This is a genomic window from Epilithonimonas arachidiradicis, from assembly GCF_003610695.1.
Lineage (GTDB): Bacteria > Bacteroidota > Bacteroidia > Flavobacteriales > Weeksellaceae > Epilithonimonas > Epilithonimonas arachidiradicis.
Map to the genome: position 1 here is coordinate 346029 of NZ_RAQH01000003.1, position 48376 is coordinate 394404.

At 34.2% G+C, this 48376-nt stretch carries 44 protein-coding genes (1 of these 44 running past the window's edge); 24 read left to right on the forward strand and 20 right to left on the reverse strand.

Translation table 11 applies throughout. From position 1 onward, the window contains the following. From BXY58_RS07420 to BXY58_RS07445, 6 genes are all read right to left on the reverse strand, one after another. On the reverse strand, positions 1–391 hold the 5' portion of the coding sequence (locus BXY58_RS07420; RefSeq protein WP_120213213.1) for a MepB family protein. 107 nt of this gene lie to the left of the window's left edge; the window shows 391 of its 498 coding nt (coding positions 1–391); it begins with the start codon at positions 389–391; its stop codon lies beyond the left edge, outside the window. An 8-nt stretch (positions 392–399) separates the two neighbouring features. After that, the gene (locus tag BXY58_RS07425) at positions 400–1470 is read right to left on the reverse strand and encodes a GNAT family N-acetyltransferase (RefSeq protein ID WP_120213214.1); all 1071 of its coding nucleotides are present in this window, start codon (positions 1468–1470) and stop codon (positions 400–402) included. Between the two features lie 51 nt (positions 1471–1521). After that, a complete protein-coding gene (locus BXY58_RS07430; RefSeq protein ID WP_120213215.1) occupies positions 1522–2529 on the reverse strand; it encodes a polysaccharide deacetylase family protein in 1008 nt (335 codons plus the stop codon). Positions 2530–2593: 64 nt separating this feature from the next. After that, entirely contained in the window at positions 2594–4729 is a 2136-nt protein-coding gene (locus BXY58_RS07435) for a S46 family peptidase (RefSeq protein WP_120213216.1), read from the reverse strand. 48 nt (positions 4730–4777) lie between these two features. Beyond that, the gene (locus BXY58_RS07440; protein ID WP_120213217.1) at positions 4778–7228 is read right to left on the reverse strand and encodes a T9SS type B sorting domain-containing protein; all 2451 of its coding nucleotides are present in this window, start codon (positions 7226–7228) and stop codon (positions 4778–4780) included. A gap of 70 nt (positions 7229–7298) precedes the next feature. Beyond that, complete coding sequence (locus BXY58_RS07445) at positions 7299–7703, reverse strand: acyl-CoA thioesterase (protein ID WP_120213218.1); 405 nt, start codon at positions 7701–7703, stop codon at positions 7299–7301. A gap of 173 nt (positions 7704–7876) precedes the next feature. Between BXY58_RS07445 and BXY58_RS07450 the strand changes: the two genes are divergently transcribed. The 7 genes from BXY58_RS07450 to BXY58_RS07480 all read left to right on the forward strand — a co-directional run bounded on the left by BXY58_RS07450 (position 7877) and on the right by BXY58_RS07480 (position 16730). Further along, positions 7877–8752 carry a carbon-nitrogen hydrolase gene (locus tag BXY58_RS07450; RefSeq protein WP_120213219.1) on the forward strand — a complete coding sequence of 292 codons (876 nt, stop codon included), beginning with the start codon at positions 7877–7879 and terminating at the stop codon, positions 8750–8752. Further along, a complete protein-coding gene (locus BXY58_RS07455; RefSeq protein WP_120213220.1) occupies positions 8742–9476 on the forward strand; it encodes an STM3941 family protein in 735 nt (244 codons plus the stop codon). Before BXY58_RS07450 ends, BXY58_RS07455 begins: the two co-directional genes overlap by 11 nt. Further along, positions 9466–10524: an agmatine deiminase family protein gene (locus BXY58_RS07460; RefSeq protein WP_120213271.1), complete on the forward strand. Its 1059-nt coding sequence runs from the start codon at positions 9466–9468 to the stop codon at positions 10522–10524. Before BXY58_RS07455 ends, BXY58_RS07460 begins: the two co-directional genes overlap by 11 nt. A 39-nt stretch (positions 10525–10563) precedes the next feature. Then, positions 10564–11961 carry an MFS transporter gene (locus BXY58_RS07465; protein WP_120213221.1) on the forward strand — a complete coding sequence of 466 codons (1398 nt, stop codon included), beginning with the start codon at positions 10564–10566 and terminating at the stop codon, positions 11959–11961. 10 nt (positions 11962–11971) lie between these two features. Continuing rightward, positions 11972–13144, forward strand: a complete 1173-nt coding sequence (locus BXY58_RS07470; RefSeq protein ID WP_120213222.1) for a class I SAM-dependent methyltransferase — start codon at positions 11972–11974, stop codon at positions 13142–13144. Between the two features lie 125 nt (positions 13145–13269). After that, positions 13270–15078 carry a translational GTPase TypA gene (gene typA / locus BXY58_RS07475; RefSeq protein ID WP_120213272.1) on the forward strand — a complete coding sequence of 603 codons (1809 nt, stop codon included), beginning with the start codon at positions 13270–13272 and terminating at the stop codon, positions 15076–15078. An 83-nt stretch (positions 15079–15161) separates the two neighbouring features. Beyond that, the gene (locus BXY58_RS07480) at positions 15162–16730 is read left to right on the forward strand and encodes a glycoside hydrolase family 10-like protein (RefSeq protein WP_120213223.1); all 1569 of its coding nucleotides are present in this window, start codon (positions 15162–15164) and stop codon (positions 16728–16730) included. A 35-nt stretch (positions 16731–16765) separates the two neighbouring features. Here the strand turns inward: BXY58_RS07480 and BXY58_RS07485 are convergent, their stop codons facing one another. From BXY58_RS07485 to BXY58_RS07495, 3 genes are all read right to left on the reverse strand, one after another. Continuing rightward, entirely contained in the window at positions 16766–17473 is a 708-nt protein-coding gene (locus BXY58_RS07485; RefSeq protein ID WP_120213224.1) for a LytR/AlgR family response regulator transcription factor, read from the reverse strand. A 151-nt stretch (positions 17474–17624) separates the two neighbouring features. After that, positions 17625–18809, reverse strand: coding sequence for a sensor histidine kinase (locus BXY58_RS07490; protein ID WP_229728383.1), 1185 nt, complete (start codon positions 18807–18809; stop codon positions 17625–17627). Between the two features lie 32 nt (positions 18810–18841). Next, positions 18842–19573: a CPBP family glutamic-type intramembrane protease gene (locus BXY58_RS07495; protein WP_120213225.1), complete on the reverse strand. Its 732-nt coding sequence runs from the start codon at positions 19571–19573 to the stop codon at positions 18842–18844. 160 nt (positions 19574–19733) lie between these two features. On the opposite strand from BXY58_RS07495, the gene BXY58_RS07500 reads away from it, so the two are divergent. After that, positions 19734–20837 (forward strand): pyridoxal phosphate-dependent aminotransferase, encoded by a 1104-nt coding sequence (locus BXY58_RS07500; RefSeq protein ID WP_120213226.1) that lies wholly within the window; start codon positions 19734–19736, stop codon positions 20835–20837. A gap of 87 nt (positions 20838–20924) precedes the next feature. On the opposite strand, the gene BXY58_RS07505 is transcribed toward BXY58_RS07500, so the two are convergent. After that, on the reverse strand, positions 20925–21797 hold the full coding sequence (locus BXY58_RS07505; RefSeq protein WP_120213227.1) for an AraC family transcriptional regulator: 873 nt from the start codon (positions 21795–21797) through the stop codon (positions 20925–20927). Positions 21798–22008: 211 nt separating this feature from the next. Here BXY58_RS07505 and BXY58_RS07510 point away from each other — a divergent pair, with 211 nt between their 5' ends. Beyond that, positions 22009–22605: a DUF3244 domain-containing protein gene (locus BXY58_RS07510; RefSeq protein ID WP_120213228.1), complete on the forward strand. Its 597-nt coding sequence runs from the start codon at positions 22009–22011 to the stop codon at positions 22603–22605. 69 nt (positions 22606–22674) lie between these two features. Here the strand turns inward: BXY58_RS07510 and BXY58_RS07515 are convergent, their stop codons facing one another. Genes BXY58_RS07515 through BXY58_RS07520 form a run of 3 tightly spaced genes read right to left on the reverse strand, consistent with a single transcriptional unit; the run spans position 22675 to position 25230 of the window. Further along, positions 22675–23673 (reverse strand): glycosyltransferase family 2 protein, encoded by a 999-nt coding sequence (locus tag BXY58_RS07515; protein ID WP_120213229.1) that lies wholly within the window; start codon positions 23671–23673, stop codon positions 22675–22677. A gap of 43 nt (positions 23674–23716) precedes the next feature. Further along, positions 23717–24073: a hypothetical protein gene (locus BXY58_RS16850; protein WP_147366822.1), complete on the reverse strand. Its 357-nt coding sequence runs from the start codon at positions 24071–24073 to the stop codon at positions 23717–23719. After that, entirely contained in the window at positions 24070–25230 is a 1161-nt protein-coding gene (locus BXY58_RS07520; RefSeq protein ID WP_120213230.1) for a THUMP domain-containing class I SAM-dependent RNA methyltransferase, read from the reverse strand. Before BXY58_RS07520 ends, BXY58_RS16850 begins: the two co-directional genes overlap by 4 nt. A gap of 108 nt (positions 25231–25338) precedes the next feature. On the opposite strand from BXY58_RS07520, the gene BXY58_RS07525 reads away from it, so the two are divergent. From BXY58_RS07525 to BXY58_RS07550, 6 genes are all read left to right on the forward strand, one after another. Beyond that, complete coding sequence (locus BXY58_RS07525; RefSeq protein ID WP_120213231.1) at positions 25339–26064, forward strand: SAM-dependent methyltransferase; 726 nt, start codon at positions 25339–25341, stop codon at positions 26062–26064. 67 nt (positions 26065–26131) lie between these two features. Further along, complete coding sequence (locus BXY58_RS07530) at positions 26132–26827, forward strand: ZIP family metal transporter (RefSeq protein WP_120213232.1); 696 nt, start codon at positions 26132–26134, stop codon at positions 26825–26827. Positions 26828–26992: 165 nt separating this feature from the next. Then, a complete protein-coding gene (ytxJ, locus tag BXY58_RS07535) occupies positions 26993–27367 on the forward strand; it encodes a bacillithiol system redox-active protein YtxJ (protein ID WP_120213233.1) in 375 nt (124 codons plus the stop codon). Positions 27368–27401: 34 nt separating this feature from the next. Continuing rightward, on the forward strand, positions 27402–27995 hold the full coding sequence (locus BXY58_RS07540) for a Crp/Fnr family transcriptional regulator (protein ID WP_120213234.1): 594 nt from the start codon (positions 27402–27404) through the stop codon (positions 27993–27995). Position 27996: 1 nt separating this feature from the next. Continuing rightward, positions 27997–28497 carry a thermonuclease family protein gene (locus tag BXY58_RS07545; protein WP_229728382.1) on the forward strand — a complete coding sequence of 167 codons (501 nt, stop codon included), beginning with the start codon at positions 27997–27999 and terminating at the stop codon, positions 28495–28497. Next, positions 28494–28940 carry a GNAT family N-acetyltransferase gene (locus tag BXY58_RS07550; RefSeq protein WP_120213236.1) on the forward strand — a complete coding sequence of 149 codons (447 nt, stop codon included), beginning with the start codon at positions 28494–28496 and terminating at the stop codon, positions 28938–28940. The genes BXY58_RS07545 and BXY58_RS07550 overlap by 4 nt, the downstream gene beginning before the upstream one ends. A 45-nt stretch (positions 28941–28985) precedes the next feature. On the opposite strand, the gene BXY58_RS07555 is transcribed toward BXY58_RS07550, so the two are convergent. The 3 genes from BXY58_RS07555 to BXY58_RS07565 form a co-directional block, all read right to left on the reverse strand. Continuing rightward, a complete protein-coding gene (locus tag BXY58_RS07555; RefSeq protein WP_120213237.1) occupies positions 28986–29234 on the reverse strand; it encodes a DUF6952 family protein in 249 nt (82 codons plus the stop codon). Positions 29235–29286: 52 nt separating this feature from the next. Continuing rightward, positions 29287–29598 (reverse strand): thioredoxin family protein, encoded by a 312-nt coding sequence (locus BXY58_RS07560; RefSeq protein ID WP_120213238.1) that lies wholly within the window; start codon positions 29596–29598, stop codon positions 29287–29289. Between the two features lie 102 nt (positions 29599–29700). Beyond that, a complete protein-coding gene (locus BXY58_RS07565; protein WP_120213239.1) occupies positions 29701–30333 on the reverse strand; it encodes a peroxiredoxin in 633 nt (210 codons plus the stop codon). 586 nt (positions 30334–30919) lie between these two features. Between BXY58_RS07565 and BXY58_RS07570 the strand changes: the two genes are divergently transcribed. Together BXY58_RS07570 and BXY58_RS07575 are read left to right on the forward strand one after the other, a co-directional pair. Then, positions 30920–31909: a hypothetical protein gene (locus tag BXY58_RS07570; RefSeq protein WP_120213240.1), complete on the forward strand. Its 990-nt coding sequence runs from the start codon at positions 30920–30922 to the stop codon at positions 31907–31909. A 17-nt stretch (positions 31910–31926) separates the two neighbouring features. Further along, complete coding sequence (locus tag BXY58_RS07575; RefSeq protein ID WP_120213241.1) at positions 31927–32376, forward strand: T9SS type A sorting domain-containing protein; 450 nt, start codon at positions 31927–31929, stop codon at positions 32374–32376. A gap of 63 nt (positions 32377–32439) precedes the next feature. On the opposite strand, the gene BXY58_RS07580 is transcribed toward BXY58_RS07575, so the two are convergent. Continuing rightward, complete coding sequence (locus tag BXY58_RS07580) at positions 32440–33630, reverse strand: pyridoxal phosphate-dependent aminotransferase (RefSeq protein ID WP_120213242.1); 1191 nt, start codon at positions 33628–33630, stop codon at positions 32440–32442. A gap of 284 nt (positions 33631–33914) precedes the next feature. Between BXY58_RS07580 and BXY58_RS07585 the strand changes: the two genes are divergently transcribed. The 5 genes from BXY58_RS07585 to BXY58_RS07605 all read left to right on the forward strand — a co-directional run bounded on the left by BXY58_RS07585 (position 33915) and on the right by BXY58_RS07605 (position 43456). Next, positions 33915–35159, forward strand: a complete 1245-nt coding sequence (locus BXY58_RS07585; RefSeq protein ID WP_120213243.1) for a LuxR C-terminal-related transcriptional regulator — start codon at positions 33915–33917, stop codon at positions 35157–35159. A 326-nt stretch (positions 35160–35485) separates the two neighbouring features. Next, on the forward strand, positions 35486–39319 hold the full coding sequence (locus tag BXY58_RS07590; RefSeq protein WP_120213244.1) for an Ig-like domain-containing protein: 3834 nt from the start codon (positions 35486–35488) through the stop codon (positions 39317–39319). Between the two features lie 84 nt (positions 39320–39403). Next, the gene (gene rsmG / locus BXY58_RS07595; protein ID WP_120213245.1) at positions 39404–40039 is read left to right on the forward strand and encodes a 16S rRNA (guanine(527)-N(7))-methyltransferase RsmG; all 636 of its coding nucleotides are present in this window, start codon (positions 39404–39406) and stop codon (positions 40037–40039) included. A gap of 14 nt (positions 40040–40053) precedes the next feature. Then, positions 40054–40473 (forward strand): hypothetical protein, encoded by a 420-nt coding sequence (locus tag BXY58_RS07600; RefSeq protein WP_147366823.1) that lies wholly within the window; start codon positions 40054–40056, stop codon positions 40471–40473. A gap of 289 nt (positions 40474–40762) precedes the next feature. Next, entirely contained in the window at positions 40763–43456 is a 2694-nt protein-coding gene (locus BXY58_RS07605; protein WP_120213247.1) for a PD-(D/E)XK nuclease family protein, read from the forward strand. 91 nt (positions 43457–43547) lie between these two features. Here the strand turns inward: BXY58_RS07605 and BXY58_RS07610 are convergent, their stop codons facing one another. The 3 genes from BXY58_RS07610 to BXY58_RS07620 all read right to left on the reverse strand — a co-directional run bounded on the left by BXY58_RS07610 (position 43548) and on the right by BXY58_RS07620 (position 46225). Further along, positions 43548–44198: a peptidoglycan recognition protein family protein gene (locus BXY58_RS07610; RefSeq protein ID WP_120213248.1), complete on the reverse strand. Its 651-nt coding sequence runs from the start codon at positions 44196–44198 to the stop codon at positions 43548–43550. 145 nt (positions 44199–44343) lie between these two features. Beyond that, entirely contained in the window at positions 44344–44916 is a 573-nt protein-coding gene (locus BXY58_RS07615) for a DUF1287 domain-containing protein (protein WP_120213274.1), read from the reverse strand. 127 nt (positions 44917–45043) lie between these two features. After that, positions 45044–46225, reverse strand: coding sequence for an acyl-CoA dehydrogenase family protein (locus BXY58_RS07620; protein WP_120213275.1), 1182 nt, complete (start codon positions 46223–46225; stop codon positions 45044–45046). Positions 46226–46757: 532 nt separating this feature from the next. Between BXY58_RS07620 and BXY58_RS07625 the strand changes: the two genes are divergently transcribed. Together BXY58_RS07625 and BXY58_RS17205 are read left to right on the forward strand one after the other, a co-directional pair. Next, complete coding sequence (locus tag BXY58_RS07625; RefSeq protein ID WP_120213249.1) at positions 46758–48095, forward strand: hypothetical protein; 1338 nt, start codon at positions 46758–46760, stop codon at positions 48093–48095. Positions 48096–48200: 105 nt separating this feature from the next. Continuing rightward, the coding region (locus BXY58_RS17205; protein WP_147366825.1) for a helix-turn-helix domain-containing protein at positions 48201–48376 on the forward strand (176 nt) is incomplete at its 3' end.

The window sequence follows — 48376 nt, forward strand, 5'->3', positions numbered from 1 at the left end:
TGTTTGGAAAATGCCAATCCGCATAAACTCTGAAGCCTCTTTTACCTTCTTTTTGTTCGGTGGAGATTAGATTCTCTTTTTCTAAAACAGCTTTTGTAAAAATAAAGAAACCAGAATTCTTGTTTTCTTCAATTGAAATTATATAAAAATCAAAATCGTCATTGATATCAAATGGAATGGTTTTTCCATCCAAATCTCGTTTCCAAAAAGTCACGAATTGACCAATCTTCTTCGGTGTTAATTTTGACTTTCGGAATTTGAACTGGCTTTGATTAATTTTAAAATTAAAACCAAAATAATCTTCACATTCCAAATCTTGAGTGATTTCTGAAAGTTGAAGACTTAATCTTTTTGAAATTAAATCATTTAATTGTTGTAGTTCAATGTTCATTGATCTATTTAGGTAAAAGAAAAATCGCCGTCACCATCGGTAAAGTTGAATTTGAAATCTTTGCCCAATTTCTCTTTGAATTCTTTATGAATCAGATAACCACGCACTAATGGACGTTTGTAGATGGATTTTGGACTTTTACTTTTTTGGATAATTATATTAAGTTTTTCATCATAAATTGTCATCATTTTGACTTTATATCTTTTGATGATTTTTGGAAGAATTCCTGCTACAAATTCTACATTTCCAAAATAATAAAGAACCTTCAGATGTCCGTCCCTCACCGAACAAAACATTGCCGCAACAATCTCCTGGTTCTGATACACCGAGACCCAAAACATCTCATAATCTTTGGAATAGGAAGAAAAAAGATAGTTGGGTTGTTCTTTTTCCTGAGAAAGCCAAGGATAATCCAACATCCATTGGAAATCTTCTGCATTTCTCGCAATCGGATTTTTCTTTTGATTGATGAGAAATTGATTTAAGTTTTTATCAATCGTTTTTGTGATTTTATAAAGATTGTTTTTCCCAGCGCTGAGATAAGGAATGAAAATATTAATCAGGTTATCAAATCTTTTTAACCAGATCTTATTCTTATCAAAAAAGGATTTCTTCGAAGGTAAAAGTTCAGCCAGATTGGATTTATAATAATATCGGACTGCATTTTTAGAAGTCAAATCTTCAAACAATCTTATTTTACGGTAGAGCCTTTCAGCACTTGGCGTAAACTCGGTAATCATTAGATTTTTATGATAAGCTTCTTCAGCAGAATAAAGCAACTTCTGAGCAATCTGCTTGCCTCTGTGCTTTTCGCTGACGAATAATGTGGAAAGCCAACCAAAATGGATTTTTCCACCATTTTTATCATTAACATCATCAGGAAGAATGCCTAGATAACCTGCCAATTGATCATCATCATAAGCTAAAAACAGTAAGATGTCTATATCATTAGCGCGTGGATTGTGGATATGAGAAATTTCTCTAAGTTCGGAAATGGGAGCAAATTCAAAATTTTTGAATTGTGCAGTTTGAGTAAATCCTTTTAATTGAGCTTTATTTAATCCAACAATATTTATCACCGATCATTAATTTTAAACAAATATAGCAAACACTTTATTCAAAGCATAATTTCAGCTTCTTTTAATCGTGTTTTTGCCAAGCATTTTCAACACCTGATAATAGATAATTTCGTTTTTAAGAATTTCTTCGGCCGAATAATTTTTAGTTTCGATAGGAATTCTCTGTATATTTTTAGAATAAGAATCCAGTTTCAAACCTGCAGCCCCGAAAGTGAATTTTAAATCAGAATTTTGTTTAAAAATCAAATCAAAAAATTGCTCTGTCAACAAATGATCTGTAAAAGGAAAAGCAAAAGAATCATTCAGAAATTGATTATCCATCATATAATCTAAGGATTTCTGTGTATTATCGATTTGTTGTTCTAGAGAAAGTTGATTATAAAGCGGGTGATCCCAACCGTGAGAGGCAATTCCAAAACCATCTTTTTTTAGTTTGATTAATTGCTCAGTAGTTAGGTAAACTGGATTTGTTTTGAGATAATCATTGAAATCGATGTTAAGAAAATCTGCAATCTCATTCAATTGATTTCTATTCTCATAATTTATTTTTAAGATTGAAGAAATATTAGTTTCTAAATTATCTCCTAATCCTGAAAAATTACTAATCTTATTCTTATAATTATTATTCTCATTGATTTCTGAAACAAGCAAACTGGCTTTGTTCCGCCACATCAATTCTTTGTTATCAATGAATTTTGGATTAATGAAATTGATGGCAAAAATCCCTTTTCTGAGAAGAATGGGAGAGATAATGTTGTAAAACTCGCTGTAACCATCGTCAAAAGTCAATAGAAGTTTTGGCTTGGAAGTTTTCTTTTGATTGAGATAATCTTCCCAATTAACGAATTCAAAATGTTTTGACAGAAAGTCTAGATCTTTTTCAAACTGTCTGACAGAGCGGTAAGGAAAAAGATGTTTGACATGTTTTACATCTTCATCAGAAACCAAATGATAAACCAAAATCAAATTATCAAAAGGTAATGAACCAAAAAATTTTTCAAAGGAAAAATTCTTTGTAATTGGATTGGCGATTCGGAAAAATTTGGTTTTAAAGCTCATTAGAAAAAAACTTTGCCAAAGATAATCATCTTTGGCAAAGCTATATTTTAATTTAAAGATTTAATTATTTTACGATTTTCATTTCATTCAGCAACCATTTTGCATCCGCATATTTGTCAATCACGAAAAGAATATATTTGGTGTCCACCATAATGTTTCTGCACAATTTAGGATCATAATTGATGTCGCTCATTGTACCTTCCCATTGTCTGTCGAAGTTAAGACCAATTAGGTTTCCGTAAGCATCCAAAGCAGGACTTCCAGAGTTTCCACCAGTTGTATGATTGGTTGCAGTGAAGTTTACAGGAACGTCACCAGATTTATCTTTATAGATTCCGTAATCCTTGGTGTTGTAAAGATTGATCAGTTTTTTAGGCAAATCAAATTCATAATCTCCAGGGATATATTTTTCCATCACCCCAGAAAGATGCGTTTGATAACCATAAGTAACGGCATCTCTTGGGTTAGAGCCTTTCACTTTTCCGTAGGTCACACGAAGCGTAGAATTGGCATCTGGAAAGAATTTTCTGTCTTTATCCGTTTCCATTTGCTGAGCCATAAACTGCTTTTGCAACACATCGATTTCAGTTTGATAGGACGTCACTTTTTCGTGCGTTGTTTTTACATAAGTTCCTTTGATAGCTGCATAAAGCTGAACAATTGGATCATTTTTAAGCGCTTGAACCAAAGCATTCTGATCTGCAAAAACTTTATTAATATCAGAATAAACGGTTGCGCCATTCACTTTTCCGCTTCCCATCACGACAGAGTTTTTCGCCCAATTTTCTATGGTTGCAATGTTTTGATTAACATCTTTGTATTTTTCAAAACCAGCTGGTAAAAACTGCTGAGGTGTTTTGTTGGCATAAAGTGCAATCACTTTTGCAGTTACTTTTGCATCAAGACCGCTCTCGTAATCTTTATAAATTTCAGACAATCTGGATTTTAGATTATCCAAAGATTTCTGAGAAGACGTTCCGTTCTCAACAGCTTCTACATAACTCCCAAACAAACTTCCAAGAGCCAAAGTTTCCGCATTTCTTGGCAATTCACTGTAGTAAGCTCTGTTCAATGCGTAAGGCGCTTGCTCATTATAAAGTTTGTTAAGTCCGTCGATTGTTGTTTTGATAGCCGGATTTTTCGAAATCAAAGATTGCTCGTATTGCTGTTTCTTTCCAACAGCATTAGACTTTTTAAGACCTTCGATCTCACCTTGCCATTTTTTCCAGGCGTTGGAGATTCTTGCATACTTAGATGCGTATTTTATTCTTGTAGCGTTGTCCACTCTCATTTTTTCATCAAGCGTTTTAAGAGTGACATCACGCACAGAAATCATCGCCGGATCAATTTCCGTCATAATTTTTTCAACTGCTACAGCAGGAAGATATTCCGTTGTTCTTCCTGGGAATCCGAAAACAAAAGTGAAATCATCCTCTTTCTTATCCTTGATAGAAATTGGTAAGAAATGTTTCGGTGTATAGGGAATATTATCTTTGGAATATTCTGCAGGTTTATTGTTCTTATCAGCGTAGATTCTAAACATAGAAAAATCTCCCGTATGTCTTGGCCAAACCCAGTTATCTGTATCAGAACCGTATTTTCCAATCGCTGAAGGCGGTGCGCCAACCAAACGGATATCTTTGTAAGTTTCTATGACATAAGCATAATATTTATTACCATAGTACATAGACCTTACGGATATTTTCTGATAGCTCTCTGGTTTTTGAGAAGCAATATAAGCGTCTGTATTTTGTTTGATTTTCGCATCAAGATCTTTTCCAGTTAGACCGTTAGTTCCTGCAAGAATGTCTTTTGTCACTTCTTTGATATCAGTAATGAAATCTACAGTCACTCCAGGATTTGGTAATTCTCCATTCATATCTTTTGCCCAGAATCCGTTGGTCAAAAGGTCATTTTCTACTGTTGAGTGGGACTGGATATTATCATAACCACAATGATGATTGGTCAATAACAATCCTTTTCCCGAAATGATTTCCGCAGTACAACCACCATCAAACTGAACAACAGCATCTTTGATGCTCGCTTTTTCCGGATTAAAGATATCTTTAGCAGAAATCTTCATTCCAAGTTCTTTCATTTCTTTTTCATTAACTTCTGTCGGAATCCACATCCCTCCGTATTGCTGTGCAAATGTCATTACTGCTGACAAAGCAAAAGCTGATAAGAGAATTTTTTTCATTTCAAACTTTAATTTATAATAGTCCCAAATTTAGACAGATTTTTTTAATCAGTCTCTTTTTAATAATAACCATTGGCTTCTTTTAATAATAGTATTTGTTTTAGGATCATTAACTTGATAAATGACCCAATAAGTATTACTAGGATAATTAATTCCTGAGGTGCTTTTTCCATCCCATTTGTATGGCATCCCAGTTTTGAATTGGTAGATCTCTTTACCTGTACGATCATAGATTTTTAATTGAAAATCTAAAAAATCAGAAAGCTTAGAAAAATCAAAATAATCATTTATACCATCGTTATTTGGCGTAAATACATTGGGTAAAAGAAGCGCATCATCATCAATTATCTTTGGTTTATTCAATTGTATTTTCTTAATTGATGAACAACCAAAAGAGTTTTTAATTAAAACATAGACTTCATCTTCTATGGTTTCGTAATTATTTTTATCAATTGATGAAATTGGTATATCGTCATCTAGATCATCATGATTTTTATAAAAAGTAAAAGTTTCATTGTTGTAATTAACAATGGCATTTTCAAGATCATAAATATTAAATTGATCTTCAGTTCTTATCGGATCAATATTACTAAGTAAATCAGCAATAGGATTATTAAAAATTGTATAATCTATTTTTTGAATTTCTGTAATTCCACTGCCACTCAATTTTATAACAATTCTGTCAGGTCCATTATAATCTGGGTTGCCTTTAATTATTAAATTATCAACTGAAGGTTCCGCTTCCCCGTTATTAGGCTGAGTCATTATTTCAATTTTAGAAATTATTACAGACTGATTAGGTGCGGAAAATTTGGGTTCAAAGATAATTTGGCCGCAATCTGTACCCAATGCAATATCAGTTATCGCATAATTACAATTTTTAACTTCAACAGGTTCAACTTTATAAGTAAAGCCACTATATGAAACATTGCAGCTGTAGTTGCCTTCTACAGTGGGTGAAAATGTCGATAAATTAGCACCTGGAATATCTACGTCATTTAATTGCCACTGGAAGCTTTCAAAATCACTATTGCTTAATTTAAGTGTAATACCTTCCTGAATGCAATTGCCATTAACTTGTACAACCGGATCATTAGAATATCCTGTATAATATCCTGCAAATGAACCAGATCGTTTTTGAGTTTCAAATCCCCCAATAATTCCCATAATTATGGAGTTGTCAGAGGTAATATTGGCATTACCTTTTAGATTTTTAATTGTAAAATATTTCCAATCATTGTTACCTTGGATATCAGAAAAAGTAGTATAACTCTGATTATTAATTGTCAGTTCTGTAGGTTTATAGGCTAAGATGTGAGTAAGATTTTCCAATGAAAAATCATCGATTTTCTCAATGTCATTGATTATTCCAATTGTATTTGGTAATTGTTGATCCAAAGGCGGAACGAATGCCATAGATGGTGTTAAATAGGGATAAAGAGTTAATTTATCATTATTATTGTTTCCTCCAGCAAATTGATAAAAGTATATTGGTTTTTCCGACTTTACAAAAATTCCTTCATCTTTAAAATCTATAGCTTTTAGAATTTTAAAATCGCCTTCATTTAATGTATAGGTTGGTGTCGATGATCCATTTAGATATATTTTATTATTATTTTCGGTAGAAACTATAAGTCCTCCTTCAATTTCCCAATCTAATGAAACAAAACCTTTTCTTATATAATATTCTTTACCTATTTTTTTAACGGGCACTGATTGATCCATTAAGATTTTTCCACCTTTTTCAAAAAAGTAATTACCTTTAAAATTACCATTTGTAATCGCAATAGGTTTATCAGATTCTATTTTTGCACCAATAAAACTATCCCAATATAAAAAATCTAAGACTGGATCATTATCGGAATTATCTGCTTTTGTAGAGACAAAACAATAAGACTCTCCTTTATTAAGAGTGATTTCAATACCATCAGGGTGTTTTTTGCCATCAGCAAAAGTAATTTTAGGACTATAGCCTGATATTTTTATTTTAGTATTGTCCTTAGTAGCTATAATATTGGACTGAAAGTTAACTTCTTTATTTCGTGGGAAATCCTGATAAGGTGCATTGACTGAATAAAATAAATTACCTATTGCTGTTTTGCCTTTTGAAGTAATCAATTCAGTGTTTTGACCATTGTCAAAATTAAGCCTTATACTAGCATACAAGCTACTGGCCCCTGAAACATGGAATCCCTTCTTAATAGGTCTCATTCCTTCATATTTGCTCGCAAGATAAATACTTAAAGGTATGTCATAAACTAAAGGAGTAGAATTTGTTATAAATCCAGACTTTCTTACTACATTATTACTGTCAAAGATTTTGTACTCAACAGGTGTAGTGCTGGGTGTCGATAAATTAAGAGTAACACTGGTTATAATATGACTATTTTGTATAAATATTGGTGAAAACCAATGCTCCAAATCTAATTGTGCATTTAAACTAATCGACTTAAAGATTAAAATTAAAACTAAGAATTTTAAAAAACTAAACTTGGACATTTTATGCTTCGTCAATTCCCAAATTTAATAAATGTTATTGATAATCTATTATAATCCGAATATTAAAGCTTTATAAATCATTTTTTTTAACATACAGTCGATCCTCAACATATTCGATTTTTGTTTTGCCGTGAGGTTTTGGGTTGCCATCTTCGCCCAGCGCCACAAAAACCAATTTATCGATTGTAATGATTTTCTGATGTGTCATTTTATTTCGAACTTCACATCTTAGTGTCAAAGATGTCTTTCCAAATTCTACTGCTTCAATTCCGATTTCGATAATGTCACCTTGTTTGGCTGAACTTACAAAGTTAATTTCGGATATATATTTAGTTACTGTTCTCGAATTTTCTAGTTGGATGATTGCATAAAGTGCCGCTTCTTCATCAATCCATTGCAAAAGTCTTCCTCCAAAAAGTGAATGATTGGGATTAAGGTCTTCTGGCTTTATCCATTTTCTGGTATGATAATTCATAATAATTCTGTCACATTTTAATTTGATGCAAAGGTAAAATTTATTCGAGAATTTAATATCGCAGAATCATAGAAACTATGGATGACAACATTAATTTTTGGAAATATCTGCAAATTATTTTGGTTGAATTTTTGATTCCCTAGAATCTTAGTATTTTTGTAAAAATTTTTAGAATGTCAAAAGTGAAAATTGGAACGGTTCAGATGTCTTGTGTTGCTGATAAGCAGTCAAATCTGAATAAAGCCATTGAAAAAATAAAAGAAGCCGCTGCAAAAGGCGCTCAAATTGTTTGTTTGCAGGAACTTTTTACATCATTGTATTTTTGTGATGTAGAAGATTATGATAATTTCGAGTTGGCGGAACCAATTCCTGGACCTTCAACTGATGCACTTTCTTCGGTTGCAAAAGAATTAGGGGTTGTTATTATCGCTTCGTTATTTGAGAAAAGAGCACAAGGTCTTTACCACAACACAACAGCTGTTATTGATGCAGACGGTACCTATCTTGGTAAATACCGTAAAATGCACATCCCGGATGATCCGGCGTTTTACGAAAAATTTTATTTCACGCCAGGCGATTTAGGTTATAAAAATTTTGATACAAAATTCGGAAGAATTGGTGTATTGATTTGTTGGGATCAATGGTATCCTGAAGCTTCAAGAATTACGGCGTTGATGGGAGCGGATATTATGTTCTATCCGACAGCCATCGGCTGGGCAACTGACCAGGATGAAGAAACCAATCAAGATCAATACAATGCCTGGCAGACAATTCAGCGTTCTCACGCAGTTGCGAATGGCGTTCCTGTAGTTTCTGTAAATAGAGTAGGCTTTGAGCAGGATGGCGCAATGAAATTCTGGGGCGGAAGTTTCGTGACCAATGCTCAAGGAAAGCTTTTATATCTAGGTTCTCACGATAAGGAAGAAGTGGTGGTAACAGAAGTTGACCTTGCCCAAACCGATTATATGAGAAAACATTGGCCATTCTTGAGAGACCGAAGAATCGAAACTTATTCGCCGATTACAAAGAGATTTATAGATGAAGAGTAAAACCAATAAAAAAGATATTTTAATTTATATCATATTTTTATTATTTACTTCTATGTCAATCTATTCACTTGTGAATGGAGATGGAGATTCTGAACGAAAGTTCATTATAAACTTAGGAACTTTGATTTTTTTCGGGGGTGGAGGTGTTACTTATTTCTTTTTGAAAAATAATTTTGGAGCTGGAAAATCAATTGATGATAAAACTTTAATCATTTATGAAAGCAAAAGGAAGATATTTTTTTATTTTCTGGGAGGTTTAGTGTTCGTTACAATGGGAATTATTATGATAATTTATAATTCTTATTTTGATGGGAGGAGAATGAATCCACAAATAGCATTGTTTCTAGGAATAATTTGTGTTTGTTTTTTTGGATTAATCTTTTTGGCATCACTTATCAGATTAATTACTTCAGCTAGAAAATTAATTGAAGTTACCCAATCAACATTAGAAATTCAAACTGGATTTCTAAATAGTGAGATGATTATAATTCCAAAAAGTGAAATTGAATTTATTAAAGAAAGTCAAATTTCATCGAATAGTTTTATATCTATATATGTTAATCAACCTGAAAAATATGTTAAAAAAGGATTTCTAAAAAATATGAATTATAAAATAACAGGAACTCCAATTAATATAAATCCTAATATATCTAATTTTTCAAGTGATGAAATTTTAAAATTTCTGAGCAAAAATATCAATATTGAAAACCAAAATGAGCAATAATATCCCTGTAAATATCAATCTTTCAGATTACGCCTTCCCAGCAGAATGGGAAGAACACGAAGCAACTTGGTTGTCTTGGCCTCACAAAGAAGAATCCTGGCCGGAAAGAATTGATTTGATTTACCCTGCTTATGCACAATTCATTGCTGAATTAACAAAAGGCGAATTCGTTTGTATCAATGTCAAAGACCAGGAAATGCAGGCTTTTGCAATGGAACATATTTCTAAAGCTGGCGCTGATATCTCTAAAGTTGAATTTTATTTCCACGAAACCAATGACGCTTGGTGCAGAGACCACGGTCCGGCATTTTTAGTAAATAAAAATGGAGAAGAACCAAAGAAAATCATTGTAGATTGGGGCTTCAATGCCTGGGGAGGAAAATATCCGCCTTTCGAATTGGATGATGTCATTCCGACTAAAATTGCTGAAGAAAAAGGATTGCCCGTTCTTTATCCCGGAATTATTATGGAAGGCGGTTCAGTTGAATTCAATGGTGCCGGAACGGTTTTAACTTCAAAGTCCTGTTTGCTTAACGAAAATAGAAATCCGCATCTATCGCAGGACGAAGTGGAAGAGTTCCTGAAAAAATATTATGGACAAAAACAGGTTCTTTGGGTTGATGACGGAATTGTAGGTGATGATACAGACGGTCACGTAGACGACACGATTCGTTTCATAAATGAAAACACGGTTTTGACCGTAATTGAAGATAATCCTGAAGATGACAATTACGAAATTCTTCAAAACAATCTTCGTCAACTGCAGGAAATGACTTTGCTAAACGGTGAAAAACTGAACATCATCCAATTACCAATGCCAGATCCGGTTTACTGTGACGGACAAAGATTACCAGCTTCTTATGCTAATTTTTATATTGCCAATAAGTCAGTTATTGTGCCGACTTACAGATGTAACAAAGATGAAGTCGCTTTGGAAATTATCCAAAAATGTTTTCCTGATAGAGAGGTCGTTGGGATAGATTCTACCGACATTATTTGGGGATTGGGGAGTTTCCATTGTTTGAGCCAACAAGAACCTTTGGTATAAAATTAGGTCCGCATTAGGCGGACTTTTTTATAAATAATTATGAACGAAAATTTGACCACCGATTCTGTTAAAAAATTTCTTCCTCTAATTTTGGGAACAGCGATTTTTATGCAGATGCTGGATTCCACAATTCTAAATACATCTTTGCCATCCATTGCCCGCGATTTGCAGGAATTGCCATTGGATATGCAAAATGCCATCATCAGTTATGTTTTGACTTTAGCTTTGTTTATGCCAGTCAGCGGATTTTTGGCGGACAAATTTGGGACAAAAAAAATATTCATTTTTTCGTTGTTTGTCTTTTCGTTAGGTTCATTATTTTGCTCATTATCACAAAATCTTACCGAATTGGTAATTTCCAGAGTGATTCAAGGGATTGGAGGCAGTTTGATGACGCCTGTTGGGAAATTAGCATTAATTCGCGCTTTCAACAAAAATGAACTTTTGAAAGCAATGAATTTCGCCATCATTCCCGCATTGATTGGGCCGGTTATGGGGCCTGTCGTAGGTGGGTATATGGTAGATTATCTCAGCTGGCACTGGATTTTTTTGATTAATATTCCAATAGGAGTTCTGGGAATTCTTCTTAGTTTGAAATATATGCCGAATTACAAATCACCCGTCATCGATTTCGATTTGAAGGGATTTCTGATTTTTGCTTTGGCTTCTCTATTACTTTCAAGTGCGTTGGAATTATTGGGAAATGCTCAAAATATCACACCCGTTCTGATGATATTTTTTTTGGGATTTCTGATGCTTTACTTCTATTACAAACACGCGAAAAAGGACAATAATCCGATTTTTCCTCTCAATCTTTTTAAAGTTCGAACATTCCGGGTTGGGATTCTTGGAAACTTAGCAACAAGACTGGGAATCAGTTCAATCCCGCTTTTGGTTCCGCTGATGATCCAGATCGCTTATGGACAATCGGCGTTGACTTCGGGTTGGATTATTGCGCCGATGGCCCTTACGGCAATGTTCGGAAAATCTTTTGTAATCGGGATTTTGGATAAGTTTGGATATCGCAAAACTTTGATGGTCAATACGTTTACAATCGGAATTTTGATTTGCTGTCTGGCGATTCCGAGTGTTCACAGCTCAATTTATTGGTTTGTTCCGATTTTGTTGATTCTTGGATTTTTCAATTCGATTCAATTTACGTCGATGAATACGATTTCTATTGCTGATCTGCGACCATATCAAAATAGCAGTGGCAATTCTCTGGTTTCTGTTAATCAACAGTTTGCGGTTGGATTCGGGATTGCATTTGGTTTGATTGTTTTAAAATTGTTTGAAGGCGACACGACTTTAGTTAAAAATCAGGTTCACACGGCGTTTCGTTACACATTTTTGTTGGTAGGATTTCTCACGATACTTTCAGGTCTAGTTTTCAGAAGACTGAATTTCAGAGATGGTGATAATATGAAATCGGTTTAAATAATAATCAATGGATTTTTCAAAATTAATTTCTTCTGATATTCAAAATTATATCAATCAAAATCTCAATTCTGATTTAAATAAATTATTATTGAAAAAGTCGCCATTTGATAATGTTTCGATGCAAGAAATCGTACAACAAATCAAAGGCAAAAAAACAGCCGAGAAGAAGTTTCCATTCCTTTTAAAAAAAGGAATTATTTTCCCTCCAAATCTCAATCTGGAACAAGCTTCATCCCAATCAACTGCAGAATACAAAGCTCAAAATCTCAAAGAAAAATCTTTCCTTGATTTAACTTGTGGATTTGGAATTGACGCTTATTTTTTATCAAAGAATTTTGATGAAGTTACTTTAATTGAACAAAATTCAGAATTGATTTCAATAGTTGAAAATAATTGGAGGGTATTAAATCGAAAAGCCAATTTCATTAATGAAAATCTGGAAGTGTTTTTAGAAAGTCTTCGAGAGCCTCGGACTGACAACTTTAAAAAGTTTGACGTCGTTTATCTTGACCCAGCGAGAAGAGACCAACAAAACAAAAAGAAATTTTTACTTGAAGATCTATCACCAAGTCTATTAGAAATAGAAGAAAAATTACATTCGATTGCAGACAAAATTATTGTGAAATTATCACCATTAATTGATATTTCATATCTCATTTCAGAATTAAAAAATATTACTGAAATTCAAATTATTGCAGTTCGAAATGAAGTCAAAGAATTGGTTTTAATTATTGAGAATCAATTAAAAAAAGATGTTAAGATTCGTTGTGTCGATCTGGAATCCGATGAGCCTGAATTTTCTTTCAATTTCAATGACGAAAAATCAGCAAAGTCAGAATTCTCAGGAAGTTTGAATTTCCTCTATATTCCAAACAATTCAATTTTAAAAGCGGGCGCATTTAATATCATTTCAGAAAAATTTGGATTGAAAAAATTGCATCCAAACACACATTTCTATACTTCAAAATATAAAATCGAAAATTTTCCTGGAAGAGTTTTAGAAATAGAAAAAATCGACGCTAAAGATTTGAAAAAAGGTGAGAAGTACAATATTATTTCCAAAAATTATCCTCTAAAACCGCAAGAAATCAAGAAAAAATACAAGCTGAATGACGGCGGAAATCATTATCTGATTTTTACGCAATCCGTTGATGGAAAAGAAATCCTTAAAAGCATCTAAATTAATTCACTGATTAACAAGGCGTTAACTAGATGTTAATTATTTCGCCTTATTTTTAAAAATAATTGAATCTAAGTTTATCATCCCGTAAAAATTCATTACATTTGCACGCGTAAAAAATGGATATGCAAAACATTAGAAATATAGCGATTATCGCACACGTTGACCACGGAAAAACAACTTTGGTTGATAAGATTATTCATGCAACCAACATCTTCAGAGAGAATCAGGAGAGTGGTGAGTTGATTATGGATAACAACGATCTGGAGAGAGAAAGAGGAATTACCATTCTTTCAAAAAACATCTCTGTTAATTACAAAGACGTTAAAATTAACGTTATCGACACGCCTGGTCACGCCGATTTTGGTGGTGAGGTAGAAAGAGTTCTTAAGATGGCCGATGGTGTTATTTTGTTGGTGGATGCGTTTGAAGGACCAATGCCGCAGACAAGATTCGTACTTCAAAAAGCTTTGGAATTGGGGTTGAGGCCTTTGGTTGTAATTAACAAAGTTGATAAGCCAAACTGTCGTCCGGACGAGGTTCACGACCAAGTTTTTGACTTGTTCTTCAACCTGGATGCAACAGAGGAGCAGTTGGATTTTCCAACGTTCTACGGTTCATCTAAGCAAGGCTGGTTCAACACTTCGTTAGAACAAACAGATAATATTTTCCCATTACTAGACGGGATTTTACAATACGTTCCAGAACCGAAAGTAACTGAAGGTAATCTTCAGATGCAGATTACTTCATTGGATTTTTCTTCTTTCCTGGGAAGAATTGCCATCGGTAAAGTAACAAGAGGTGAAATCAAAGAATCTCAATGGATTGGTCTGGCGCAGGCTGACGGAAAAATTGTGAAAGGAAAAGTAAAAGAGCTTTATGTTTTCGAAGGTCTTGGAAAGAAAAAAGTAACCGAAGTTGGCGCAGGCGATATCTGTGCTGTTGTAGGTTTTGACGCATTCCAGATTGGAGATTCTTTCGTTGACTTGGAAAATCCTGAACCGTTGGAAAGAACAGCGATTGATGAGCCGACATTGAATATGACGTTTTCTATCAACAATTCGCCTTTCTTCGGTAAAGATGGTAAGTATGTAACTTCTAACCACTTAAAAGAAAGATTAACTAAAGAATTAGAGAAAAACTTGGCATTGAGAGTTCAACAGACTGATGATGCAAACACTTTCCTAGTTTTTGGTAGAGGTATTCTTCACTTGTCAGTTTTAATTGAAACGATGAGAAGAGAAGGTTACGAGATGACGATTGGTCAGCCACAAGTTATCTTGAAAGAAGGTGAAAATGGTGAAAAATTAGAACCGTATGAATCTTTAGTTGTTGATGTTCCTGAGGAGTTTGCTTCTAGAGTTATCGATTTGGCCACTCAGAGAAAAGGAGATCTTCACATTATGGAAACCAAAGGTGAAATGCAACATATGGAATTCGAGATTCCTTCCAGAGGTCTAATCGGATTACGTTCTCAGATGTTGACTGCAACTGCTGGTGAAGCGATTATGGCGCACCGTTTCACAGAGTATAAACCTTTCAAAGGGGCGATTCCAGGAAGAAACAATGGTGTATTAGTAAGTAAAGGAACTGGTCCTGCTACAGAATATTCCATCAACAAACTACAAGATAGAGGCAAATTCTTCGTTGATCCAGGTGAGGAAATCTACACAGGGATGATCATCGGTGAGCAAAATAAGCCGGGAGATTTGGTGGTGAATATTGTTGAAGCAAAGCAGTTGAACAATATGCGTGCTGCCGGAAAAGATAAAGATACTGGTGTTGCACCAAAAATCCTGTTCTCTCTGGAAGAATGTATGGAATATATCCAAGCTGATGAAGCGATAGAAGTTACGCCAAACTTCATCCGTATGAGAAAGAAAATCCTTTCTGAAGAAGAAAGAAAAAGATTGGAAAGACAAGCGAAAGCTTAATTTTTCCCAAATATTATATCAAAAGCATCCATTATTGGATGCTTTTTTTGTTATTCTGATTTTATCGTTTAGTTTTGCAAACTATGCGTTTCAGATTATCATTTTTCCAAATTGTTTTATTGGCGATCTTTGTAGTTTCGTGTGCTACGAAAACTAAAAAATCACCAACTAAATCTGGTGTTAAAAAACCAATTACAAAAACCGAAATCAAGCTTCCGCCCAAACCAGTTGTTCAATTGAATAACATTAAATTACCTGAAATCAAAAGAGAGTTCAGAGCAGTTTGGATTGCATCGGTTGCAAATATCAATTGGCCTTCGAAAAATAATCTGTCCGTAGATCAGCAAAAACAAGAAGCGATACAAATGTTGGATATGTTGGTTGATCTGAATTTTAATGCGGTTATTTTACAAGTTCGTCCTTCGGCGGATGCTTTGTACAAAAGCTCTCACGAGCCTTGGTCACATTTTTTGACTGGACAAATTGGTCTTGCACCTTATCCTGAATATGATCCTATGCAATTCTGGATTGATGAATGTCATAAACGAGGTCTGGAATTTCACGCTTGGCTAAATCCGTTCCGTGCCCATCATTCCAATGGTGGTGCAATCTCCTCAGAATCAATGGTGAGAAAATCGCCTGACAATGTTGTGAAGCTAAAAAACGGAATGTATTGGTTTGATCCGGCTGATGACAGAACACAAGATCAGGCTTCGAAAGTGATTAAAGATATTATTTCGAGGTATGATGTTGATGGAATTCATTTAGATGACTATTTCTATCCATATGCCGAATATAATGGCGGAAAAGATTTTCCTGATTACAAAACTTGGTCCGTTTATCAGCAATCTGGCGGAACGCTTTCCAGAGCCGATTGGCGAAGAGCCAATGTCAACAAATTTGTGAAAAGAATCTATGACGAAATCAAAGCTCAGAAAAATGATGTGAAGTTCGGAATCAGTCCTTTTGGGATTTGGAAACCTGATTTTCCTGCAGGAATCAAAGGTTCTTCTCAATATGACGAATTGTATGCAGATGCCAAATTATGGCTGAATCAAGGTTGGGTAGATTATTTCACGCCTCAGCTGTATTGGCCTGTAGATTCTCCTGGACAGAGCTTTCCGCTTCTGTTGCAATGGTGGAATGATGAGAATACAAAAGGTCGTCATCTTTGGCCAGGATTGAATACCGTTGCTGTAAAATCTCCGAATAAAGCCACAGAAATTGCCCGAGAAATAGAGGTGACAAGACAAATTATTAAAAATAATGCTGGCGAAGTCCATTACAGCATCGCAGGAATCAGTAAAAATTACGAGATGCAACAGGAGTTGAAAAACAATTCTTATAAAGACAAAGTTCTCATTCCTGAAACAACTTGGCTGACTTCAAAACCATTATCAGAACTGAATGTAGATTTGAAAAAACAAGGCAATAATGTTGTGATTAATTGGACAAAAAATAACGATGCTCTGTCTTATGTAATCTATTTGAAATATGGCGATAATTGGCAAACAGAAATTGTCTCTCCACAGATTAATACAAAAACAGTTACTTCATCTTCAAATGGGAAAAAGTTAACAACAGTTGTGGCTAGATATGCTGATAAATTGGGGAAACTGAGTGGTTATAAAGTTGTTTCTGTTACAATTTAAAAATAAATAAAAGCCTTCAATAATTTGAATGCTTTTTATCTAATCCCCAAAATCTGATACAATTCCTCTTTTTTATTCAAAGCAATTGAAATACTTTTTCCGTTCGTCAATTCGACCATATTTCCGTTCAGACTTCGGATAGCTTCCAAATTGACAATGAATGACCTTTGAACTCGGAAAAATTTGGGTAAAGTCAGAACTTCATCCATCGATTTTAAAGTGGCTAAAGTCGTGTACGATTCATTATTAATAACGATTTTCAAATAATCGCCTTGGGCTTCAACATACAGGATTTCGTCCAAAAGAATCTTCGTCAGTTTTCCGTCAGACTTAATGAAAATTCGGTCAGAATTCACTTGATGAACGGTTGAATTTTGCTTTAAATTGATATAATCTTTCGCTTTGTTGGCGGCTTTTAAAAATCGGTCAAATCGAACAGGTTTTACAAGATAATCCGTCGCTCCGGTTTCAAATCCATCTAAAGCAAAATCTCTGTGAGCCGTAATGAAAATAATAACCGGTGGATTTTCCAAAGTTTTAACCAAATCCAAACCATTGATTTTCGGCATCTGAATATCACTGAAAATAATATCCACCGAATTATTCTCCAAAAACATCAGCGCTTCCACAGAATCTCCAAAAGAATCTGTCAGTTCCAAAAACGGAATTTCTTTGACAAAATTCTCAATAATTTCTCTTCCAATCGGTTCGTCATCCAATACGACACAGCGTAATTTTTCCATCGTTACAAATGATTAAAATATTCCACCACAAAAGTCACAAAAGAAAGAAGGGAAATAAAGTTTTTAAAGTACAAAATAATAAAAATACTTTTTTAAACTTTAAAAATTTACTACAATTAAATCTTTGTGACTTTTGTGGTTTATTATATGATTACAAATTGATTTTTAGTTCGATTTTGAAGCTATTTTCCAAAGTTTTTATATTCAGAATATGTTGATTGGGATAGAGGAGTTGTAGTCTCTTTTTGATATTCTCTAATCCAATTCCGCCAAACTCTTTTTTGATGTCAGTTTTATCAATGTCATTTTCTAAAACAAAATAAAACGTATTGTTTTTGATTTCAATTACTTGTTTGATGAACTGATGCTGGGAACTTTTTAAACCATATTTAAAAGCGTTTTCTATAAAAGTAAATGTCATCAAAGGCGCAATGTAAAGTCCTGAAATTTCATCTTCGCCCAAAATTTCCAACTGAATGTTTTTATCTTTTGGATAACGCATTTTCTCCAGTTCAAAATAATTTTTGATAAAGTCGATTTCTTTTTCCAGAGCTACTTTTTCAGCATTAGATTCGTAAAGTGTGTAACTCATTATATCGGAAAGGTTCAAGATCACTTCCGGTGCAAGATCATCTTTTTTGACACTTAAACCATAAAGATTATTCAAAGTATTGAAGAGAAAATGTGGGTTCAGTTGCGATTTCAGAAAGTCTTTTTCGATGTTGATATTCTGGATTTCAACTTCCAGTTTTTGCTGTTGTAATTCCGTTGTCTTGTTATAAATTTTAACGATTTCCAACAAAATCTTAACGAAGAAAAATGGTAACATAGAGAAGATAACAAGAACCGCATTGGCGAGGACTGCCTTTATATTTATAGCCTCCATCAAGCTTCGGGAACCATTTCGTTTGATAATGTCTTTGTAAACTGGAATGTTGATTTCTAATCCTAAATGATAGTAAATTTTAAAGATAAAATGATTGACTGTCATCCAAATATAAATTAAAACCGGAATACTAAGAATTAGTAAAACTACAGAAGCCTTTCTGTTTAACAATAGTATTTTTGGAACTAAAAAATAAAAGAAAAAGTAGAAAACAACCATATTGTTGACAGCATTTCTTATGGTCAAAATGATGCTGTCGAAAGCAGGTAATTTCAGTTCCCAGAGATAATTAAGATACAACAAAACCGAAAAGACAAACCACATCAAAAAATGAAAAATTATCTTCGTACTTCGGTTATAGAATTTCTCAAAATCCTGTAAGATATTTTGATTGGAAATAAAGTCGATTGGTTTCTGCTTTGTCCGCATTTTTCTTTTGTTGAAAGGCATTTCAAAAATAAGCTTTTGAGATTAGAATCAAACTAAAGAATCCTAATAATGGCATTCATCACATTGATTACATTGTGACCAGCCACAGAGTAAATAAGATTTCCCGAGAATTTTCTAAGAACTCCAAGACTTAAAGATGAAATCAAAGTGAGATAAACAATCGTAATAATGTCGAATTTGAATTGATAATCTGAAGTCAAAATGATTCCGTGAGCAATTCCGAAAAGCAATGTAACGGTTATAAATCCCCAACCGAATCGGATTCCTTTGAAATTCCAGTTGGGTAAAAATACTTTGTCGAAAATCCACAAGTAGATTCCACGGAAAAATATTTCTTCTGTCAAACCTGGCATTGTTGCCTGAAATGCAAAGGTTTCCAAATCAAACTTGCCACCTTTTGGGAATAGAATAAATTTAAAAATAAAATCGAAAATCAAGAATCCAAGGAAAACTAAAATCCCATATCTGATTTGACTTTTAGAATTGGTAGAAGTCGTGAATCCAATTGCTTTTCTGTCATTTTTATTGATGAAGAAGATAACTGATAATGCTAAAGTCAGACTTAGAAATTTACCAATCCAGGGAAATTTTAATCCAAAATCCGGTAAATAAAATTTGCTGAAAATCTGCAAATAATTATCAGCTAAAAATATAATGACGAATAATAATAGAAATTTAAAATTTCCTTTTTTAGATTTGAAGAAAGCGAGAATAAAGATTGGCAACATTATCAAAAGCCAAATAAGTGGAGTAAATAAAGACATTGTAATCGTTTTAATTTCTGATTCAAAAGTAGAATTGGCAGAAACGAATTCAAATCAAAATCGGTGAAAGAGAAATTTTATCGGTTAGAATTCTACTTTTTTCCGATGAAATAAATTCGTTTTCAAATAATATTTTAATTTTAATGAATAAAACCTGACTATGTCTATCAACAGAAGAGATTGGCTGAAAACTGCTTTTTTTGGAAGTGCTGCTTTAACACTTTCGCCATTAGAGCTTTTGGCAAAGGAGACCCCTAATTTCAATGAGTTAAAAAACAGTAACGAAGCCATTCGGCTTTGCTTTAACGAAAATCCGTTTGGAACTTCACCAAAAGCTTTGGAATCGATGCAAAAAAGTCTCAATCTTTCTTCGATGTATGATTTTAAATTGGCGGATGTTTTATGTGAAAAATTAGCCGAGAAAAATCAACTTAAGAAAGAAAACATTTTAGTTTCTGCTGGTTCATCTTTCCTTTTGGAATTGATTACAAAATTTGTTTCTCAGGAGAATGGGCATTTCATTATCCCGAATCCTTCATTCACCATCTTCGAGCCTATTGCAGAGTTTTTGGGAATGTCAAAAACAGTTGTTGCTTTGGATGAAAAGAAAAGGATCAATCTTGATGCTATGAGAGATTTGATTAGAAAAAGCACAAGGCTGATTTATATCTGTAACCCGAATAATCCAACCGGAGATTTACTTTCAAGAGAAAAAATTGTACGATTTATAAAAGCTTTACCAAGTCACATTACGATTTTGGTAGATGAAGCTTATATTGAGTTTACGAATCAAAAATCATTATCAGATTTGGTTGATATTTATCCGAATCTGATAATTACCAGAACCTTTTCCAAACTTTATGGGTTTGCAGGCGCAAGATTAGGTTATGCAATCGGACATCCTGGAACAATTAAAAATCTTAAAAAACTTCAAAGCTGGAGTGGTGCAGAAATAAGTGTTGTGACAATGGCTGGTGCAATCGCGGCAATGGAAGATCAGGAATTTATTTCTAAAGTTTTAGATAATAATCAAAAAGTGAAAGATTTTACTGTTTCGGAATTTAATAAAAGAGGAATTAAAACCATTCCGTCTTCTGCTAATTTTGTTTATTTTTCTTTGGAAAATTACAAAGGCGATTATTTCAAAAAGTTGAAGGATACAAAAATCCTTGGTGGAAAAACTTATGAGGAAGAAGGGAAGTGGACGCGGATTAGCTTGGGAACAATTGAAGAGATGGAGAGGTATTTTGAAGCGATTTCTTAATGTGAAATTTATTAATAAATTCCTTCCAAAGTAGAGATTTAAAAATGATTACTGGAAAATGGGGATTTTTGAATTGCTTGAACTTCATCAAGCCAAAATATTACTAAACTCCTTCCGATACTGCGACGGACTTTTCTGCGTATGCTCCTTAAAAGTTTTGTTGAAGTAACTGAAATTATTAAATCCACTATCAAAACAAACCTCGGTAATACTCATTGGTTGTTCTGCCAAGAGCTTTAGAGAATGCGTGATTCTATATTCATTTACAAATTGAGTAAATGTTTTGTTCGTAATTTTCTTGAAATATCGGCAGAAAGAAGGAACCGTCATATTGGATAATTCTGCCACAGTTTCCAAAGTGATTTGCTCCTTAAAATGGTCTTTTACGTAGTTGAAAATCACACTGATTCGGTCGTTATCTTCCTTTTGAGTTTGCAGATAATATTTTGAAGCATTCAGGATTTTGTAATCCTGGGTCTGGGATAATTGGTTCAGAATCTCAATCAGAATAATTAGTTTGTTCAGGGATGTAGCTTCTGTCAAGGCATCAATTCTTGGTTTCAGCGTTTTTTTAATTTGTTCGCCGTAGACAATTCCGCTTTTTGCTTTTTCCAATAATGCTGAAATCCGCATCATTTCCGGCGCTTTCCAAAACTGCGAACCCAGAAAATCCATTGAGAACTGTATCACCACTTCATATTCGTTTTTGGTATTTTCATTCGTCATTCCACAATGTGGCAAATTGCTGCCAATGAGAATCAAATCACCATCCGTAAAATAAGAAATGTTGCTCCCAATCTGCCGTTTCCCTGAACCTTTGTGCACAAAGATCAATTCAATCTCCGGATGAAAATGCCAGAAATTACTCTTAATATTTTCATTTCTAAAATATTTGAGACAAGTAAAACTACTGCCGACATCGGGACTTACAGTTTCCAGAACCGGATTGTAATGTTTCATAGTTAGGTTTTATTCTATTAATTTTTCTTGTTTTCAAACACGGCAATAGAACAAAATTACGGAATTAATATTATATGTCTTAAATTGTCATATTTTTCCTGTTAACATTTATTTAATGTTAATATAGAACATATTTTTGAAAATTCAATTGTATCATAGCATTGCTATCGTATCTAAATTTGCTTCATTATTAATCAGTAAATCAAGTATTATGAAAAATATAGTAAAACTAAGTTTGATAGTTGGTGCAATGCTAATTTCAATGGGTATGTCGGCAAAAGATAAATTCTTTTCTTTGTCTTTGACAGAAGCAAGTTCTAAGACACTTCGTTTTGAGATTTTCAATGCGGAAAATGTTTCGCTTTATTTCTATAACGACAGAAAAGATGAGATCTATTCAGAAAATATCGGGAATAGAGAGAATGTTGAAAAATCTTATGATCTTTCTACATTAGCTGAAGGTGATTATTTTCTGGTAGCTGAGTCGGATTTCAAAATCGAAAAATATAAAGTAACGATCGATAAAAATGGAAATGTAACTGCGGCCAAAACGCCGGTTCTGGCTTTCAACAAACCGGAATATACGATTGAAAACAACATCGTGAAATTGCATATGAGTAATGTGAACGATGCGGTGACTGTAACGGTATCTGACCTTTCCAACACCGAATATTACAACAAATCTGTTAGATCCAGCAATGGCGAAATCAATTTGAAATTCGATTTGAATACGAATAATTCACCTGCTTATCTCATTAGCGTAGAAAGAAACGGTGATGTTTTTAACAGACTGATTACCCTGAAATAGTTTCTTTAAACTAAGGTTATATATTATTTTCGAAAAGCCTCATAAACTATTTATGAGGCTTTTTTATGATTAATGAAAATGTTTCGGGAAAGCTTCTCTCGGCGATTGCTTAAGGATATTTAATTGAAACCAGGATTTCAGGAAACCATAACCATAAGAAAACATTTGGATATAGGTTGAGATAATTGCCATTGATGCAATGCTGATGTTTCTCGTCACCACTAAGGCGTGGAAAAAAACGAGAAAAGTATAAAGTCCGTACAGAGCGAGAATCAAACCATTTCCCCAAACAAAATAATGGATGACACCGACGACATAGCCTAATAAGAAAATGCTTGGAAACCAGAATGTTGGTTTTACATATTGTGGATGCCTTTGATTAAGAATCGGTCTTGCACAACCAAATTGATACACTTGTTTTGAAAACTTTCCAAAATCTGTTCTGCGTTTGTGATAGACGCCGATATTATCGTAAAACGTTGTTGTGTAGCCATTTTCCCAAAGTGTCATAGACAAGTCCGGATCTTCACCGATTCGCATTTCGGAAAATCCACCGACTTTAAGAAAAATTTCTTTGTTAACCCCCATATTGAAACTTCTCGGCTGGAATTTGGTCACCGCTTTTTTATTGCCACGGATGCCGCCAGTTGTGAAAACTGAGGTCATAGAATAAGAAATGGCTTTCTGCATCAGATTGAAACCTCTGTGCGCTTTGTCCGCACCGCCAAAAGCATCTGCAGGATTTTCTGTGAGATTTTTCTTGATGTTTTCTATATAATCTGTTTCTACAATCACATCAGAATCTACAAAAACCAGCCAATCATTTTTGGCTCGTTTTGCACCGTAGTTCCTGCTCAATCCCGGACCGGAATTATCTTTTCGGAAAAACTGAATATCCAGCTGATCTTCAAATAATTCCACAGTCGGAAGAAGCTTTATTAATGAACCATCATCCACAACAATGACTTCAAAATCTTTATCGGTTTGACGTGATAATGAATTCAGAAGTTCGAAGAGTTCGTCTTTTCTGTTGAATATGGCGATAATGATGGAGATTGTTGGATTCAAATTAGAAATAAATTATATGATAATGATTCTCAAAAATATGGAATTATATTTTCAATAATAGAATAATTAATGAAAGAAAAATTGAGCTTGAAATTAAACTAATTACAAAACTTGAAACCGTTAAGGAGTGAATGATTTTATATTTATTCAGAATTAATATTAATCCAAATGAAAATAATAATGAACCTCCAAAACTTATTAAAAATGAAATGAATAGTTTCTTCAATTCAAAGAAATCTGATTTGAAGAAATAGAGTATCAATCCCGAAGCTATTAATAATAATATTGAAAACAAAATCATTTTCCGATTGATTGGGTCAATGTCCACTTTGTTTTCTTCTCCATTTCCAATAAATCCAGACAGAGAAAATAATTCAAATATAAAATCTAAAAAATTCATTCTTTAATTTTATGTACTTTTTTCGTTCCATCATACATCTCATAATGCAAAAACCGCGTTTCCAGTTTTCCGTTAAATAATTTGATTTTTCTCGAAGGTCTTAGTCCTATTTTTTTCGACGCATCCAGATCGGCAGAAATCAGCCAGGCCAAAGTATTTGGATAATGTTGTTTAAAAGTATCACCGATTTTTTTGTAAAAATCATCATCATTAATACTGATTCTCTCGTCATAAGGCGGATTGAAAACCATCAATAACGGGAACATATCTTTCTCTGATTCAAAAAAGTTTTGTTTTCTGACTTCGATAATGTCTTCCATTTCTGCAGCCTCAATATTGGTTCTTGCAGCATTCAAAGCCCTGGCATCCATATCGTAACCCACAATTTTCCCGGTGAATTCTTTCACCCTGTTGATGCGGAATTCTTTGATCTTTTGGAACAAATCTTCGTCATAATTTTTCCAGTTTTGGAAAGCAAATTCTTTTCTGAAAATCTGTGCCGGCAGATCCAGGGCAATCATTGCTGCCTCTATTAATAATGTTCCGGAACCACACATCGGATCCAGGAAATTACCTTTTCCGTCCCAGCCTGCCAATTGTAACATTCCGCTGGCCAAAACTTCGTTGATCGGCGCAACAGTCTGTTCTTTTCTATAACCACGTTTGAAAAGGGGATCGCCTGAACTATCCAGAGAAATCGTCACCAATTCTCTATCGATATGAAGATGAAATTTGATATCCGGATTGTCTTTGTTAACATTCGGTCTGATGTTATGCTTTTCCTGAAAATAATCGACGATCGCATCTTTCATTTTCAAAGTCATAAACTGAGAATGGCTAAATCTTTCCGAGTTTACAGTCGCATCAATCGCAAATGACTGATGTTTCTCCAGAAACTGATCCCATTCAAACTTGAATAATTTATCGTAATATTTAGATTCATTAAAGGCTTTGAATTCTAAAATCGGAATAATAATTTTAAGCGCAGTTCTGCAAGAATAATTGAGTTTGTAAAGGAAACCCAAATCACCTTCGCAAGTCACCGCACGATTTCTGGCTTCAACTTTTTTACCGCCTAATTTTTTAACTTCTTCGGCCAAAACCTGTTCCAACCCGAAAAAAGTTTTGATCTGTATCTGCAGATTTTCTGTATTCATCCCACAAAGATAATAGATATTTAGATGATAGATAATAGACTTTTGAACTTATAGAAAATCTCTTCCTTAATCTGCGGGTCTCACATCTATTTTCCTTATTTTTGCAAGATGCAATGGTTCGAAGAATGGTTTGATACACCATATTATCATATTTTATACAGCAACCGGGATTATCAGGAAGCCGAAAATTTTCTGAATCTGTTAACCGGTTTTCTGAAACTCGAGAAAAACTCAACAATAATTGATTTGGCTTGCGGAAAGGGCAGACATTCGGTGTATCTGAATAAGCTTGGTTACAATGTTCTAGGACTGGATTTGTCCGAACAAAGTATCAGTTATGATAAGCAATTCGAAAATGACGCTTTGAAATTTCGAGTTCACGATATGAGAAATAGGATTGAAACCGAACCTGTTGATGCGGTTTTTAACTTGTTTACAAGCTTTGGATATTTCGAAACGGAAGAAGAAGACAAAAGTGTTTTTCGCTCTGTTTCCGATGCTCTGAAAAATGAAGGTTATTTTGTCCTTGATTTCCTGAATGCAGAATACGTAAAAAGTGTGATTACACCAAAAGCTACTGTTGAAAAGGAAAACATCACATTCAATATCAAAAAACATATTGAAGGCGAATATATACTGAAGGAAATCGATTTTGAAGACCAGGGAAAGCAATTTCATTTCTTTGAACGTGTTAAGCTGACTTCGCCTGAAAGAATCCTGAAATTTGCTGATGAATTTGGATTTGAATTAATCCAGCGCTGGGGCGATTATCAGCTTAATGATTTTGATGAAAAGAGTTCCCAAAGATGTATTAACTTATTTAGAAAACGTTAGAAGTTAGAAGATGGATGGTGAAAGATTTCCAGTATTTTACATCCAGCTTCCATTTTAAATTTAGTTTATGATAATTATTCTATTAATTTTAAGTGTTCTGATCGGTGTTTTTCTCGGAAAGTATTTCGGGAGCAAACAACAATTCGCTAAAAATCTTTTGATTCTAAGTGCCGGTTTCCTGATAACGATTTGTTTAAATGAGGTTTTTCCGGAAGTTTATCATTCCGAAGACCATAATATCGGGATTTTTGTGATCCTCGGTGTTTTGATCCAGATGTTGCTGGAAAGCTTGACCAAAGGTTTTGAACACGGGCATCTTCATCATCATTCGGATGAACACTCGATTATTCCTGTTGCTTTGATTATCGGACTGTTTGTTCACGCTTTTATAGAAGGGATCCCTTTGTCACACGAGAAAGAAACGTTATCTCCTTATTTGCTAGGAATTCTGTTTCATAACATTCCGATTTCCTTTGTTTTGGGAAGTTTCTTAGCACACAGCAAAAATTTCTCTACCAAATTCTGGCTGATTGTTCTCGTTTTTGCCTTAGCTTCGCCTTTGGGAATGCTTTTAGGAAAATACTTTGACGAAAATCTGAAAGTCTATTTCTTAGCCGTAGTTGGTGGGATTTTCCTTCATATTTCTTCCGTCATTATTTTTGAAAGCAACAAGAACCACAAGATGGACTGGCAAAAGATTGTTCTGGTCATTTGCGGAATTGTTTTGGCATTAGGCGGACATTTGTTTCATCATCATCAATAAAAAACCACAAAAGAAATATTGAAATTATTTTAATTTCTATTATCAACTGGATTTTTGAAATTACAAATTTGAAGAGAAATTTTGTGATTTTTAAGGTGAATAAAAAACGTAATATTTATTTTTCTATTTTGATAGGAAAATCATAATTTTACTCAAATCGATTTTATGGGATTTTTAGATCAAATATTTGGTAAAAAAGAAGAGCAGGACCAGACCAAAAGTCTTTGGAAAAAAATTGAATCTGAAAAGGATTTAGACTTGGCAGTTGAGAAATCCTCTCAGCAAAAAGTCTTGATTTTCAAACATTCTACACGTTGTTTTATCAGTAAAACTGTGTTGAAAAATTTTGAAAAGCAAATGCAAAACTCGGATAAAAATTATGCCTTTTATTTTTTGGATTTGCTAGCTCACAGAAATTTATCAAATGAAATAGAATCCCGTTTTGATGTTGTTCACCAGAGTCCGCAGCTTATCGTTTTGGAAAATGGAAAACCAACTCACAACGCATCTCATCAAAATATTGATTTGGACACAGTTTAATTATTAATCTTCCCATTAAACACAATCAACACAAATGGAATATCAGAATTTCCGCAATCATCTTTCTCAAATACTAGGCGTTCCCATTGGAAGCTTAGAACTATGTTCATCTTTTTATGAAATCAAAGAAGTTAAGAAAAACGAAATCATCCTGAGAGAAGGCGAGATTTCTGACTGTACTTTTTTTGTGGAAAAAGGGTTGTTGAGAATGTATTCTATAGACAAGGCAGGGAAGGAACACGTGATACAATTTGCACCGGAAAACTGGATTATTTCGGATACAACCAGCCAGTTGCTTAATGAAAAATCGAGATTCTATATAGAAGCCATCGAAGAAAGTACGATTGTTGTGACAAGAGAAGGTTTTTTTGAAAATCTTTCGAAAATCTATCCTGATGTTGCCGAGAAAAATCAAAGATTGATGTTTAATCACATCAAAAATCTCCAAAATAGAGTGAATGCCTTGATCAGCACAACTGCAGAAGAGCGCTATCTCGATTTCCTGAAAAAATATCCAAATCTGATGCTACGTGCGCCACAATGGATGGTAGCTTCTTACCTTGGAATTACGCCGGAAAGTTTGAGCCGTGTAAGAAAAGAATTGGCTAAAAAGAAATTTGAGATTTAATTTGAGTAAATTTTTAGCATTAATTCTATTTTCGATTTTCAGTTTTGGACAATGTCAATTAAAGGAAAATCTTAGTCATAAAACATTTTCTGCAAAAGTAATAGGGATTTCTGATGGCGATACAATGGAAGTTCTTTACAAGAAAAATCCATTTAAAATTCGTCTTGCTCACATCGATTCGCCGGAGAAAAGAGGAACTCAGCCTTTTGGTAATCAGGCAAAACAAGCTTTATCTAATCTTTGTTTTGGAAGAATTGTCACAGTTCAAGCAGGGAAATATGACCGATATAAACGGTTGATTGCAATCATCATTAATGATAAAGGTCAAAATGTGAATAAACAAATGCTACAACAAGGAATGGCTTGGCATTATATAAAATATTCCAAGGATTCTTCTTATGCAAAACTGGAAAACGAAGCTCGAGAAAATAGAGTAGGACTTTGGAAAGATAACGCTCCGATTGCGCCTTGGCTCTGGAGAGAAAATAAAAAGAAAAAATGAATCCCGAAATTTTAAAAGCAAACATCTCCGACATCCCTGAATTATGCGAAATGATGAAGGATTTCTATGCGATTGATTTATATCCTTTTGATAAAGAAGTAACGACTGATAATTTCGTAAAGTTCATCAACAATGATAATTACGGCCATTGTTTTAAAGTTGTTTTTGAAGGCGAAATTGCAGGTTATATTATTTTGGCTAAGTATTTCAGTTTTGAATTTGGTGGCGAGATTCTTTTCTTGGACGAATTATTTATAAAACCGGAATTCCAAGGGAAATCTCTGGGCAAAAAAGCGTTAGAGTTTGTGAAGGATTATTCTGTTGAAAATAACTTCAAAGTAGTCTTATTGGAAATAGAAAATCATAATGATAAAGCTAAAAAACTTTATGAACATTATGGTTTCCAAAATCATAAAAGAAGTTTGATGATTCTTAAAAACTAAAAAGGCTTTAGAAATTCTAAAGCCTTTTATTATAAAAGTTAACTTTTATTTGTCGATAGAACCCATTACTTTTTGAGCAAATGAATTCAATGCGTCTTTTTCGCTCATCCCATTATTTACATTGGCGTGAACTTCCAAAGCGCCGCAAATGTTTGTGATGAGTTCGCCAGCAACATTCATATCTTCTTCAGAAACATTACGGAACTCGCAGAAGCTTTCTAAAACTTCCAAAGTCGCTTCCAGTTTTTCCGGTGTTTGATTCTGATAAAACTGTCTTATGATTGGTAATTTCATTTTAATAAATTTATAAATTATAAGATTGAGAGATTAAGAAATTTCTTAATTTTTAATCTTTTAATTCGCTGAATAGATTGTTAAGACTTTCAGCCTGATTGGTTTGAACCTGATTTTTTAAAACACCACCTTCAAATGCTGCAAAAGTCGGTAGATTATCAACTGTTGCCAATTTTCTGCTTTCCGGCAACTTTTCTGCATCCACATAATAAAATGGAATATCTTCGTTTTCTGCAGCCAGTTTTTTGAACTTTGGTTTCATAATTCTGCAGTTCCCACACCAGGTTGCACCATACTGTACCATTACTTTGTCATTCTCCTGGATGATCTGTTGTAATGTGTCTCCTGTAAGTTCTATGTACATTTTTGTGATTTTTAAATGTGATAATTATTGATTTGAAAATATGATGATTTGTTAATAAGTTGATAAAAACAAATCATCATATGATCTCGTCGTCAAATCGATTTAGTTTTTGCTGAAGTATTCTGCTACGCCAGTTCTGTTAGCGTTCATTGCATCTTTACCTTCTTCCCAGTTGGCTGGACAAACTTCTCCGTGTTTTTGAACGTGTGCATAAGCATCGATAAGACGAAGATATTCTTTCACATTTCTACCAAGAGGCATATCGTTTACAGATTCGTGGAAGATTTTTCCAGTTTCGTCAATCAGATAAGTTGCTCTGTAAGTGACGTTAGAGCCTGTGAAAACTTCATTTCCTTCTTCATCGTATTCCAGATCCTGATCTACGATTCCAAGGATGTTTGCCAATTGTCTGTGCGTGTCAGCAAGAATAGGATAAGTTACACCTTCGATTCCGCCGTTGTCTTTTGGCGTATTCAACCAAGCGAAGTGAACCTCGTTGGTATCGCAAGAAGCACCAATGACGATGGTATTTCTCTTTTGGAATTCTGGTAAAGCTTCCTGAAAAGCGTGTAGTTCCGTTGGGCAAACAAAAGTAAAATCTTTTGGATACCAGAACAAAATTACTTTTTGCTGATTATTAACCGCTTCTTCAAATACATTGATCTTAAGATCATCACCCATTTCACTCATTGCATCGATCGCAACATTCGGGAATAATTTACCTACTAATGACATAATATTTAAGTTTAAATTGTTGTTTAAAATTTGATAGTGCGAAATTACAAAGATTTTGTGAATTGAAAATTAATTTATCATTTATAAAATCTATTAACACGAAAGAGGTGTAACTAACAGTGTTATCAATTGATGATTGATGAGCATATTTTAATTTAATCAATAATTAAGCTTCTGATTACAATGCATTATTAAACAATTGATTAATCTTTTGAACGGAAGAAATTAGAAATTATATTTTTTTACAATCAAACAAATATTGAGAAAAGAATTTTAAAAAGATATTTATCATTTGACCGTTGCTAGAATTATTTTTTTTAATATTCATAACATTTAAATAACTAAATAAGGTTCATTAATACAAAATCACCGTTTATGGTTTTATATTGCTGATAATTAGATGTTTATATGATTTTATAAACTATCGTAATTATATAATTTTCAATAATTATGGTATAGTTTCACTATGATAGTGCCTTCAATCTTGATAATTTAGTTTTCGAAATAAAGGATAAAATATCCAATGGCAGGTTGAAATCAGGATATTTTATTTCCATTTTAAAATTTAATTAACAATTACAACTTTATGAGAAAACTTAACTTTTTAGCCATTTTATTAGGCGGTCTTCTTTCAGCTCAGGCTACATTTTCATTGGTCAAAGATATCTATCCGGGCGCTGTTGGCTCAATACCATCTAACTTAACAGTTTATAACGGCAAAATGTATTTCGGTGCTGCGTCTACAGTTAATGGTTCAAGTATCGGTACAGAATTATGGGAAAGTGACGGAACTGAGGCCGGTACTAAGCTTGTATCAGACATCATGCCAGGAAACAGTTCTTCGACGCCCAATGCAATGTATGTATACAATGATAAGCTATATTTTACCAGTGCGGCTGTGATCAATGGATCAAGTAATTTTAACGTATTTATGTCTTATGACAGTGCTAATGGTGTACAGAATGTTTCAACAACAGTTAAATCGCCATCCAATTATACTGTAATCGGCAACAGACTTTATTTTAAAGCGACAAATTCTGCTGTTACGCCTACAGCTTCTAGATTGTATTATTTTGATTCTAATAATCAACCGGTTATTGCAGATGATAATACGAACGTAGCATTAATTGCCGGTGTAGGGAATCAGATTCTGGCAACTGCTCAATACATGAATGCATCCAATATTTACAATTATCAGCTTTTTGCCTATGATGGAACGGCTTTGAACTTGCTTAAAACCATCAATCCTTCAGCTATGGCTTATCCTCAGCTTTACTATACCAGTTCTGTATTAGGTAAAACGATTTTTAATGCGGTTGGACCCAATGGCAACGAACCATATGTTACAGATGGAACAGAGCAGGGTACAATGATGCTAAAAGATATCAATACTACCAATGCATCTGCCGGTTCTTTCACTCAGAATTTTATTGATTTTAAAGGAAAAGTATTTTTTACAGGTTCTGACGGTAATACAACGGGAACTGAAATGTACACTACGGACGGAACTGCTGCAGGAACTGTTTTGTTCAAAGATTTTGTACGGGTTCAGGAGGTTCTGCTCCAGAAAAGCTAACCGTTTTTAATGATAAATTGTATTTCTTTATTACCAATGTCGGGAATGTAAAACAGCTTTGGGAGTGCGATGGAACTGTTGAAGGGACTAAAATGCTGGCCGAAGTCAATACAATTACCGGTTTGTATGTGTACAATAATAATCTTTATTTCTCTGGCAGAGTAAGTATCGCAGACAATATTGGTGCCGAACTCTATAAGGTGAACCTTCCGGATGCAACATTAGCCGCTTCTGATATTTCTAAATCTGAGGTTAAAATTTATCCAAATCCATCAAAAGGGACTTTCTTCGTTAGCGGTGTAAAATCCGGTACATTCGAGATGTTTGACTACTCAGGACGAATGGTAAAAGCTGGGAAAATTAATGAAGGGAAAGTGTCAGCGAATGCAGCTGCAGGAAACTATATCCTGAAAGTGAAATCAACAGACAATAAAATCAGCCAGTCTCAAAAAGTGGTGATTCAATAAATTGTAAAAATGAAATCAAAGGCTGACTATCCGGTCAGCCTTTTGATTTTTTGAAGATGGTGATTAAAACTGTTCCACACATTCTTTTATTCTTTTCATTGCTTCTCGCAATTCTTTTTCCGAAGCTGCATAAGAAAAACGGATGCATTCCGGGCTTCCGAAACTTACACCGCCCACACAGGCAACATTGGCATTTTCTAAAAGAAACATTGCGAAATCATCAGAGTCCTTGATTTCTGTTCCGTTCAGGTTTTTACCGATGAAGTAAGAGATATCCGGGAAGAAGTAGAAGGCACTTTTTGGAAGATTGCATTTGAACCCTTTGATGTCTTTCATCAAATCGAAAACCAGGTCACGTCTTTTATGGAACTCAGTAATCATATATTGCAGTTCCGACGGATCCATTTGCAAAGCCGTGATAGATGCTCTTTGGGCTACAGTATTGGCTCCGCTGGTCATTTGCCCTTGGACTTTGTCACAAGCTTTTGCCAACCAATCCGGACACGCAGAGTAACCGATTCTCCAGCCTGTCATAGCAAAAGCTTTACTCATCCCGTTAATAACGGCTGTCTGTCCATAAACCTGCGGAAAACTTGCAATAGAAACATGTTTTCCTTCATAGTTGATAAACTCGTAGATCTCGTCAGAGATGATGGTGATATCCGGGTATTTTGCAATGACATTAGCGATGGCTTCCAACTCTTCTCCGATGTAAAAGCTTCCGGACGGATTACACGGTGAGCTGTAAAGAAGTGCTTTGGTTTTCGGTGTAATCGCTTTTTCCAATTGTTCCGCGGTGATTTTGAATTCGGTGTCAATAGATGTTTGAATAAAAACCGAAGTTCCACCGACTAATTTTACCATCTCATCATAACTTACCCAATATGGTGCCGGTAAAATTACTTCGTCACCATCATTAATGATTGCTGATAAAACATTAATTATAGACTGTTTTGCACCGTTGGAAACACAAATTTGTGTTGGTTTATAATCGAGCTGATTATCTCTTTTTAATTTTTCTGATATGGCTTGTCTCAGTTCCAAGAAACCCGGAACGGGAGAGTAATGGCTGTAATTTTCATTAATGGCATCAAAAGCAGCCTGTTTAATTTTTTGAGGGACATCAAAATCCGGTTCGCCCAAGGTTAAACTGATTACGTCTATTCCGGCGGCTTTCATCTCACGCGCTTTGTTGCTCATTACGAAGGTCTGAGAATAACTCAGTCTGTTCAGTCTATCAGAAATTTTACTCATTATTATTTAAAAATTAGATTTAGAGACAAATATAATTGATTTAAATCTATAAGCTGAATGGTTTGTTAATAAAAATTGAAGTGTCAGGTTGAAAATTCTCTGAGTGGGATAAAATACTGCAATTAAAAGATGTGATATTGATAATAAGTATATAATTAATTAAAAAATAAATTATTTATTGAGAAATAATAGATATAATTAATTATTTTTGCATTTATCTTTAAACTATTGTTTATAGTTTCGAATGAGACTGAAAACGGTTAATTAATACACACAAAACATTGATGAATCTTAATTTAACAAGGTATCTATTAGGCTTTTTTATACTCTTTTCAATATTTTTTTCCGCTAAAGATCTTAACCTCAATTCTATTGAGGAAGAAATTATTAAGAATAACAGAGAAGGAAAACATCAGCTTTCGCAAAAGAAACTTTCCGACATATTATTATCCGGAGACCTGAACAAAGAAGAAGAAGCTAATATCCTGTTTCTAATGGCAACAACATATCGTAGTGTCAATGATTATATGATGTGCATCGATTATCTTAACAAAGCGAGTGCAATTGCCAAACAGCTGCCGGAAGACAATCTCTTGCGAATGAAACTTGATTATGAGTATGCTTTTGTGTACTTTGATAATAATCAATATGACAAGTCTGAGGAAGTGATGAAAAGGATTGCGGCTAAAAAGTACCTCAATTCTTATCCGGAAGATAATTCTTATATCCTGATGCAGGAAGGCTATCTTTTCCTGCTTAAAAAACAATACAACGAGGCAGAAAAGAAGTATTATGATGCACTGAAAATAATGCAGGCAGCCAACTCTTGTAATCTTCCTATTGTCTATGCAAAACTGATGAATCTCTACAGCAAGAAAAAAAATATTGCCAAAGCAGAAGAGATCTATGATGTAAGTATGCGAGTATCAGATAGTTGTAATGTTTTGAAATACAAGATTTTCACTGCTTCCGAAATGGAGAGAATCTATAAGGAGAATAATCTTTTTGGCAAAGCTTACTTGATTGGCTCGGAATTGGATTCGCTCAGGAGACTGGAAAATCAGGAAGTCAAGATTTCTGAGATGCACATTGTTGATAAGGCTTATACAGAAAAAGAGCAATTAATAAAGGAAAAATCTGATATCTGGAAAAGAACAGTCGTTTTGAGTGTTATCATTCTAATTGCTCTATTGGCTTTGATCTATTTTTATAAAAAGAACAGAAAGATCAAAAGAGATAAACTGTTGATGAGAGATGAGTTGGAGCAAATGAAACAGGAGCTCGATTCCTATTCTCAAAATTCTGAAAATCTAACGGATTCTGGAAGATATTTTTTCTTAACGTCGGATGATTTAACAGACCGTCAAAAAGAACTCTTAATTCATCTTGCGGATGGTTTGTCAAATAAGGAAATCGCAGAAAAATTATTTATAAGTGAAAATACTGTAAAGTATCATACCAAGAATATTTATAATATTTTGAACATCAAAGATCGCAAAGATTTCTTCCAAAAGTTAAGAAATAACTAATTTACGACCTACTACATTACCCCTACATCTACGTAAAAACACCTACTACATTGCCCATACAAAGACTATCCTAAGGGATAGTTTTTGCTTTATTCATAAGGGTTTAGCATTAAAAAATTTAGTTTCTGTATTATTATCAATAATTTTGCGATCAGTTTAGTAAAGACACAAATGCGGAAGATTGACAATTAAGAAAGAAGCTATCTTTTTGGAATAAGATTTAACCAAATCTGTCAAATTAAGGCTTGAAAATTTCTTACCATATGTTAATATTTATTTTGAATCTGTAATTTAATTTTGCACGCTCTAAAAACCACTTAAGAACGATGAAAAAACACTACATTTTATTCTTTGCATTATTTTTCGCAAATCTTTTTTTTGCACAGACAGAACTAGTAAGATGGACTAAAAATGATCTCACACCAACTACTGCAAGCAATATTACCGCACAAAATATAACAACTGCTGGTGGAGTATCTGTAGTCCCAACTTCTTGGAGTGAAACTTTTTTCCTGATATCAGGACTATCATCATCCAGTACAATTGATACAAGTAAATATATTCAATTTACTGTAAATCCCAACAATTATTATAAAATTAATCTTGGAAATCTAAACCTAACATTCAGAAATCAAGGTGGAACATCAAAATTTGAAATCAGATATTCTACCAATTCAGATTTTTCTAATCCACAAACTCTGTTGTCACGAAGTGTAAATGGAGGCAGCTGGCAGACTATATCACAGAGCTTTAATAATCTTATGTTGGCTTCTGGGAAAACGCTTTATGTGCGTTTATACATCTACGATACTTATAATAATTTTCATTTATCATATACTCCAAATGGCGGGACAGGAACCGGACCTAATATTACAGGTACGGTTTCCGTAGACACACCAGTTGTTCCGACAGCTAATAACGACAGCTATACGGCTTATAAAAACAATGAATCTGTACTGGATATTTTAAGTAATGATGTTTCTACTACAGCGATTAACGGAATTACAATAACACAGCAGCCAGCTCACGGAACAATAACTGTGAATGGAACTACCAATGTTATTTACAAACCGGTAACCGGCTATACAGGAACAGATTCCTTCAAATATAAAATCAGCAATACCACTGGTTTATCGAATGAAGCTACTGTTAGTCTTACAGTTGCCAACAATGTTGATACAGCTTTGACCAGATGGAATAATTCTAACTATACTCCAAGTGTGTATAATACGCAGGTTGTGGTTGGGAATATGACTTCTACGGTAACTCAGTCATATGTTCAAAATATCAGTCTGAGTGGATACAACGCTTTTCAGACCAATGGTTGGCCGGACAAAAATGCTGAGACTATTGACAAATCAAAATATATTCAGTTTACGATCAGCCCAAAAAATGGATATAAACTGAATCTTTCTGAGTTTAATTTCCTTTGTTTAACGCAAGGTGGTGATGCTAAAATCAAAATCGATTACTCTTTAAACAGCAGTTTTACGACAGCTTTCAATGTATTGCCGGAAACAACAGTTACAAGCACTTTAAAAGAAATATCATTAACGAATTTCTCGAAACCAATTGCAACAGACGGGCAGGTTTTATATCTGAGAGTTTATGTTTACAATACTTGGAATGCTTTCCAGATCCTTTTGAAAAACGGAGATAATGTTGGCCCTGCATTCATAGGTAATGTAGAGTTCAGTTCAACGGCACCTATTGCGTACGATGATTCTGTAACCAATATCGTTAATAATGATATCGATATCAATGTGCTGATTAATGATGATTACAGTAACAAAATCAATACATTAACATACACACAACCATCCCACGGTACAACATCACTTAACGCAGACAGAAGCATCAATTATATTCCTGCAAAAGATTATGTTGGAGCAGATTCTTTCTCATATTACATTACCAACGAATATGGTGTTTCAAACACAGCAACAGTAAGCATCAATAATACTGTAAATACATCTTCACCACTTATCCGTTGGGATCAGAACAACTTTACGGCTACTGCTTTTCAGTCGTTCATCAGCTCTACAACAATGACAACAACTGGCGGAATGACAGTTGCAGTTGGTGGAGAGACTAATCCGAAGGCTTATTATCTGGAAAGTAATGGCAATACTGCCACAATCAATACCAATAGATATGCACAGTTTATTTTGGATAATACAAGTCAGAATAAAACAATTGAACCGAAAACATTCAGTTATGTTGCTAAAGGTACAAATGGTGCAACTTATGAATTGAGATATTCTAAAAATGCGGATTTTTCTGATTATTCAGTGCTTAAAACCGGTACAGTTACAAATGCATATACTTTGAATACTTCTAATTTTGCTGATGGATTGAAAGTAGGACCTAATGAGAAATTGTATATCAGATTGTATTTCTACAATACAAGTTATATGCAGTATGTTTTCCAATATCTTCCTGGTGGTTCAGGCCCTGAGATTAGCGGTATCTTCTACAACTATGTGTTTGCTTCTAATGATACAATCTGGCGAAATGCAGCTCATCCGCATTGGAGTAACGGAACACCAACAGCAACTAAGAATGCGATTATTGAAACGAATTACGATACAGCAACATATGGTAACTTCGAAAGTAATAATCTGACGATCAGCACTGGAGGAACATTGACTGTTAAAGCAGGTGGTTTTGTGACAGTTAATGGTCAGATTGCAAATAACACAACCGCTAGTTCTTTTGCCATTGAGCACAATGCTAATCTTTTACAAAAGAGTAATGCTCAGAATACTGGGAACATAACAGTTAAAAAATCAGCGATTATTCCAAAACTAGGGTTCAACTATTGGTCAACACCGGTAACGGGGCAGAATTTGTATCAATTTTCCGAAGGCTACAATCAGGCAACGACAACAGGAACCGGCACACCTTGGAACAGATTCTTTGTATATAATGAAGCAAATGATTACTTTGTAACAACAATTGCTAATGAGATTACATTGAACTCTTCATCTGTCTTTCAAGCGGGAAGAGGCTATGCAATCCGCGGAAAAAACAGCTTTCCGGAAACTGTTACTGTAACATCTCCTGCTTCTAATTTTGAATTTGTAGGAACACCTCAAAATGGCGATATTACATCTTATAATTTGAAGTGGACGAATGCTACACACGGTTACAATTTGGTTGGTAATCCTTACCCTTCCAACATCAGTTTTGATGATTTCTTTGCACAGAACAGCACCAAAATTTATGGTATCGCTTATTTCTGGACCAATAATGATGGACAAGTTTTAAATCAACAGAGCAGTAATTATAATGGTAACAACTATGCTATTGCAACGGTGGTTGGAGGAACTTCGGCAACGTATTACGGATCAAATAACGGAAAGCCAAATGGTAATATTTCTGTAGGACAGGGCTTTATAATCCAGGCTAAGCAGGCAGGTAAAAACCAACCATTGGTTTTCACAAACTCAATGAGAAATACTAACGTTGCCAATTATTATAATAAATCAGCTGTACAGAAAAACAGGTTCTGGTTAGAATTCAAATCACCGACAAATGTCAATAACGAAATATTAATCGGATATATCAATAACGCAACAGATGCTTTTGACAGTGATTATGATGCAGATCTTTTATCAATCGGAAACGATTCTTTCTGGAGCGTATTAGATAATCATAAATTAGCGATCCAGGCAAAAGGTGCTAACTTCGATACAGAAGATCAGGTGAAGCTAGGTTTCAAAGCTTCTACTTCAGGAAACTTTACAATATCATTAACAGACAGAGATGGGATTTTCGATGCAAACCAAACAGTTTATCTGAAGGATAAGTACATCAATAAGGCATTTGATATTACAACAACGCCATATACCTTCTATACGAATTCCGGGCAGTACGAAGACAGATTTGAAGTGGTTTACAAAACAGTGGAAACACTAGGAACCGATAATATTGCGAAAAACGGGATCATCATTTCTAAAAATACAGAAAACTTCGTAGTGAAGTCGGACGAAAATCTGGATGAAGTGAGTCTCTACGATTCTGTTGGAAGATTATTATACAACACAAAAAATGGGAAGAAGGAAGTTTTAATTAATAAAACAAACCTTGCAGAAGGGATGTATATTATAAAAGTGAATTCTAGAAATACAACGATGACTAAAAAAGTTTTAAAATAAACACTTAAAACTTTGAAATTTAAAACCATCATTTATTTGATGGTTTTTTTGTTTCCATACTATTAAAATTCATAATTTCGCCTTATGTCTCTAGATTTAATTTTAAAATATTTCCCCGATATTACCAGCGAACAAAAAAAACAGTTTGCCGAACTCGAAACCTTGTACAAGGACTGGAACGAGAAAATCAACGTAATTTCCAGAAAAGATACAGACAGTCTTTATGAGAAGCACATTCTTCATTCGTTAGGCATCGCTAAGGTGATGGAGTTCGCAGATGGAACCAAAGTTCTGGACATCGGAACCGGCGGCGGATTTCCGGGGATTCCTTTGGCTATTCTCTTCCCAAATGTCCAATTCACGCTGGTGGACAGCATCGGAAAAAAAATAACAGTCGTGAAAGGAGTTGCCGAGAGTCTTGGCCTGAAAAATGTTACAGCTTATCATATGAGAGCTGAACAGCTGAAAGAGAAATTTCATTTCGTGGTCAGCAGAGCGGTAACCCAAATGCCGGTTTTCTTAACGTGGCTGAGAGGAAAATTTGAAAAAGAACAAATCAATCCTAAGCACAATGGCGTCCTTTATTTGAAAGGTGGTGATCTCGCGGAAGAGCTTGCAGGATTGAAATGCGAGATTTTCAATTTGAAAAATTATTTCGAAGGAGAATTTTTTGATACGAAAAAAGTAGTTTACCTGTCAAAAGGACATTTTAATAACTAAAATAAGAAACGATTATGAAGAATGTATTTATTTTATCAGTATTAGCCGTATTTTCAACAATGCTGATGTCTTGCCACGACAACGATGATTATTCGGAAATCACCAACGTTTATGCAACCAAGGTGGACAGCGTTCACATCCCGATGGATACAATGGCGCTGGGCGTTACGCAGGAGATGAAGTTATATTCCACATTTACCAGAACCTGCGAAGGAATCTATAGCTACGATTATCAGTACACCAACGACTCTGTAAGAACAGTTGCCAATTTCGCTTACAAAACCAATGATGTTTGTGGCAGCGGAACCTATGTTGACGGAAGTAGGGTTAACTTCAAACCGACAAAAACAGGAACTTACACATTCAAATTCTGGACAGGAAAAGACACTAGTGGAGCTAACACTTTCTTGGAAAGAAAAGTAGTTGTAGAATAGATTTTAAGGAGCTTAATCCCGCTTTCCACTATATCTTTTTTGTTATTGCGAACAAAGTGAAGCCATTTATAAAAACATTCAACCACGCAATAACAAAAAAGGATGCCGTTACAATCGGGGCTAGGTTTGTCATTACATAGGAATTCAAGTCCTTTGATGAGTTTACGTCTTTGCGAACTTAAAAACGATTAGTAGTTAAAATACTTTTGCGGACTTTGCGTTTAAAATATGCTTCAAGTCAACAAAAAAATAATTAAATTGAGCCTTTAAGTTTTTAAAGGCTTTTTTTATGCAGTTTCTTCAGAAGATCATTTCAGAATTATTAGAAAATCGTCACGACATTTCCGGATTGGATATTGTTCTTCCTGGAAAAAGACCAATGGTTTTCATCAAAAGAATCCTGAAGGAAAAACATTACCAAGGACTATTACCCAACTTCGTCACCATAGACGAACTCATCGCAGAATTGTCAGAAAATGTAGAAATCAAGGGCATTGCGCTTTGGTTATTTGCATTCCGTATTTATAATAAAATTGATGCTTCCGAAGATTTTTCCGGTTTCCTGAAATGGTTTCCGACTTTGCAAAAAGATTGGGACGATATGATGAAATTCTCCGATGATGATCAGAAAATCCTTCTTTGGATGCTCGATGAAGAACGCATCAAAAATTGGGGAGAAAATCTTGGTGATGACGACAATCCAAGAAAACGAAACCTCAATTTCTGGCGAAAAATGAACGAATTTCTCCCACTTCTGAAATCGGAACTGAAGAAAGAAAATCTCGCCACTTCCGGAATGTTATATCAGGACGCTTTTTCAGCAATTGAGAATTTTGCCAAACAAACCAATCGGCAGTTTGTTTTTTGTGGATTTAATGCGTTGTCAAGAGTGGAAGAGCAATTGGTAAGACAGCTTTTGCAGTGGAACAAAGCTGAAACTTATTTCCAGGCCGACCAATATTATATTGATGACGAAAGACAGGAATCCGGGAAGTTCCTGCGAGAAACTTTGAAGTGGAAAGAATTTAATGACAGCAGGGACTTCAAATGGATAGAAAATCAATTTTCTCAGCCAAAAAACATAAAGACTTACGAAGTTTCGGGAAACATTGTTCAGGCGAAATTTCTTCCCGAAATCCTAAAAAAAATTCCGAAAAAAGAATTATCAGAAACAGCTTTAGTTCTGCTGGATGAAAATCTTTTACCCGCAGTTTTAGACAGTTTAAATGTTGTTGAAAGCGTAAATATCACAATGGGATTTCCATTGAAGAATCTGTCTTTCAGTAATGCAATCAAAAAGGTGTTCTATCTTCAGAAACAGCAGGAAAAAAAAACCTCAAGCTATTATTACGCCGATGTGTTGCCAATCCTGGAAGAACTGCCAAACGACGAAAAAGATTCTGAAATTATCCGAAATTTTATCTTTTCAATTGAAGAAAGAAACATCGTTTATATTTCTAAAACCTTGTTGCAGGAATTACTTGGAAACCTTAGTTATTTCCAGCTTTTACAGAAACCCGAAAACTATCAGACATTTTTAGATTTGTTGATTAAGTTCTGTTACGAGCTCAAATTCAAGGAATTGGATGATATTCAGTATGAGAATATTGCGTTGTTTGAGAATGTTTTCAAAATCATCAAAAATCAATTATTACCTTATCAGATTGATGTCAAAATAGAAACTTTAGAAGTTCTCATCAATCAATTGGTTAATTCAGAAAGTATTGATTTTGTGGGTGAACCGTTGGCTGGATTCCAGATTATGGGGCTTTTGGAGACGCGTCTTTTGAACTTCAAGAATATAATATTGTTATCTGTCAACGAAGGAAAATTACCTTTAGGAAATACACAAAACACTTACATTCCATTTGATGTCCGCAAGAATTTTGGTTTGAATACTTTTCTTGAAAATGACAGTATTTATGCTTATCACTTTTACCGATTGATTCAGAATTCGGAAAATGTTCATTTGCTTTATAATGCATTGAGTTCCGGTGTTAATACAGGCGAAAAAAGCCGTTTTATCACCCAATTGGAAATGGAAAGCCCACACCATATCGAACATATCATTATCGAAAATTCCTCGGAACCAATTGCTCAGGAGCTGATGAAAATCGAGAAGAATGAAGAAGTAATGCGACTTTTGAACGAATGGAAAAACCGTGTTTCACCATCACATCTCGTGACCTATCTTTATAATCCGATTGATTTCTATCTTAATAATCTGCTTAAAACCAGAGAAACCAACGAAATAGAAGAAGAATTGTCGCAAAGAAATTATGGGAATTTAGTTCATTATGCATTGCAATTTTTACACGAACCAATTAAAGGTAAAATATTATCGGTTAATGATTTAGAAGATTTACTTCAACAAACAGATTCAGCAATTGATTTTGCCATTGGAAAGCTCAAACATCAGCAGGAATTTTATGAACGGGGAATGAATTACATCCACAAAGAAATTGCTAAAAGGGTAGTGCGCAATATTGTAGAATATGATTTGGAATTGGTGAAAAATGGTTCTGCTTTGGAGATTCTGGATTTGGAAAAAGAAATCAATTGTGATTTTTTCTTGGATGAAAATCAAACAGACAAAATCAGTTTCTACGGTTTTATTGATAGAATCGACAAGTTGGACGGAGTTACAAGAGTGATTGATTACAAAACGGCAAAACCGAAAAATTTAACAATTAATCTTGGTAAAAACAAAGAAGAAAAACTGCCGGAATTATTTTTCCGAGACGATTACAAACAAGCTTTGCAGCTTTCGATTTATAAATATTGTATCAGGAACGTTTTGAACATCAATCCTGATAATATCGAAACGGCAATCTGGTCTTTTGCAGAAGTCAATAATGGTCCACAAAAACTTAACTTTATTGACATCGAAGATTCTGAAGTGGAGGATTCTATCAGAAACTTGATTTTTGAAATCCTGAATTCTGAGGTGCCTTTTGAGGAAAAAGAGAAGGTGAGTTGGTAAATTACTTCTAAAGGCTTCGACTCCGCTCAGCCTGACAATGGTGAACGACTATTATTAGAGATGTCACACAGAGCGGAGTCGAAGTGTCTAATCAAGGTTGACTTTTCAGTTTCAAATCAATTACTTTTGCTCTTACTTTTTTCATAAAATCAGAACCCGGGTCTTCTTTACCGGTAAAATATTTAGAATCCGTTTCTTTCCAAAGTTTAGAATTCCTAAAAACACCATATTCCGAATGCCCGATGAGATATTCAATCGGATATTTTTTTGCAAGATATTTGACTAATTCTACATTGGCTTCAACTTGCTTATCGGTCAAAGGTTGAGATTTACTTCCGATATTTTCTATACCAATGGCGCAATAATTCAATCCAATCGTATGTCTTGCAAACAATTCTGGATCAACCAATTGATAAACCGTTCCGTCTCTGTCAACTAGAAAATGAGCAGAAACATTGAGAGAACTTTGTTTCTTAAGTGTTGCTCTTTGGTTTTCCAGATATAAATTGTTGAAGTATCTGAAATTCGACTCAATAGTTCCACCAGCGGTGTAATGCAGAACAATGATTTTAGGTGTGATATTCGGGGTTTTCTGGATTAAATTGTGATGGTCTTTCATATAATCCAGACTCAGCTTCATTCTTTCTTTGGAATAATCAATCGGTTTCTGAATGATTTTAAGGTTTTGAGCCTGGAATAGAAAGCAAAAACTCAGAAATAAAAGTTGGAAAATCCTTTTCATTATAAATATTTATAAACCACAAAAGTCACAAAAGTTTTTTAGATTAACAAAAAGATAAAATAAGTAGCGGTTATAAACTCTTTTTTGTTCTTTTTTAATATCCATAATAGTAATGTCTTTTGTGACTTTTGTGGTTCAATATCTTCTACTTAGAATATTGATAATGCCCCGTAATCGTCCAATCAAAAAGACAATCCTGTAAAACCTGCCCAGCTCCGATATTATGAGAAATCAAATATCGTTTGCCATCTGCTGATTTTTTATTGACAACAATTCCGATATGTGTCAGATTTTTAGGTAAATCCCAGGTTACAATATCGCCCGGAACATAATCTTTGGCATCATTTGTAATAGGCTTTACTTTCCCAAATCTCGAAAAGAAAACCATCAGATTCGGAACACGCCTGTGATCGATATTGGTATCAGGTCTTTTCAATCCCCATTTCTTTGGATATTTGGAGAAATTCTTTGCCATATCTTCGTGGACTTCCTTCTGCAAATCGATTCCCAATTCTCTGTAAGCTCTGATGACAACATCTGTACAAACACCTTTCCCTGCAGGCACATCGCCATTCGGATATTTTATATTAAAATAAGTAGGATCATAAACGACTTTGTCTTTAGTCAGATTAATAGCAGCATTGGAGAGTTTGGTTTGAAAATTTTGTCCAAAAATAGTGATCGAAACGAAGAATAGAATGACGAAGTATTTTTTCATATTAAGTTTTTTTAAATCACAAATACAAACAATAAATCTTTTGTGGCTTTTGTAGTTTATATCTGAACGAAAAAACCTGCGAAAATATTCCGCAGGTTTTGTAAAAATATATAAGATTGATTTAGTTTTATCCGAAGGCATTGATGCCGGTAATATCCATCCCGGTAATCAAAAGGTGGATGTCGTGGGTTCCTTCGTAGGTAATTACGGATTCTAGATTGGCAGCGTGGCGCATCATCGGGAATTCTCCCATTATTCCCATTCCTCCTAACATTTGTCGGGATTCTCTGGCAATATCAATCGCCATTTTGACATTATTTCTTTTCGCCATAGAGATTTGTGCTGGCGATGCTTTATGCGCATTTTTCAGATTTCCTAACTGTAGGCAAAGCAATTGCGCTTTGGTAATTTCAGTTAAAAATTCCGCTAATTTTTTTTGCTGAAGCTGGAAAGAAGCAATCGGTTTTCCGAATTGTTTTCTTTCTTTAGTATATTGAACAGCCGTGCAATAACAGTCAATTGCGGCTCCAATTACACCCCAAGAAATCCCATATCTCGCTGAATTAAGGCAAGACAATGGTCCTTTCAAACCTTCAATATTAGGAAGTAGATTTTCTTTCGGAACTTTCACATTGTTGAAAACCAGTTCTCCGGTTTTTGATGCTCGCAGACTCCATTTGTTATGAGTTGTCGGTGTTGTGAAACCTTCCATTCCGCGTTCCAGAATCATTCCTCTTACTTTTCCGTCTTCGCCTTTTGCCCATACTACGGCAATATCTGCAACAGGAGAGTTGGTAATCCACATCTTGGCACCATTTAAAAGGTAGTGGTCGCCTTGGTCTGTGAATTTGGATTCCATAGAAGAAGGGTCGGAGCCGTGGTTAGGCTCTGTCAAACCAAAACATCCAATCAAATCACCTGAAGCCAACTTCGGGAGGTATTTTCTTTTTTGCTCCTCGGAACCGTATTCGAAAATAGGAAACATTACTAAAGAAGACTGAACAGAAGCCGCAGAACGAACCGCCGAATCACCTCTTTCCAATTCCTGCATTATGAGTCCATAAGAGATTTGGTCAAGTCCCGGACCGCCGTATTCCTCAGGAATGTATGGACCAAGTGCTCCGATATTTCCCAATTCTTTCATCAATCCTGGGATATCCGTATGATTTTGTGCCGCTTCATCAATCTGTGGCATTACAAAACTCTCCACCCAGCTTCTTACAGAATCGCGGATAAGCTTGTGTTCTTCGGTCAAAAGAGCGTCTATGGAGTAATAATCTGGTATGCTTGTTAACGGGTAATATGACATTGTTTTTGTTTTGCCTAAAAATAAAGCTTTTCCTGAATTACCAAAATAGATTGTTAACAAATAATTCATTTTCTGATTAATTGCATTTTTCTAATTATAAATTTCAAGGGAAATCTCTGCAATACTCATCAATACTCATCATTTTGATAAAGTCAATATTCTGTAGAGGGTGGTTCAGGAGGGGGGTACCCCTGGTTCCGAACCACCCTTTGCCCGGTTGTGAAATGGTTGCAACCGGTCTCGAAGTACCTGAGACTGGTTGTACAACTGGTCACACCCACTTACCTAACCATCTTTGGGTGGTTCTCAACCGCCAGAGACCACTTGGGTAACCGCCTGCAACCAGTTATTGAAGTGGCTACAGGTGGTTCTGAACCGGTTGCGACCACTTGAATAACCAACTTTTACCACTTCGGAAGTGGGTGAGGGTTGTTTTCTGTTGAATGATGTTGGAATTAATGTTATTTTTATGGCTGGATATTCACAAATTATAAATTTGTGATATCTCTTATTAATTATATAATTCGATTTAATGATATACAAATTTCTACCAATCATATTTTTTTTGACTTCATTTTTTTCCAATGCTCAGCTTGATGCTAGATATCCTTTTTTTTCTGATTCTCTTGATGATTATTATTATTTAAATTATGGAGTCAGTTTATGCAATCCAAAAGATGGAAATTATGAAGATGCGCTTAAGTTTTTGCAGGATGTCAATTTGAAAAAAAATTCTAAAAATGTAATTTATTTAGAATATCTGATAAGTTTTCAGACGGAAGGAAGATTAACAACTTTTGAAAAAATTAATAACTCTCAATTAAATGAAAAAGATAAAGACTTTTTGAAATTATGGCTATTTGCTGTTACACATAATGATAATGATTTTACAGAAGAGTTAAATAAGAATCAGAAAAAATATTATAATGATTTAGAAATCAAAAAAATTGATATAAGGAAAAAATTACAAGATCGACACGACTTAATCTATACAAACTTTGATATTAAAAGTATCTGTAACGATATTGATCAAGTAATTGCAAATCAAAAACTTTCCAAAGATGACGAACTATTTTTTTCTGCCTTAAAACTTGATTTTGAATATTATTTATCTGCAGATTCAAAAACTGTTAAAACTGAGAGAGACAGGATTTTAAAAGAATATTCTATGATTTGGAAACTCAATAAATCATATTTTAAAGATAATTATACTAAACTAAATTTCAAACTTAAATCAAATAATAGGACACATTATTTTGACCTTACAAATGAGGATGAACCTGATAATGGTATATTAGAAGACTACTTATTTATTATGTATGGTAATCCTATTCAGGATATAGCTGGAAGTGATAACAAAAAGTATATTGATTTTATAAATACCAATCCATTCTATTACGGTAAAGATGAAGGAGGCTTTAATTTGAGTGAAGGTAAATCGAATGTGAGTCCTAAAAAAATTAAAAGTAAGGAAAGCTTTGTGTTTTTTTTAAATGAAATAGAAAACATAATAAATAGATTTCCGGGTGCGGTTGGTCCTAAATATACATATATTGATGCACTTATAGTCAATAAAGAATATGTTTATTCTAAAGATATTGAGATTTATCAAACTAAATTTTTGAAAAGAATAATTGATATTTTTATTTTAAATCCCCGAGCCGATTTTGACAATCATTTTGATTATTTTAGAGATTTTCTTAAAGAAGATATAACGGATACGAATTCCAGTGATTATTACAAGCTGATATTTAAGCAAGTTAAACTAAATAATGAAAAAGAAATAAATAACTATATAAGGGATTTAGAGAAAAAAAACTCAAATAATGTGAATCTAAAGAATATAGCTAATGAATTTCATAATCTTTAAACCATAATGTAAATTACTAATTTTCGAATATTTAGTTGTAAAGTATCAATAGATCCGCTACAAAAATGACTTAAATTTATGGTGTAAAGTTTAAAAATTTTATCCATGAATAAACAGCAACAGCAAATAAAGGCTCGCAAAGATTGGCTTAAAATCTATTTAGAATCGGGATCTGTAACGAAAACAGCTTTACGTTGTGGAATTGCAAGATCAACACTTCACCGATGGATAAAAAGGTATAAAGAAGAAGGAGAACAAGGACTGTCAGATAAGTCAAGACG

Bases quoted from the DNA above. Each gene is read 5' to 3' on its own strand.
- BXY58_RS07430 (WP_120213215.1), bottom strand. From the start codon at position 2,529: ATGAGCTTTAAAACCAAATTTTTCCGAATCGCCAATCCAATTACAAAG.
- BXY58_RS07465 (WP_120213221.1), top strand. From the start codon at position 10,564: ATGAACGAAAATTTGACCACCGATTCTGTTAAAAAATTTCTTCCTCTA.
- BXY58_RS07530 (WP_120213232.1), top strand. From the start codon at position 26,132: ATGATAATTATTCTATTAATTTTAAGTGTTCTGATCGGTGTTTTTCTC.
- ytxJ (WP_120213233.1), top strand. From the start codon at position 26,993: ATGGGATTTTTAGATCAAATATTTGGTAAAAAAGAAGAGCAGGACCAG.
- BXY58_RS07540 (WP_120213234.1), top strand. From the start codon at position 27,402: ATGGAATATCAGAATTTCCGCAATCATCTTTCTCAAATACTAGGCGTT.
- BXY58_RS07570 (WP_120213240.1), top strand. From the start codon at position 30,920: ATGAGAAAACTTAACTTTTTAGCCATTTTATTAGGCGGTCTTCTTTCA.
- BXY58_RS07615 (WP_120213274.1), bottom strand. From the start codon at position 44,916: ATGAAAAAATACTTCGTCATTCTATTCTTCGTTTCGATCACTATTTTT.
- BXY58_RS07600 (WP_147366823.1), top strand. From the start codon at position 40,054: ATGAAGAATGTATTTATTTTATCAGTATTAGCCGTATTTTCAACAATG.
- BXY58_RS07565 (WP_120213239.1), bottom strand. From the start codon at position 30,333: ATGTCATTAGTAGGTAAATTATTCCCGAATGTTGCGATCGATGCAATG.
- BXY58_RS07510 (WP_120213228.1), top strand. From the start codon at position 22,009: ATGAAAAATATAGTAAAACTAAGTTTGATAGTTGGTGCAATGCTAATT.
- BXY58_RS07580 (WP_120213242.1), bottom strand. From the start codon at position 33,630: ATGAGTAAAATTTCTGATAGACTGAACAGACTGAGTTATTCTCAGACC.
- BXY58_RS07445 (WP_120213218.1), bottom strand. From the start codon at position 7,703: ATGAATTATCATACCAGAAAATGGATAAAGCCAGAAGACCTTAATCCC.
- BXY58_RS07435 (WP_120213216.1), bottom strand. From the start codon at position 4,729: ATGAAAAAAATTCTCTTATCAGCTTTTGCTTTGTCAGCAGTAATGACA.
- BXY58_RS07585 (WP_120213243.1), top strand. From the start codon at position 33,915: ATGAATCTTAATTTAACAAGGTATCTATTAGGCTTTTTTATACTCTTT.
- BXY58_RS07500 (WP_120213226.1), top strand. From the start codon at position 19,734: ATGTCTATCAACAGAAGAGATTGGCTGAAAACTGCTTTTTTTGGAAGT.
- BXY58_RS07605 (WP_120213247.1), top strand. From the start codon at position 40,763: ATGCAGTTTCTTCAGAAGATCATTTCAGAATTATTAGAAAATCGTCAC.
- BXY58_RS07620 (WP_120213275.1), bottom strand. From the start codon at position 46,225: ATGTCATATTACCCGTTAACAAGCATACCAGATTATTACTCCATAGAC.
- BXY58_RS07485 (WP_120213224.1), bottom strand. From the start codon at position 17,473: ATGGAAAAATTACGCTGTGTCGTATTGGATGACGAACCGATTGGAAGA.
- BXY58_RS07440 (WP_120213217.1), bottom strand. From the start codon at position 7,228: ATGTCCAAGTTTAGTTTTTTAAAATTCTTAGTTTTAATTTTAATCTTT.
- BXY58_RS07495 (WP_120213225.1), bottom strand. From the start codon at position 19,573: ATGTCTTTATTTACTCCACTTATTTGGCTTTTGATAATGTTGCCAATC.
- BXY58_RS07525 (WP_120213231.1), top strand. From the start codon at position 25,339: ATGCAATGGTTCGAAGAATGGTTTGATACACCATATTATCATATTTTA.
- BXY58_RS07505 (WP_120213227.1), bottom strand. From the start codon at position 21,797: ATGAAACATTACAATCCGGTTCTGGAAACTGTAAGTCCCGATGTCGGC.
- rsmG (WP_120213245.1), top strand. From the start codon at position 39,404: ATGTCTCTAGATTTAATTTTAAAATATTTCCCCGATATTACCAGCGAA.
- BXY58_RS07555 (WP_120213237.1), bottom strand. From the start codon at position 29,234: ATGAAATTACCAATCATAAGACAGTTTTATCAGAATCAAACACCGGAA.
- BXY58_RS07550 (WP_120213236.1), top strand. From the start codon at position 28,494: ATGAATCCCGAAATTTTAAAAGCAAACATCTCCGACATCCCTGAATTA.
- BXY58_RS07520 (WP_120213230.1), bottom strand. From the start codon at position 25,230: ATGAATACAGAAAATCTGCAGATACAGATCAAAACTTTTTTCGGGTTG.
- BXY58_RS16850 (WP_147366822.1), bottom strand. From the start codon at position 24,073: ATGAATTTTTTAGATTTTATATTTGAATTATTTTCTCTGTCTGGATTT.
- BXY58_RS07590 (WP_120213244.1), top strand. From the start codon at position 35,486: ATGAAAAAACACTACATTTTATTCTTTGCATTATTTTTCGCAAATCTT.
- BXY58_RS07490 (WP_229728383.1), bottom strand. From the start codon at position 18,809: ATGCCTTTCAACAAAAGAAAAATGCGGACAAAGCAGAAACCAATCGAC.
- BXY58_RS07460 (WP_120213271.1), top strand. From the start codon at position 9,466: ATGAGCAATAATATCCCTGTAAATATCAATCTTTCAGATTACGCCTTC.
- BXY58_RS07450 (WP_120213219.1), top strand. From the start codon at position 7,877: ATGTCAAAAGTGAAAATTGGAACGGTTCAGATGTCTTGTGTTGCTGAT.
- BXY58_RS07560 (WP_120213238.1), bottom strand. From the start codon at position 29,598: ATGTACATAGAACTTACAGGAGACACATTACAACAGATCATCCAGGAG.
- typA (WP_120213272.1), top strand. From the start codon at position 13,270: ATGCAAAACATTAGAAATATAGCGATTATCGCACACGTTGACCACGGA.
- BXY58_RS07480 (WP_120213223.1), top strand. From the start codon at position 15,162: ATGCGTTTCAGATTATCATTTTTCCAAATTGTTTTATTGGCGATCTTT.
- BXY58_RS07610 (WP_120213248.1), bottom strand. From the start codon at position 44,198: ATGAAAAGGATTTTCCAACTTTTATTTCTGAGTTTTTGCTTTCTATTC.
- BXY58_RS07625 (WP_120213249.1), top strand. From the start codon at position 46,758: ATGATATACAAATTTCTACCAATCATATTTTTTTTGACTTCATTTTTT.
- BXY58_RS07455 (WP_120213220.1), top strand. From the start codon at position 8,742: ATGAAGAGTAAAACCAATAAAAAAGATATTTTAATTTATATCATATTT.
- BXY58_RS07470 (WP_120213222.1), top strand. From the start codon at position 11,972: ATGGATTTTTCAAAATTAATTTCTTCTGATATTCAAAATTATATCAAT.